At 47.0% G+C, this 51,753-nt stretch carries 61 protein-coding genes, 4 tRNA genes and 1 pseudogene; 64 read left to right on the plus strand and 2 right to left on the minus strand.

Annotated elements, in window-relative coordinates:
- The coding region (locus tag AAH187_RS01205; RefSeq protein ID WP_342346605.1) for an ACT domain-containing protein at positions 1-738 on the plus strand (738 nt) is incomplete at its 5' end.
- A gap of 17 nt (positions 739-755) precedes the next feature.
- Here the strand turns inward: AAH187_RS01205 and AAH187_RS01210 are convergent.
- A complete protein-coding gene (locus tag AAH187_RS01210) occupies positions 756-1,313 on the minus strand; it encodes a DUF192 domain-containing protein (protein ID WP_342346606.1) in 558 nt (185 codons plus the stop codon).
- A 316-nt stretch (positions 1,314-1,629) separates the two neighbouring features.
- On the opposite strand from AAH187_RS01210, the gene AAH187_RS01215 reads away from it, so the two are divergent.
- From AAH187_RS01215 to glnD, 63 genes and pseudogenes are all read left to right on the plus strand, one after another.
- A tRNA-Tyr gene (locus AAH187_RS01215) sits at positions 1,630-1,714 on the plus strand.
- Between the two features lie 90 nt (positions 1,715-1,804).
- Positions 1,805-1,879, plus strand: a tRNA-Gly gene (locus tag AAH187_RS01220).
- A gap of 65 nt (positions 1,880-1,944) precedes the next feature.
- Positions 1,945-2,020: transfer RNA gene (locus AAH187_RS01225), tRNA-Thr, on the plus strand.
- Positions 2,021-2,070: 50 nt separating this feature from the next.
- Complete coding sequence (tuf, locus tag AAH187_RS01230; RefSeq protein ID WP_342346607.1) at positions 2,071-3,276, plus strand: elongation factor Tu; 1,206 nt, start codon at positions 2,071-2,073, stop codon at positions 3,274-3,276.
- 18 nt (positions 3,277-3,294) lie between these two features.
- Entirely contained in the window at positions 3,295-3,444 is a 150-nt protein-coding gene (rpmG, locus tag AAH187_RS01235) for a 50S ribosomal protein L33 (protein WP_342346608.1), read from the plus strand.
- Between the two features lie 38 nt (positions 3,445-3,482).
- Positions 3,483-3,558: transfer RNA gene (locus AAH187_RS01240), tRNA-Trp, on the plus strand.
- Positions 3,559-3,675: 117 nt separating this feature from the next.
- Entirely contained in the window at positions 3,676-3,834 is a 159-nt protein-coding gene (gene secE, locus AAH187_RS01245; protein ID WP_342346657.1) for a preprotein translocase subunit SecE, read from the plus strand.
- Between the two features lie 19 nt (positions 3,835-3,853).
- Complete coding sequence (gene nusG / locus AAH187_RS01250; RefSeq protein WP_342346609.1) at positions 3,854-4,390, plus strand: transcription termination/antitermination protein NusG; 537 nt, start codon at positions 3,854-3,856, stop codon at positions 4,388-4,390.
- A 65-nt stretch (positions 4,391-4,455) separates the two neighbouring features.
- Entirely contained in the window at positions 4,456-4,881 is a 426-nt protein-coding gene (rplK, locus tag AAH187_RS01255) for a 50S ribosomal protein L11 (RefSeq protein WP_342346610.1), read from the plus strand.
- A gap of 36 nt (positions 4,882-4,917) precedes the next feature.
- Positions 4,918-5,610, plus strand: a complete 693-nt coding sequence (gene rplA / locus AAH187_RS01260; protein WP_342346611.1) for a 50S ribosomal protein L1 — start codon at positions 4,918-4,920, stop codon at positions 5,608-5,610.
- A gap of 30 nt (positions 5,611-5,640) precedes the next feature.
- Positions 5,641-6,147: pseudogene (rplJ, locus tag AAH187_RS01265) on the plus strand (50S ribosomal protein L10); the annotation flags it as partial.
- 54 nt (positions 6,148-6,201) lie between these two features.
- A complete protein-coding gene (gene rplL, locus AAH187_RS01270) occupies positions 6,202-6,576 on the plus strand; it encodes a 50S ribosomal protein L7/L12 (protein WP_342346658.1) in 375 nt (124 codons plus the stop codon).
- A 95-nt stretch (positions 6,577-6,671) separates the two neighbouring features.
- The gene (gene rpoB / locus AAH187_RS01275) at positions 6,672-10,637 is read left to right on the plus strand and encodes a DNA-directed RNA polymerase subunit beta (protein WP_342346612.1); all 3,966 of its coding nucleotides are present in this window, start codon (positions 6,672-6,674) and stop codon (positions 10,635-10,637) included.
- Positions 10,638-10,747: 110 nt separating this feature from the next.
- Positions 10,748-14,845: a DNA-directed RNA polymerase subunit beta' gene (gene rpoC / locus AAH187_RS01280; protein ID WP_342346659.1), complete on the plus strand. Its 4,098-nt coding sequence runs from the start codon at positions 10,748-10,750 to the stop codon at positions 14,843-14,845.
- 130 nt (positions 14,846-14,975) lie between these two features.
- Positions 14,976-15,347: a 30S ribosomal protein S12 gene (rpsL, locus tag AAH187_RS01285; RefSeq protein WP_342346613.1), complete on the plus strand. Its 372-nt coding sequence runs from the start codon at positions 14,976-14,978 to the stop codon at positions 15,345-15,347.
- Between the two features lie 63 nt (positions 15,348-15,410).
- Positions 15,411-15,881 carry a 30S ribosomal protein S7 gene (rpsG, locus tag AAH187_RS01290; protein ID WP_312646252.1) on the plus strand — a complete coding sequence of 157 codons (471 nt, stop codon included), beginning with the start codon at positions 15,411-15,413 and terminating at the stop codon, positions 15,879-15,881.
- A gap of 104 nt (positions 15,882-15,985) precedes the next feature.
- Entirely contained in the window at positions 15,986-18,067 is a 2,082-nt protein-coding gene (fusA, locus tag AAH187_RS01295; RefSeq protein ID WP_342346614.1) for an elongation factor G, read from the plus strand.
- A 58-nt stretch (positions 18,068-18,125) separates the two neighbouring features.
- Positions 18,126-19,331, plus strand: coding sequence for an elongation factor Tu (gene tuf, locus AAH187_RS01300; protein ID WP_342346607.1), 1,206 nt, complete (start codon positions 18,126-18,128; stop codon positions 19,329-19,331).
- A 34-nt stretch (positions 19,332-19,365) separates the two neighbouring features.
- Positions 19,366-19,677, plus strand: coding sequence for a 30S ribosomal protein S10 (gene rpsJ, locus AAH187_RS01305; RefSeq protein WP_312646254.1), 312 nt, complete (start codon positions 19,366-19,368; stop codon positions 19,675-19,677).
- Positions 19,678-19,736: 59 nt separating this feature from the next.
- Positions 19,737-20,354: a 50S ribosomal protein L3 gene (gene rplC / locus AAH187_RS01310; RefSeq protein ID WP_342346615.1), complete on the plus strand. Its 618-nt coding sequence runs from the start codon at positions 19,737-19,739 to the stop codon at positions 20,352-20,354.
- Positions 20,354-20,983, plus strand: a complete 630-nt coding sequence (gene rplD, locus AAH187_RS01315; RefSeq protein ID WP_342346616.1) for a 50S ribosomal protein L4 — start codon at positions 20,354-20,356, stop codon at positions 20,981-20,983. The genes rplC and rplD overlap by 1 nt, the downstream gene beginning before the upstream one ends.
- Before the next feature lies 1 nt (position 20,984).
- A complete protein-coding gene (locus tag AAH187_RS01320; RefSeq protein ID WP_342346617.1) occupies positions 20,985-21,272 on the plus strand; it encodes a 50S ribosomal protein L23 in 288 nt (95 codons plus the stop codon).
- Positions 21,273-21,316: 44 nt separating this feature from the next.
- On the plus strand, positions 21,317-22,156 hold the full coding sequence (gene rplB / locus AAH187_RS01325) for a 50S ribosomal protein L2 (RefSeq protein ID WP_342346618.1): 840 nt from the start codon (positions 21,317-21,319) through the stop codon (positions 22,154-22,156).
- Between the two features lie 15 nt (positions 22,157-22,171).
- Positions 22,172-22,459 (plus strand): 30S ribosomal protein S19, encoded by a 288-nt coding sequence (gene rpsS, locus AAH187_RS01330; protein ID WP_342346619.1) that lies wholly within the window; start codon positions 22,172-22,174, stop codon positions 22,457-22,459.
- Between the two features lie 54 nt (positions 22,460-22,513).
- On the plus strand, positions 22,514-22,852 hold the full coding sequence (gene rplV, locus AAH187_RS01335) for a 50S ribosomal protein L22 (protein WP_342346620.1): 339 nt from the start codon (positions 22,514-22,516) through the stop codon (positions 22,850-22,852).
- A 49-nt stretch (positions 22,853-22,901) separates the two neighbouring features.
- A complete protein-coding gene (gene rpsC / locus AAH187_RS01340; protein ID WP_342346621.1) occupies positions 22,902-23,567 on the plus strand; it encodes a 30S ribosomal protein S3 in 666 nt (221 codons plus the stop codon).
- Between the two features lie 37 nt (positions 23,568-23,604).
- The gene (gene rplP / locus AAH187_RS01345) at positions 23,605-24,027 is read left to right on the plus strand and encodes a 50S ribosomal protein L16 (protein WP_342346622.1); all 423 of its coding nucleotides are present in this window, start codon (positions 23,605-23,607) and stop codon (positions 24,025-24,027) included.
- A 15-nt stretch (positions 24,028-24,042) separates the two neighbouring features.
- The gene (gene rpmC / locus AAH187_RS01350; RefSeq protein WP_342346623.1) at positions 24,043-24,225 is read left to right on the plus strand and encodes a 50S ribosomal protein L29; all 183 of its coding nucleotides are present in this window, start codon (positions 24,043-24,045) and stop codon (positions 24,223-24,225) included.
- 33 nt (positions 24,226-24,258) lie between these two features.
- Positions 24,259-24,525, plus strand: a complete 267-nt coding sequence (rpsQ, locus tag AAH187_RS01355; RefSeq protein WP_342346624.1) for a 30S ribosomal protein S17 — start codon at positions 24,259-24,261, stop codon at positions 24,523-24,525.
- Between the two features lie 58 nt (positions 24,526-24,583).
- Entirely contained in the window at positions 24,584-24,952 is a 369-nt protein-coding gene (gene rplN, locus AAH187_RS01360; RefSeq protein ID WP_312646266.1) for a 50S ribosomal protein L14, read from the plus strand.
- An 11-nt stretch (positions 24,953-24,963) separates the two neighbouring features.
- On the plus strand, positions 24,964-25,299 hold the full coding sequence (rplX, locus tag AAH187_RS01365; RefSeq protein WP_342346625.1) for a 50S ribosomal protein L24: 336 nt from the start codon (positions 24,964-24,966) through the stop codon (positions 25,297-25,299).
- Positions 25,296-25,922, plus strand: coding sequence for a 50S ribosomal protein L5 (gene rplE / locus AAH187_RS01370; RefSeq protein WP_342346626.1), 627 nt, complete (start codon positions 25,296-25,298; stop codon positions 25,920-25,922). The genes rplX and rplE overlap by 4 nt, the downstream gene beginning before the upstream one ends.
- A gap of 18 nt (positions 25,923-25,940) precedes the next feature.
- Positions 25,941-26,126, plus strand: a complete 186-nt coding sequence (locus AAH187_RS01375; protein ID WP_342346627.1) for a type Z 30S ribosomal protein S14 — start codon at positions 25,941-25,943, stop codon at positions 26,124-26,126.
- Positions 26,127-26,193: 67 nt separating this feature from the next.
- The gene (rpsH, locus tag AAH187_RS01380; RefSeq protein WP_342346660.1) at positions 26,194-26,595 is read left to right on the plus strand and encodes a 30S ribosomal protein S8; all 402 of its coding nucleotides are present in this window, start codon (positions 26,194-26,196) and stop codon (positions 26,593-26,595) included.
- 45 nt (positions 26,596-26,640) lie between these two features.
- A complete protein-coding gene (rplF, locus tag AAH187_RS01385; RefSeq protein WP_342346628.1) occupies positions 26,641-27,180 on the plus strand; it encodes a 50S ribosomal protein L6 in 540 nt (179 codons plus the stop codon).
- Positions 27,181-27,195: 15 nt separating this feature from the next.
- A complete protein-coding gene (gene rplR / locus AAH187_RS01390; protein WP_342346661.1) occupies positions 27,196-27,555 on the plus strand; it encodes a 50S ribosomal protein L18 in 360 nt (119 codons plus the stop codon).
- Between the two features lie 44 nt (positions 27,556-27,599).
- Positions 27,600-28,094, plus strand: coding sequence for a 30S ribosomal protein S5 (rpsE, locus tag AAH187_RS01395; protein WP_342346629.1), 495 nt, complete (start codon positions 27,600-27,602; stop codon positions 28,092-28,094).
- 36 nt (positions 28,095-28,130) lie between these two features.
- On the plus strand, positions 28,131-28,319 hold the full coding sequence (rpmD, locus tag AAH187_RS01400) for a 50S ribosomal protein L30 (protein WP_342346630.1): 189 nt from the start codon (positions 28,131-28,133) through the stop codon (positions 28,317-28,319).
- Positions 28,316-28,765: a 50S ribosomal protein L15 gene (gene rplO, locus AAH187_RS01405; RefSeq protein ID WP_342346631.1), complete on the plus strand. Its 450-nt coding sequence runs from the start codon at positions 28,316-28,318 to the stop codon at positions 28,763-28,765. The genes rpmD and rplO overlap by 4 nt, the downstream gene beginning before the upstream one ends.
- Positions 28,758-30,071, plus strand: a complete 1,314-nt coding sequence (gene secY, locus AAH187_RS01410; RefSeq protein WP_342346632.1) for a preprotein translocase subunit SecY — start codon at positions 28,758-28,760, stop codon at positions 30,069-30,071. The genes rplO and secY overlap by 8 nt, the downstream gene beginning before the upstream one ends.
- 4 nt (positions 30,072-30,075) lie before the next feature.
- Positions 30,076-30,726 carry an adenylate kinase gene (locus AAH187_RS01415; protein WP_342346633.1) on the plus strand — a complete coding sequence of 217 codons (651 nt, stop codon included), beginning with the start codon at positions 30,076-30,078 and terminating at the stop codon, positions 30,724-30,726.
- Position 30,727: 1 nt separating this feature from the next.
- Entirely contained in the window at positions 30,728-31,474 is a 747-nt protein-coding gene (gene map, locus AAH187_RS01420; RefSeq protein WP_342346634.1) for a type I methionyl aminopeptidase, read from the plus strand.
- A gap of 30 nt (positions 31,475-31,504) precedes the next feature.
- Positions 31,505-31,723 (plus strand): translation initiation factor IF-1, encoded by a 219-nt coding sequence (gene infA, locus AAH187_RS01425; RefSeq protein WP_342346635.1) that lies wholly within the window; start codon positions 31,505-31,507, stop codon positions 31,721-31,723.
- An 11-nt stretch (positions 31,724-31,734) separates the two neighbouring features.
- Positions 31,735-31,848 (plus strand): 50S ribosomal protein L36, encoded by a 114-nt coding sequence (gene rpmJ / locus AAH187_RS01430; RefSeq protein WP_312646280.1) that lies wholly within the window; start codon positions 31,735-31,737, stop codon positions 31,846-31,848.
- Between the two features lie 60 nt (positions 31,849-31,908).
- A complete protein-coding gene (gene rpsM / locus AAH187_RS01435; RefSeq protein ID WP_342346636.1) occupies positions 31,909-32,280 on the plus strand; it encodes a 30S ribosomal protein S13 in 372 nt (123 codons plus the stop codon).
- Positions 32,281-32,300: 20 nt separating this feature from the next.
- Positions 32,301-32,684, plus strand: a complete 384-nt coding sequence (rpsK, locus tag AAH187_RS01440; RefSeq protein ID WP_342346637.1) for a 30S ribosomal protein S11 — start codon at positions 32,301-32,303, stop codon at positions 32,682-32,684.
- A 64-nt stretch (positions 32,685-32,748) separates the two neighbouring features.
- Positions 32,749-33,378 (plus strand): 30S ribosomal protein S4, encoded by a 630-nt coding sequence (gene rpsD, locus AAH187_RS01445; RefSeq protein WP_342346638.1) that lies wholly within the window; start codon positions 32,749-32,751, stop codon positions 33,376-33,378.
- Positions 33,379-33,472: 94 nt separating this feature from the next.
- On the plus strand, positions 33,473-34,447 hold the full coding sequence (locus AAH187_RS01450; RefSeq protein ID WP_342346639.1) for a DNA-directed RNA polymerase subunit alpha: 975 nt from the start codon (positions 33,473-33,475) through the stop codon (positions 34,445-34,447).
- 23 nt (positions 34,448-34,470) lie between these two features.
- A complete protein-coding gene (rplQ, locus tag AAH187_RS01455; protein ID WP_342346640.1) occupies positions 34,471-34,869 on the plus strand; it encodes a 50S ribosomal protein L17 in 399 nt (132 codons plus the stop codon).
- Positions 34,870-35,056: 187 nt separating this feature from the next.
- Entirely contained in the window at positions 35,057-35,635 is a 579-nt protein-coding gene (lptC, locus tag AAH187_RS01460; protein WP_342346641.1) for an LPS export ABC transporter periplasmic protein LptC, read from the plus strand.
- A 71-nt stretch (positions 35,636-35,706) separates the two neighbouring features.
- Positions 35,707-36,159, plus strand: coding sequence for an LptA/OstA family protein (locus AAH187_RS01465; RefSeq protein ID WP_342346642.1), 453 nt, complete (start codon positions 35,707-35,709; stop codon positions 36,157-36,159).
- A gap of 209 nt (positions 36,160-36,368) precedes the next feature.
- Positions 36,369-37,121 carry an LPS export ABC transporter ATP-binding protein gene (gene lptB / locus AAH187_RS01470; protein WP_342346643.1) on the plus strand — a complete coding sequence of 251 codons (753 nt, stop codon included), beginning with the start codon at positions 36,369-36,371 and terminating at the stop codon, positions 37,119-37,121.
- A gap of 20 nt (positions 37,122-37,141) precedes the next feature.
- Positions 37,142-38,659 (plus strand): RNA polymerase factor sigma-54, encoded by a 1,518-nt coding sequence (rpoN, locus tag AAH187_RS01475; protein ID WP_342346644.1) that lies wholly within the window; start codon positions 37,142-37,144, stop codon positions 38,657-38,659.
- 129 nt (positions 38,660-38,788) lie between these two features.
- Entirely contained in the window at positions 38,789-39,709 is a 921-nt protein-coding gene (gene rapZ / locus AAH187_RS01480; RefSeq protein WP_342346645.1) for an RNase adapter RapZ, read from the plus strand.
- A gap of 337 nt (positions 39,710-40,046) precedes the next feature.
- Positions 40,047-41,123, plus strand: coding sequence for a pilus assembly protein PilM (gene pilM / locus AAH187_RS01485; protein WP_342346646.1), 1,077 nt, complete (start codon positions 40,047-40,049; stop codon positions 41,121-41,123).
- A complete protein-coding gene (locus AAH187_RS01490) occupies positions 41,110-41,673 on the plus strand; it encodes a PilN domain-containing protein (protein ID WP_342346647.1) in 564 nt (187 codons plus the stop codon). The genes pilM and AAH187_RS01490 overlap by 14 nt, the downstream gene beginning before the upstream one ends.
- Positions 41,670-42,263, plus strand: coding sequence for a type 4a pilus biogenesis protein PilO (pilO, locus tag AAH187_RS01495; RefSeq protein ID WP_342346648.1), 594 nt, complete (start codon positions 41,670-41,672; stop codon positions 42,261-42,263). Before AAH187_RS01490 ends, pilO begins: the two co-directional genes overlap by 4 nt.
- A gap of 367 nt (positions 42,264-42,630) precedes the next feature.
- The gene (locus AAH187_RS01500; RefSeq protein ID WP_342346649.1) at positions 42,631-42,846 is read left to right on the plus strand and encodes a hypothetical protein; all 216 of its coding nucleotides are present in this window, start codon (positions 42,631-42,633) and stop codon (positions 42,844-42,846) included.
- 226 nt (positions 42,847-43,072) lie between these two features.
- On the plus strand, positions 43,073-44,233 hold the full coding sequence (aroC, locus tag AAH187_RS01505) for a chorismate synthase (RefSeq protein WP_342346650.1): 1,161 nt from the start codon (positions 43,073-43,075) through the stop codon (positions 44,231-44,233).
- A 79-nt stretch (positions 44,234-44,312) separates the two neighbouring features.
- Positions 44,313-45,479: a 3-dehydroquinate synthase gene (gene aroB / locus AAH187_RS01510; RefSeq protein ID WP_342346651.1), complete on the plus strand. Its 1,167-nt coding sequence runs from the start codon at positions 44,313-44,315 to the stop codon at positions 45,477-45,479.
- Position 45,480: 1 nt separating this feature from the next.
- Positions 45,481-46,734: a GAF domain-containing protein gene (locus AAH187_RS01515; RefSeq protein ID WP_342346652.1), complete on the plus strand. Its 1,254-nt coding sequence runs from the start codon at positions 45,481-45,483 to the stop codon at positions 46,732-46,734.
- A 174-nt stretch (positions 46,735-46,908) separates the two neighbouring features.
- A complete protein-coding gene (locus AAH187_RS01520) occupies positions 46,909-48,687 on the plus strand; it encodes an NAD+ synthase (RefSeq protein WP_342346653.1) in 1,779 nt (592 codons plus the stop codon).
- A gap of 43 nt (positions 48,688-48,730) precedes the next feature.
- The gene (gene glnD / locus AAH187_RS01525; protein ID WP_342346654.1) at positions 48,731-51,439 is read left to right on the plus strand and encodes a [protein-PII] uridylyltransferase; all 2,709 of its coding nucleotides are present in this window, start codon (positions 48,731-48,733) and stop codon (positions 51,437-51,439) included.
- Positions 51,440-51,512: 73 nt separating this feature from the next.
- Here the strand turns inward: glnD and AAH187_RS01530 are convergent.
- Positions 51,513-51,753: hypothetical protein (locus AAH187_RS01530; protein ID WP_342346655.1), on the minus strand; the 241-nt coding region annotated here is incomplete at its 5' end.

A 51,753-nucleotide genomic window follows, 5' to 3' on the forward strand; every position in this document is an offset into this window, starting at 1 on the left:
GTTGAAGAGCAAAAGCGGGCACTGGAACTTGGCCGACGTTTGTTGGAACAAGAATTTCGGCGACACAATCTTCCCGTCGCGCAATCTTTGAAGTCTGATCGCCTCTCGTCAATGGCTAAGGCAAAGGGCAGTGAAACGGTGGACGAATTGATTCGGCAGGTTGGATTTGGCCGATTGTCCCCGGATCAAATTGTCAGTCATTTTTACGAGGAGGCTGAACAAGAGCCTTCGCATTCCACGAAAGGTGTCCCTCTCATCCCTCAGCAAAGAATGCCTGGTCTTCTTCGTGAGGGGTCTGTGAAGTTCGGGGGAACCAAAGATGTCTTGATGCAACTCTCCAAGTGTTGTAAGCCTGTTCCCGGTGAGCCGATTCGTGGATATATTACCCGTGGGAGGGGGTTGACTATTCATGCGATCGATTGTCCGAACTTTCAATCATTAGAATGGGATCACAATCGATTGGTGGAGGTGGAGTGGGATTCTGAGCTTGATGGCACCCATTCAGTTGAAGTGTCAGTTTTAACCCTGGATCGAACTGGAGTCTTGGCTAAGGTTTCCGCTGGAATTTCTCAATGTCAAGCCAATATTACCAGGGCGGAGATTTCTACCAGGGAGGATAGAAAGGCCGTATTAGATTTTGTCATCGAAGTTAAAAATACTGCACACCTTGAACTTATACTACAGGAAATCCAGCGGGTTGACGGCATTCTTTCTGCCAAGCGGGTGAGGGGATGGTAGGTAATTGGTAGGGGCAGTTAAGAGGGGTTACGGTTCTGGAAAGGCAAGGCGATTGTTAGTCGGCCTCCTGGTAGGAGTTGCAGCTTTTCTGCTGTTCCGGCATTGAGTTCAAGGACCTGCCAAGACTGTTTGTACGAATAAAGGCGTGGGCAGTGGTCATCTATCCTTGTGCAAATAGGGACGTTTGCTTCAATGTGGATGATTGTTCCCTTCTGGTCCAGCCATAAGATATCAAGTGGGATCCTGGTGTTCTTCATCCAAAAGGTCCAATGTCCCGGTTCTGGAAAAATAAATAACATGCCATGATTTTCATCCATGGCGGTCCGATACATTAGTCCTTGAGCTCTTTTATCTAGGGTGTCTGCCACCTCGGCGAAAATAATGGCTCCCTTCGAGGTCGCGATGTTAGCAAGTCCGTTTTCCTGCCGGTCATGTATTTCCCCAAAAGCGTTTAAGTGAGATCCAATGATTAGCCCCATGGTTAAGCAAAAAGGCACGATCACCATCCAAGTTAAACATTGAAAATTCAGCCGGCTTCTCTGCTGGCTTGGTAAGGGTAGGTGAGTGCGCTTCATGAGGAAATCCATTTTTCATGAATGTGGCTTGGGGATGGAGGATTTGTCAAATAAGACATTCTCCTGTCTTAAAAAAGGCAGGGCAAGGGTCTTGACCAGACCATCTTTGGAAATTATAATGATTCGTTTACAAGTAGAGTGAATTTGTTCCGCTCCTGTTTTTAGAACAAAACACGAATGTTTTTGTTGTTGATCTGTACATGCAGGGGCTAATTTCTGCCTTGTTTGTCTTCACTTCAAAAAGATCTTCATCTTAATAAATTCCATGATGTAATTCCAAAACGGTTTAAGTAGAAGACGGTCCTACTCATTCAAAGGGCAGGTACCCAAGCGGTCAACGGGGGCAGACTGTAAATCTGCTGCCATCGGCTTCCAAGGTTCGAACCCTTGCCTGCCCACCATGACTGACTGAAAAGGACGGGATCTAGTGGTTATGATGAAAATTTTTGTAGAAAGTAAAGTTTTTCAATATAAAGTGGTTAAACCAAGCTGCGGGCGTAGCTCAGTGGTAGAGTTCCAGCCTTCCAAGCTGGCTGTCGCGGGTTCAAATCCCGTCGCCCGCTCCATTGTTTTTGGGTGGGCTTAGATTTGTGTGTCTTTTCGAGGCAAAGATTCTCGAGTGAGTGGTAGAGCCCATGTAGCTCAGTTGGTAGAGCACGTCCTTGGTAAGGACGAGGTCACGCGTTCGATCCGCGTCGTGGGCTCCAGCAACGATAACATTTTGAATTATTGTATAGCATTAAGGAAGAGGTAGGGCATGGCGAAGGCGAAGTTTGAGCGGAAAAAGCCGCATGTCAATGTAGGGACGATCGGGCATGTCGACCACGGCAAGACGACATTGACCTCGGCGTTAACCAAGGTAATGAGTGGTGCGGGTAAGGCCAAGTTCGTCCCCTATGATGAGGTGGCCAAGGCCAGTGAGAGCCAGGGCCGACGGGATCCGACCAAGATTCTCACCATTGCCATTTCGCATGTGGAATATGAAACGGATAATCGGCATTATGCGCACGTTGACTGCCCGGGGCATGCCGACTACGTCAAGAACATGATCACGGGGGCGGCGCAAATGGACGGCGCGATTTTAGTGGTCAGTGCTGCTGATGGGCCGATGCCGCAAACGCGGGAGCATATCTTGTTGGCGCGGCAGGTGGGCGTGCCGTTTATTGTGGTCTTTTTGAATAAAGCGGACAAGGTTGAGGACAAGGAGTTGTTGGAGTTAGTGGAATTGGAAGTGCGGGAGTTGCTCACGAAGTATGGCTTCCCGGGCGATGATGTGCCGGTGGTTATCGGGTCAGCGATCAAGGCCATTGAGGGGGATGAGAGTGAGGTAGGGGTCCCGTCGATTATCCGCTTATTAGAGGCCGTTGATAGCTACATCCCGACCCCGCAGCGGGCCATTGATAAGCCGTTTCTCATGCCGATTGAAGATGTCTTTACGATCAGTGGTCGCGGAACGGTGGTGACGGGCCGGGTGGAGCGCGGGGTGGTCAAGGTGGGCGATGAAATAGAGATTGTGGGGCTGAAGCCGACGCAGACGACGATTGTCACGGGTGTGGAAATGTTCCGGAAGGTGTTAGATGAGGGGCAGGCGGGTGACAATATTGGGGCGCTGTTGCGGGGCACGAAGAAAGAGGATGTGGAGCGGGGCATGGTGTTGGCCAAGCCGAAGAGTATTACGCCGCATACGAAATTCAAGGCGGAAGTGTATATTTTGACGAAGGATGAGGGCGGGCGGCATACGCCGTTTTTTAATGGGTATCGTCCGCAGTTTTACTTCCGGACGACGGATGTCACGGGGGTGGTGCAATTGAGCCCGGGGGTGGAGATGGTGATGCCGGGGGATAATGTGTCGTTTGAGGGCGAATTGATCTCCCCGATTGCCATGGAGCAAGGGGTGCGATTTGCAGTGCGAGAAGGGGGCCGAACGGTTGGAGCCGGGGTGGTCACGGAAATCGTCGCGTAAGAACATAGGGGTGTATCGATGAGAGTCATTATTTCTCTAGCGTGTGGAGATTGCAAGCGTCGAAATTATTCGACAATGAAAAACAAGAAAAACGATCCAGATCGCCTGGAAGTTAAAAAATATTGCCGTTTTTGTCGAAAGCATAGCCCTCACAAAGAGGTGAAGTGATTGATGGTATGGGTCATCTTAGGTTGCGTGCAGGTTGGAGGGGCATGGTGTCAACGGCTAGCACGTCGGTCTCCAAAACCGAAAGTCCGGGTTCGAATCCCTGTGCCCCTGCCATAATTGTTCGTGGAATTAATGTGCATAAAATGTGAGAGATATTTATTGTCGGGGTTTCAAAAAAGGCTGAGGGGGTAGGTCGTGTTTAAGAAGGTATGGTTTTCCATTACGGAATTTATGTCTGACGTGCGTGGGGAACTTAAAAAAATTTCTTATCCTACTAAGTCTGAGACGATCGGATCGACCACGGTGGTTCTGTTGTTTTGCGTGATCATGTCCCTGTACCTCTCTGTGGTGGATTCATTTCTCGTTTGGTTAATTAGCAGGGTTATTTAGCATCTAAAGAAGGGAATTCATGTCGAGTCATTGGTATGTCATTCACACCTATGCGGGATATGAGGGGCGGGTTCGGGCCGGAATTGTGGAGCGGGCGAATCAATTAGGAATGGCGGATTCTGTAGCGCAGGTCCTTGTTCCTACTGAGGATGTAGTGGAATTTAAAGAAGGAAAACGCCGAGCCTCTAAACGAAAATTCTTTCCCGGGTATGTTCTGCTTGAAGCGAACGGCCCGCTTGGGGATGAGGTCGTCGCTATGATCAAGGAGACCCCCAAGGTGACTGGTTTTATTGGTGGTGGAGCCAGGCCAATCCCGCTTGATCCTGAGGAGGTGGCCACGCTTTTAAAGCAGTTGGAGTCTGGCGTGACGGCCCCGAGGGAATTAGCGAATTTTTCAAAAGGGGACAATGTCAGAATTGTAGATGGGCCATTTTTGGGCTTCAATGGATTAGTGGATGAGGTTGATCAGGATCATGGTCGGGTTAAGGCGTTAGTTAGTATTTTTGGTCGCTCAACCCCGGTGGAGTTGGCGTTTTCCCAGGTTGAGCGGGTTTAGAATTAAGTGGAGTATTCCTTTTTTATTTTAAGTATTACGCAAGTCGATGCAAGGTAGGTGAAGGCATGGCCAAAGAAGTAACTAGTCAAATTAAATTGCAGATTCCGGCTGGAAAAGCCAATCCTGCTCCTCCTGTTGGGCCCTCCTTGGGGCAACATGGAGTGAACATTATGGAGTTTTGTAAACAGTTTAATGCTAGGACCCAGAAGCAGGAGGGAAGCATTATCCCTGTGGTCATTTCTGTCTATAAGGATAGAAGCTTTAGCTTCGTGACCAAGACTCCTCCGGCATCAGATTTACTGAAGAAGGCTGCAGGGATCATAAAGGGTTCAGGAATTCCTCATAAAAATAAAGTTGGAACAATCACCCAGGCACAGCTAGAGGACATTGCTAAGTTGAAGGTGGAAGATTTAAATGCCAGTGACATTCCATCTGCTATGAATGTGATTGCAGGAACTGCGAGAAGTATGGGCATTACGGTTGAGGGGTAAATAATATTGTGAGGCTTTTAACAGAGGGTATGCGCCGTGGGAAAGAAATTTGAATCGGCTTTAGCGAAGGTAACAAAGGCCCTGTATTCGTTGGAGGAGGCGAGTGACCTGGTTAAGCAGGCTGCTTTTGCCAAATTCGATGAGACGGTAGAGCTGTCACTTTGCCTGGGGGTAGATCCCAAGCGTGCGGATCAGATGGTTCGCGGGACCACGGTCCTTCCTCACGGAACGGGGAAAAAGGTCAGGATTTTAGTGATTGCAAAAGGAGAAAAAGAACAGGAGGCCCGGGAGGCTGGGGCCGATTTTGTAGGAAGCGATGACCTTTTGCAGAAAATTCAAGATGGGTGGCTGGATTTTGACTCCATGATTGCGACCCCAGACATGATGGGTGCTGTCGGAAGAATGGGGAAGGTTTTGGGACCACGAGGGTTAATGCCAAATCCCAAAACTGGAACGGTGACCTTTGAGGTTGGGAAAGCCATTCAGGAGATCAGAAGGGGGAGAGTTGAGTATAAGGTGGATAAGGCAGGCAACATTCATGTTCCTGTTGGAAAGGTGTCATTTCAGGGGCAACAAATTAGAGAAAATGCCCAGTCGGTTTTTGATTCCATCATGAAGGCTAAGCCCTCTTCCAGTAAAGGGAAGTATGTGAAAAGTGCGACATTATCCAGCACGATGGGACCGGGTATCCATCTGGACGGAGTCGCGATTGCAAAGCAGGTCAGTTGAAACTTTAATCTCAGCAGGTGAGTTCGAGGTATGAAAAAAACTGATAAAAATGAAGCTGTGGCAGTCATGCATGAACAATTTGCTCGTGCGCGGATTGCCATTGTAACAGAATGCGCAGGCATGCCCGTGAATCAAATTAATGATTTGCGAAAAAAACTTCGGCAGGCGAAGTCAAACTTCCATGTGGTGAAGAACACGCTTGCCGTAAGGGCTATTGGGGGAACAGGTCTTGTCCCTTTGCAACCCTTCTTTAGGGGGCAATCGGCATTGGTTATTGGATACGATGATCCGGTTTTGCCCGCGAAAGTTATTCGGGATTTTATTAAAAGCGAAAAATGTGAAGAGAAGTTGCTCCTTAAGGGGGCAATTCTGGACGGAGTCGAGCTGGATCCGGCTCGTATCTCGGCTGTGGCAGATTTGCCGTCAAAGGCAGAATTGTTGTCGATGCTGTTGTCGGCCTTCCAAGGGCCAATTCGAGGGTTTGTCGGGGTATTAGGGCAAATTGTAAGAAGTATTGTTGCGGTATTAGCCGCAATACAAGAAAACAAAACGCAGAAAGGAGAAGGGGAGATGAGCGCAACAGAGACTAAGATGTCAAAAGAAGATTTCATTAAGGTTATAGAGGGCATGAGTGTCCTGGAATTGTCGGATCTTGTTAAGGGTCTGGAGGATCGATTTGGTGTGACGGCAGCGGCGCCGGTTGGTGTCATGGCTGCTGCAGTGGGCGCTGCGGCTCCTGCCGCTGAAGAGCAGACGGAATTCACGGTAGTCCTGGGTGCTGCCCCAGCAGATAAAAAGATTCAAGTCATCAAGGTGGTGAGAGAGATAACTGGGTTGGGCTTGAAGGAAGCCAAAGACCTCGTTGAAGCGGCCCCGAAGGCGGTGAAGGAGGGCGTGTCCAAAGAGGAATCTGAAACTATTAAGAAAAAACTTCAGGACGTTGGTGCAACTGTAGAAGTAAAGTAGTGTTTCCCTCATTTTGAGGACTCGGTGTGGAGACTTAGGAAGTTTCGAGGGCCAGCAGGAAGCTGAGGTGGCCGTTAATCCTTAAGGAGACAGGAATGGGACAACCAGCCTTTGAGGGCAGTGTTCAGCGACATAGCTTTTCAAAAATTCGCTCACATATTGAAATTCCAGATTTAGTTGAAGTGCAGCGCCGATCTTATGAGGAATTTTTGCAAGCCGAAACATTGCCGGATCGTCGTGAGGACAAGGGATTGCATGCAGCGTTTAAAAGTGTGTTTCCCATTATGGATTATAACAATTCGGCCATTTTAGAATTTTCCAGCTATTCTTTGGGAACTCCAAAGTATGACACTAGGGAATGTATTGAGCAGGGAATGACCTTTGCCGCACCTTTAAAGCTTCGTGTGCGACTGGTCGTTTTCGATCAACAAGATAAAAGTGTGAAAAACAGGGTGTTGGATGTTAGGGAGCAGGAAGTCTATGTCGGGGAGCTGCCTTTGATGACCGACCGTGGCACCTTTATGGTGAATGGCACGGAGAGGGTGGCAGTGAGTCAGTTGCATCGATCGCCTGGTCCATCATTTGGCCATGATAAGGGCCGAACGCATTCAAGTGGGAAGGTTTTGTTTTCAGGTCGGATTATCCCTTATCGAGGGTCGTGGCTGGATTTTGAATATGATGCCAAAGATATTTTGTATGTACGAATTGATCGTCGAAGGAAGATGCCGGCAACCATTTTATTAAAAGGTTTTGGTTTTAGCACGGATGATCTTCTTAAGATGTATTACCCCGTAGAGGAAGTGCGCGTCGATAATGGTGCTCTGCTCCGCAAGCTGGATCCCGACATTCATGCAGGATTGAGATCTCCTTCCGACCTCTTTGAGAAGGGATCTGGCGAACTATTAGTCAAAGAAGGGGCCAAGCTCAATAAAACACTCATGGGGCGTATCCGTTCAGCTGGAATCAAAGAAATTCCTATCAAGCAAGAAGATTTGGTTGGTCGAGCCGTTTTAACCGAACTTGTTGATCCTGGGACTCAGGAAGTAATTTTAGAAAAAAACCAACGACTCACGGCACCGGTGATGGAGCGAATTCTTGAAAGCGGAGTTGAAGGATTTAAGGTTATTTACCTGGATAGCCCTACAACCAGTCCTGTCATTCTGGATACATTGGAAGCCGAGCGGACCAACTCAAAGGAGGAAGCCTGGGTCGAAATTTATAAACGCCTTCGGCCTGGGGAGATGCCATCCATTGAGTCGGCAAAGTTGTTGTTTGAAAATCTCTTTCTGAATCCAAAGCGGTACGACCTTTCTCCGGTTGGTCGGTTGAAAATGAACAAGCGATTTAACCTTGATTTGTCAATGGAGCAAAGGACGTTATCCGCTCAAGACATTGTCGAAGTGGTGCGATGTTTAGTGGATCTCAAGGCTGGAAAAGGTGCAGTTGATGATATTGACCATTTAGGAAATCGTCGTGTTCGTTCAGTAGGGGAGTTATTGGAAAATCAAATCCGTATTGGTCTGGCTAGAATGGAACGAAGCATTAAAGAGCGGATGAATCTGTTAGATATGGAAACCGTGTTACCTCATGACCTGATCAATGCGAAACCTATAGTCGGTGCCATTAAGGAATTTTTTGCCGGTAGTCAGTTGTCGCAGTTTATGGATCAAACCAACCCGTTGGCAGAGATTACCCATAAACGAAGGCTGTCTGCATTAGGGCCAGGTGGTTTGACAAGGGAGCGTGCAGGTTTTGAGGTGCGGGACGTTCATCCGTCTCATTATAGTCGTATTTGTCCTATTGAAACTCCAGAAGGACCAAATATTGGGTTAATTACGTCATTAGCTACATACGCTCGGATCAATGAGTTTGGATTTATTGAAGCTCCATTTCGGAAAGTTAAAAAAGGTCGGGTAACAGACGACGTTGAATTCCTCTCGCCATTGGATGGAGATCAGGTTGTTATCGCTCAAGCTAATTCAGTGATGGATAAGGATGGGACGCTCACGTCGGAAACGATTACGGCCAGAGAAGCAGGGGAATTTGTGACCACGACCCCCGATAAGGTGGACTATCTTGATGTATCTCCTAAGCAGGTGGTCAGCGTGGCGACTGCGTTAATTCCCTTTCTTGAGCATGATGACGCCAACCGGGCGCTTATGGGTTCGAATATGCAACGCCAGGCAGTCCCCACAATTAAAAGTGAGGCCCCTTTGGTCGGAACGGGAATGGAAGCTGTCGTAGCAAGAGATTCTGGATATTTGGCTATCGCTGAACGAGATGGGATTGTTGAGTCGGTAGATGCGAGAAGAATTGTCGTAAGAACCGGACTCAAAGAAAAGGATGACAAGAAAAAAGGTTCCCGTATTCTGGATACCTATGATTTGATTAAATTTCAGCGGACGAACCAAAATACCTGTATCACCCAAACCCCCATTGTTCGAATCGGGCAGCCGGTCAAGCAAGGTCAAGTGCTAGCGGATGGTCCAGCGATGGATCGCGGAGAATTGGCGTTGGGGAAAAATGTGCTCGTCGCCTTTATGCCCTGGGGTGGCTACAACTATGAGGATGCCATTCTTTTAAGTGAGAAAATGGTAAAAGAGGATGTGTTTACTTCTATCCATATCGAAGAGTTCGAAGTGGAGGCGCGTGATACGAAGTTAGGAAAAGAAGAAATCACACGCGATATTCCTAACCTTGGGGAAGAGGCGCTTCGAAATTTGGATGAAAGTGGCATTGTGCGAATTGGTGCCGAAGTCAAGCCTGGCGATATTCTTGTTGGAAAAGTCACGCCTAAAGGAGAGACGCAGCTGACGCCGGAAGAAAAATTGTTGCGTGCGATTTTTGGGGAAAAGGCTGGAGATGTGAAGGATACATCGCTTCAGGTTCCCCCAGGAATTGAAGGTATTGTCGTGGACGTCAAGATTTTCTCGCGAAAAGGTGTAGATAAAGATGAACGGTCTCGGACAATTGAGACGGATGATCGCGTCAAAGTCGAGCGGGACTATCAGGAAGAATTGCGAATTATCGAAGAAGAGCGAAATCGTAAGATTCGAAAGTTATTGCTTGGGCAATTTGTCGGGCGGGATTTAATGGATCCTGATAGTGGAGAAGTGATTCTAAAGAAAAAAGGGCGTATTACGGCTGAAGTTCTTCGTAAATTGTCTGATGATGATGCGCGTCGGGTGATTCTAGCTGACGCTGAAGAACAGAAAAAACTTGATGAAATTGAGCGGGAAGCGAAAGACCAAATCGAAATCTTGCAGACCCAATACGATGAAAAGGTTGGTCGTCTTCGACGTGGCGATGAATTGCCGCCTGGTGTCATTAAGCTTGTTAAGGTGTATTTAGCGATTAAGAGGAAAATCGCCGTTGGCGATAAAATGGCCGGTCGCCATGGAAATAAGGGCGTCGTTTCAAGAATCATGGCCGAAGAAGATATGCCGTATCTCCCTGATGGAACGCCCGTTCAAATTGTCCTGAATCCGCTTGGTGTTCCCTCTCGAATGAATGTAGGGCAAATTCTGGAGACGCATTTAGGCTGGGCGGCCAAGGCTTTAGGAATTCAGGTTGAGACCCCTGTTTTTGATGGGGCATCGGAAAAGGAAATTAAAGGGTTATTGAAAAAAGCAAACCTCCCGGAATCAGGGCAATCGGTTGTGTATGATGGCCGGACAGGAGAACCGTTTAAAAGTCCAGTCACGGTGGGGTACATGTATATGTTGAAGCTCCACCATTTGGTGGACGATAAGATTCACGCTCGCTCAATAGGGCCGTATTCATTGGTGACGCAGCAACCGCTTGGAGGAAAAGCTCAATTCGGTGGTCAGCGCTTAGGAGAGATGGAGGTCTGGGCTCTTCAGGCGTATGGGGCGGCTTCCACCTTGCAGGAATTTTTGACGGTTAAGTCGGATGATGTGCCTGGACGGTCACGCATGTATGAAGCGATCGTGAAGGGAGAGAACTTCCTTGAGCCGGGTCTTCCGGAGTCCTTTAATGTGTTAGTAAAGGAATTACAGAGTTTGGGGTTGGATGTGGAGCTGATCAAATCTGCTGATTAGACGGGTAGTCTGATTCTGCAATCCCATCATTCAACATAATCGGAGGAACGAACTTGGACAGTATCTATTCGCTTTTTGAAAAACCTCGTGACGCAGTTTCGTTTGATGCCATGCGGATTCGTATCGCCTCGCCCGAGAAGATTCGCTCGTGGTCTTACGGCGAGGTAAAAAAGCCTGAGACGATCAACTATCGGTCCTTTAAGCCTGAACGTGATGGGTTGTTCTGCGCAAAAATATTCGGACCAACGAAAGATTGGGAATGTAATTGCGGTAAATACAAGAGGATGAAGCACCGCGGTATTGTATGTGATAAATGCGGAGTGGAAGTCATTCAATCAAAAGTTCGACGTGAGAGAATGGGCCATATCGAATTGGCTGCTCCTGTTGCCCATATTTGGTTTCTCAAGGGTGTGCCAAGCCGCATTGGGATCCTTTTGGATATGAGTTTAAAGCAGCTGGAGAAGATTCTATATTTTGAGGCTTACGTGGTCCTGGATCCAGGCAATACAAATTTGAAAGAGCGCGAACTTCTGACTGAGGAAAGATATCGTGAGTGCGTTGAGGAGTATGGGGCCAATTCTTTCAAAGTGGGTATTGGAGCTGAAGCTATTCGTGAATTATTGCGCAAAGTTGATATAAATGCTTTGTGGGATGAGCGGCATGTCAAGATTAAAAGTACGACCTCTGCGGCTGTAGGAAAAAAACTTACGAAACGATTGAAGGTCATTGAGGCGTTTCATAAGTCTGGAAATAACCCGGAATGGATGATTATGGACGCCATTCCTGTGTTGCCACCGGAGCTTCGCCCACTGGTACCCTTGGATGGAGGGCGGTTCGCAACGTCGGATCTTAATGACCTCTACCGGCGGGTAATAAACCGCAATAACCGTCTAAAGCGACTTGTGGAATTGAAGGCCCCCGGTGTCATTATCCGCAATGAGATGCGTATGCTGCAGGAGGCGGTCGACGCGTTGTTCGATAACGGCCGTCGGGGTCGGGTCATTCGTGGTGCCAACAAACGTCCTTTGAAATCCTTGAGCGATATGCTTAAAGGCAAGCAGGGTCGATTTAGGCAGAATCTCTTGGGGAAACGGGTCGATTACTCGGGGCGCTCGGTAATTGTGGTTGGTCCGGAATTGCGGCTTAACCAATGCGGGTTGCCTAAAAAAATGGCTTTAGAATTATTTAAACCGTTCATCTTCCATAAATTGGAAGAACGTGGTGCGGCGACCACGATCAAAAGTGCCAAGCGTTTGGTGGAGAAGGAACGTCCCGAAGTCTGGGATGTCCTTGATGAGGTCATTCGGGAGCATCCGGTCATGTTGAATCGTGCTCCAACGCTTCATCGTTTGGGGATTCAGGCCTTTGACCCTATTTTGGTTGAAGGGAAGGCTATTCGTCTTCATCCGTTAGTCTGTGCGGCCTTTAATGCCGACTTTGATGGGGATCAAATGGCTGTGCACGTTCCGCTTTCAGTTGAAGCCCAAATTGAATGTCGGGTATTAATGATGGCGGCAAATAATGTCCTTTCACCTGCCAATGGCCGACCCTTGTCCATTCCATCTCAAGACATGGTATTAGGGTGCTATTGGCTGACAAAGGATCGCGATGGTGCTCGTGGAGAAGGGAAGATCTTTTCGTCCACAGAAGAAGTTCGGATTGCCTATGATTCGCAGGAAGTGGAAGAGCAGGCGAGGGTTAAAGTGCGAATTGATGGAGATATGATCGATACCACGGTTGGGCGAGTCATTCTTTCTGAAGTTCTGCCGGCCAGTATGCCTTTTTCGCATGTGAATCAGCTTATGACGAAAAAAGAACTGACGAAATTGGTTGATCGTGTTTATCGTCAAGCCGGCTTACATGAAGTGGTTGTCATGCTTGATCAATTGAAAGATTTAGGGTTCTCCTATGCAACCAAAGCTGGCGTATCTATTTGTATCGACAATATGCATATTCCTTCTCGAAAAAAGGAATTGATAGAGCGGGCAAAAGGAGATGTTTCTCAAGTTCATGAGCAATACAGTGAAGGCTTGATTACTAATGGGGAGCGATACAACAAGGTTATCGATATTTGGGCTCATGTAGGTGAGGAAGTCGCCATTGAAATGATGAAGGAAATTAAAGAAGGAGGAGGGCGTGGTGCAGCAGAAGGCCTAAATCCTATTTTTATGATGGCGGATTCAGGTGCCAGGGGAAGTTCGCAGCAAATTCGGCAATTGGGAGGAATGCGCGGTCTTATGGCAAAGCCTTCAGGCGAAATTATTGAAACTCCTATTACCGCGAATTTTCGGGAGGGTCTCACTGTTCTGCAGTATTTTATTTCGACTCACGGAGCACGGAAGGGGTTGGCCGATACAGCACTCAAGACAGCAAATTCCGGATACCTCACTAGGCGCCTTGTCGATGCGGCCCAGGATGTGATTATCAGTGAGCCTGATTGCTTTACAACCGACGGAATTATTGTTTCGGCGTTAGTAGAGGGTGGAGAAGTGATTCAACCCCTGGATGAACGTATTCTTGGTCGGTTGACAGCTGAGGACCTGCTCGACCCTGTCACGCAGGAAGTAATTGTTAAAGCTCATGAGGAGTTAGAGGAAGAGCTTTGTAAGACCATTGTTGAAGCAGGAATAGATCACGTAAAAATTCGGTCCGTTCTCACATGCCAATCTCGATGGGGGGTGTGTGCCAAGTGCTACGGTAGGGATTTGGCGCGTGGTCGGCTTGTAGAAATGGGTGAGCCTGTTGGGGTCATCGCTGCTCAATCCATTGGAGAGCCAGGGACTCAGTTGACAATGCGGACCTTCCATATTGGAGGCACGGCCAGTAAGGTTGTGGAGCAAACTGTTCTGGCATCGAAGCATGATGGCACGATTAAATTTTTAAGCTTTGATGCGAAGAAAAATGCGGATTTTTATAATCCAAGCATGGCGGTAAAAACCCGGCAAGGGGATTGGGTCGTCATGGTACGAAATGGCAAGGTTGCGGTAATTGATGAAACTGGTCGCGAGCGTGAAAAATATCCTGTGGTGTATGGGGGAAAAATAAAAGTCCCTGATGGAGGAAAGGTCGAAGTTGGGCAGAAGTTTGTGGAGTGGGATCCTTATTCACTCACAATTTTGACTGAAGTGGGGGGAAGGGTGGCTTTCGGTGATATTACCGAAGGAGTCACCATGAAAGAAGAGGTGGATGAGGTCACGGGTTTATCCCGCCGTGTGGTCATCGAGCAAGCAGGGACCAATTTGCGTCCACGCTTGTCTGTTAAGGACGAATCAGGGAAGACCGCGAAGCTTTCTTCTGGATCGCCTGCACGATACCTTCTGCCGGTAGGAGCTCATATTTTTGTGGAAAAAGGCTCGACTTTATATCCTGGTGATGTGTTGGCGAAAATTCCTAGAGAAACCACTAAGACAAAAGATATTACCGGAGGGTTGCCTCGAGTGGCCGAATTGTTTGAAGCAAGAAAGCCCAAGGAACATGCCGTGGTCACTGAAATTGATGGAGAGGTGTCTTTTGGTGGTTTTGTGAAAGGCTTACGGAAGGTTGTCGTGGATAACAAGATTGGTGATGTGAAAGAGTATTTTATCCCGCGTGGCCGACACGTAAATGTTCATGAAGGGGATTGGGTGAGAGCTGGTGAGCCCTTAATGGATGGGTCTGCTAATCCGCATGATATTCTAAGCGTCTTGGGGCCAAGGGAATTGCAAAAGTATTTAGTTGATGAGGTGCAGGAGGTTTACCGTCTTCAGGGAGTTGTGATTAATGATAAGCACATTGAGGTAATCACCAGGCAAATGCTGAAAAAGGTGAGAATCGAAGATGCAGGCGATAGTTCCTTCTTGCCTGGCACTCAGGTCAATAAATCTGTTTTTGACGATGAGAATGAGAGGGTCCTTTCTGAAAATGGGCAGCCAGCGTTAGGTAAGCCTGTCTTGTTGGGAATCACGAAAGCCTCCCTGAGTACTGACAGTTTTATTTCTGGTGCCTCTTTCCAGGAAACAACGAGAGTTCTTACGGAAGCTGCCATTAATGGACGTACGGATGACTTGCGTGGATTGAAGGAAAATGTGATTGTCGGCAGGCTGATTCCAGCGGGAACAGGCTGGGGGGCTTACCGCGAAACTTTTGTCCCAAAGCGAGCCGAAGACGGAGTTCTGTCATCAGAGGATCAATCAAGTTTAAGTAAAGTACATTCGTCAAGTGATAAATGAAATTAAATGATGCCATTAGGATGAAAAATAATCTTGACATAATGCAAGTGAATCTATAAGATCATCAGGTTCGCCTCAATGATTATTTGTTCTTTAAATTTCTAAAAATTAAAATGTAATTGGAATTAAAATGCCAACAGTTAACCAATTGATACGAGTCGGCCGTAAGGCAATTAAAGTAAAGAGTAAGAGCTCTGCTTTAAATCAGTGCCCTCAGCGAAGAGGTGTGTGTCTTCGAGTGTATACAACGACGCCTAAGAAGCCAAATTCTGCATTAAGGAAGGTGGCGAGGGTGCGATTGACGACAGGCCTTGAGGTAACTGCATATATACCAGGTATGGGTCATAATCTTCAGGAGCATTCAATTGTTTTGGTTAGGGGTGGTAGGGTGAAAGACCTTCCTGGTGTCAGGTATCATATGATCCGTGGGGCGTTGGATGCCGTCGGGGTTGCTAACCGGAAGCAGGGGCGATCGAAGTATGGAGCAAAGCGACCCAAGTAGCAGGTATCTCGCTTTTACCTTCGCTTATTTAATCTAAAACTCGCTAATTTTTTAGGGGAAAAAATGCCACGTAGGCCACTCGTTCTTCGTCAAAAGGTCGTTCAGGATGCCAGGTATAAAGATCAGGTTGTTGGGAGATTTTTAAATATTCTCCTTCAGGACGGAAAGAAGAGTACGGCTGAAAGGGTTTGTTACGGAGCATTTGATATTGTTAGAGATAAGACTGGGGATGAGCCTCTTAAGGTTTTTCATGCTGCGCTGGGAAATGTCAAGCCAATGGTTGAGGTGAAGTCGAGGAGAGTGGGTGGCGCATCTTATCAGGTGCCTGTTGAGATTCGTCCTGTTCGGCAGGTGGCCTTGGCGTTGAGGTGGATTAAGCAAAGTGCTTTGGCTCGAAGTGGTAAAAGTATGAGGGAGAAGTTGGCAGCGGAACTCATGGATGCTGCTAATAATAATGGTTCGGCAGTAAAGAAGCGGGATGAGACGCACCGGATGGCTGAGGCAAATAGGGCGTTCGCGCATTACCGGTGGTAGGTTTTTTTGTCTTGGTGCTGCGGGTCGTTTGTAGATAGATGGATCTATTCTCTTTTTAAATTTAATAAGCTGAGCCCTTGTCGGCATTGTTGCGTGAGGCATTTGTGTCTGCAGATTTTATTTTAAGTCGAACTCGTAATATTGGGATTATGGCCCATATTGATGCCGGAAAGACTACGACTACGGAGCGGGTACTCTATTATACTGGGGTTTCTCATAAAATTGGTGAGGTCCATGAGGGTGCAGCAACTATGGACTGGATGGAGCAGGAGCGGGAGAGGGGGATTACGATTACCTCAGCCGCCACAACCTGTTTCTGGAAAGAGAATCGGATTAACATTATCGATACTCCTGGGCACGTGGATTTCACTATTGAGGTAGAGCGGTCGCTTCGAGTGCTTGATGGGGCTATAGCGGTTTTTGATTCCGTTCAGGGAGTGGAGCCCCAATCTGAGACTGTGTGGCGCCAGGCAGATAAATATCAGGTTCCACGAATTGTGTTTATGAATAAGATGGATCGAGTGGGGGCTGATTTTTTTTCAAGCGTTAAATCTTTGGTTGACCGGCTGGGGGCTAAACCGGTTCCCGTGCAGTTGCCATTAGGGAGTGAGGATGCATTGCGTGGGGTGATTGACCTTCTGATCATGAAGGCGCTGGTTTTTGATGATGAAACTCTTGGTGCTGCTTATTCTGTCCAGGAAATTCCGGATGAGTTTATTGAGGTGGCGAAAGAGTATCGCGAGAAACTGTTGGATGCTGTTGTTGAGTTTGATGAAGTGGTGATGGAGCGCTATCTAGCTGGAGAAACTCTTGGAGTGGATGAGGTTAAGCGGGCAATTCGGGCAGGGACGGTAGGGTTGAAAATAAATCCTGTCTTTTGCGGGTCGGCTTTTAAGAATAAAGGTGTTCAGCCATTGTTGGATGGTGTGGTTGATTATCTTCCTTCCCCGGTTGATCTTCCTCCCGTTGTTGGCATTGATCCTCATACGGAAGGGGAGATAACTCGAAAGCCTGAAGATGATGAGCCTTTTGCTGCGTTGGCATTTAAGATAATGTCTGATCCTTTTTCCGGTCAGTTGACGTATTTTAGGGTGTATTCAGGGAAATTGTCGGCTGGATCCTATGTTTATAATGTGGCAAAGGGGAAGAAGGAGCGAATAGGGCGATTGTTGAAAATGCATGCCAATAAGCGAGAGGAGATTGAAGAGGTCTCGGCTGGTGATATTGCGGCAGCCGTGGGTCTCAAGGATACTCGAACGGGTGACACTCTTTGTGACGAAAAACATCAAATATTGCTGGAAGTTATAAAATTTCCTGAGCCAGTTATTTCGTTGGCGGTTGAGCCAAAGACCAAGCAAGATATGGATAAGCTTGGCTATTCTTTGGAAAAGCTGGCTCAGGAGGATCCATCTTTTCAGGTAAAAACTGATGAGGAGACGGGTCAAACGATCATCTCTGGGATGGGTGAATTGCACCTTGAGATCATTGTTGATCGGCTTCTTCGTGAATTTAAAGTGCAGGCTAATGTTGGGAAGCCTCAGGTAGCTTATCGCGAAACTATTAAGGGAAGAGCGGAGGCTGAGGGAAAATATGTAAAGCAGACTGGTGGTCGTGGTCAGTATGGCCATGTTTGGCTGAGGGTGGAGCCTGCTGAGTCTGGCGTCGGTTTAGAGTTCGTAAATAAAATTGTTGGAGGTACGGTTCCAAGGGAATACATCGCTCCGGTTGAAAAAGGGGTTCGTGAGCGGATGGAAAGTGGAATTCTTGCCGGGTACCCACTGCGGGACCTTAAGGTCACTTTGTTTGACGGCTCTTTTCATGAGGTGGACTCGAGTGAGATGGCCTTTAAGATTGCGGGGTCAATGGCGTTAGTGAGTGCTTGTCAGAAAGCCGACTTAGTGCTGTTGGAGCCCGTCATGAAGGTTGAGGTTCTTGTTCCCCAGGATTTCATGGGGGACGTGATAGGTGACCTGAATAGCCGGCGTGGAAAGATCCACGGGATGCGCGCAAGGGGGACTTCCCAGATTGTCGATGCTGCAGTTCCTTTGAGTGAAATGTTTGGGTATTCCACTGACTTACGTTCCAAGACTCAAGGGCGGGCTACTTATAGTATGGAATTTGAGTCTTATGAGGTGGTGCCAAAGCTCATGGCTCAGCAGATTATAAAAAAGAACCAAGGTGAATAGAATTTCTCCGGTATGTTTTCTAATTCGGTAAGGCAAGGATTTCAAGAGGAGGTAGGGCATGGCGAAGGCGAAGTTTGAGCGGAAAAAGCCGCATGTCAATGTAGGGACGATCGGGCATGTCGACCACGGCAAGACGACATTGACCTCGGCGTTAACCAAGGTAATGAGTGGTGCGGGTAAGGCCAAGTTCGTCCCCTATGATGAGGTGGCCAAGGCCAGTGAGAGCCAGGGCCGACGGGATCCGACCAAGATTCTCACCATTGCCATTTCGCATGTGGAATATGAAACGGATAATCGGCATTATGCGCACGTTGACTGCCCGGGGCATGCCGACTACGTCAAGAACATGATCACGGGGGCGGCGCAAATGGACGGCGCGATTTTAGTGGTCAGTGCTGCTGATGGGCCGATGCCGCAAACGCGGGAGCATATCTTGTTGGCGCGGCAGGTGGGCGTGCCGTTTATTGTGGTCTTTTTGAATAAAGCGGACAAGGTTGAGGACAAGGAGTTGTTGGAGTTAGTGGAATTGGAAGTGCGGGAGTTGCTCACGAAGTATGGCTTCCCGGGCGATGATGTGCCGGTGGTTATCGGGTCAGCGATCAAGGCCATTGAGGGGGATGAGAGTGAGGTAGGGGTCCCGTCGATTATCCGCTTATTAGAGGCCGTTGATAGCTACATCCCGACCCCGCAGCGGGCCATTGATAAGCCGTTTCTCATGCCGATTGAAGATGTCTTTACGATCAGTGGTCGCGGAACGGTGGTGACGGGCCGGGTGGAGCGCGGGGTGGTCAAGGTGGGCGATGAAATAGAGATTGTGGGGCTGAAGCCGACGCAGACGACGATTGTCACGGGTGTGGAAATGTTCCGGAAGGTGTTAGATGAGGGGCAGGCGGGTGACAATATTGGGGCGCTGTTGCGGGGCACGAAGAAAGAGGATGTGGAGCGGGGCATGGTGTTGGCCAAGCCGAAGAGTATTACGCCGCATACGAAATTCAAGGCGGAAGTGTATATTTTGACGAAGGATGAGGGCGGGCGGCATACGCCGTTTTTTAATGGGTATCGTCCGCAGTTTTACTTCCGGACGACGGATGTCACGGGGGTGGTGCAATTGAGCCCGGGGGTGGAGATGGTGATGCCGGGGGATAATGTGTCGTTTGAGGGCGAATTGATCTCCCCGATTGCCATGGAGCAAGGGGTGCGATTTGCAGTGCGAGAAGGGGGCCGAACGGTTGGAGCCGGGGTGGTCACGGAAATCGTCGCGTAAGAAATACTGGTGTTAGTGGAAAGGGTAGGTTTTTGTGGATCGAGACCGCAGAATACGAATACGCTTAAAAGGTTTTGACTATAGGGTATTGGATCAATCTCTTCGTGAGATTGTGGATACCGTTCGTCGGAGTGGTGCCCGCATTGCTGGACCGGTGCCTCTCCCTACGAGGATTGAGAAGTGGACGGTTCAGAGATCGACTCACGTTGATAAAAAATCACGTGAGCAGTTTGAAATTCGTACTCATAAGCGATTGTTGGACATTATGGAGCCAACGCCTGAGACAATGGACGCTTTGATGAAACTGAATCTGGCGGCCGGGGTGGATGTGGAAATCAAGCTGTAGGTTTTGTGGTAAAGGTCCCCCTTAGTTACAGTCAACTTAATCTAGGTAATTATTGAATTATGGTTAAAGGGTTGATAGGTAAAAAATTAGGTATGATTCAAGTGTTCGATGGGGACAGGCGCCTTATCCCTGTGACGGTTATTGAAGCGGGTCCATGCGGAATTGTTCAGGTCAAAAAAATGAGTACTGATGGCTATGAGGCTGTACAAGTTGGATTCGGTGAGGTTCCTGAACGCAAACGGACGAAGCCTCAGTTGGGGCACTTAAAGAAAGCAGGAAATAAGGTTTGGCGTCATTTGAGGGAGTTTGACTCTGCCGGCGAAGCGCAGGTTGGCTCCCTGTTGGACGTAAATTTATTTTCCGAAGGTGAATCAATTAATGTTCAGGGGATTTCAAAGGGAAAAGGATTTCAGGGGGTAATTAAAAGGCATAATTATGCGGGTGGCCCCGCATCCCATGGTTCTATGTTCCATCGAGCCCCTGGTTCTATCGGTTCGAGCTCTTTTCCTTCAAGGGTATTAAAGAATAAGAAGCTTCCTGGGCACATGGGAAATAAGCAAATCACGGTCAGAGGCTTAAAGATTTTCGGAATAAAGTCTGAGGAGAATCTCCTCTTAATTACAGGGTCTGTCCCTGGTCCGGTTGGAGGGGTAGTCATCGTAAGGAAGGTTGGCTGATGCAATCTATTGATGCTTTTCCCGTATTTGGCAAAGACTCTCGGCCTGTAGATAAAGTTGATTTAACTGATGGTGTTTTTAGTTCCACTGTCAATCCTTCATTGGTTCATCGCGCCGTGGTTATGCAGCGATCAAGTGCAAGGCAGGGAACTGCTTCGACGCTTGGCCGTGGAGAGGTAAGGGGCGGAGGGAAGAAGCCATGGAAGCAGAAGCATACGGGCCGGGCAAGGGCTGGATCTAGTCGTTCACCGATTTGGAGGGGTGGTGGGACAGTTTTTGGGCCTAAGCCAAGATCGTATGCCTCCACCATGCCTAAGAAAATGTATAGGGCCGCTCTGAGGGGGGCTCTTGCAGCTAAGGCTGGGGATGGATTGGTGGTGTTGGAGGATTTGGTTCTGCCTGAAATGAAGACGCGTGAATTAGTTAAATCCTTAGTGGGTGTTGGGGCGAGTGGAAAGGTCCTATTGGTTATTCAGGAGGGTTTAGCTGATCTTTTCCGTCTTGGAAGAAATGTAAAAAACTTAAAGGTTCTTCATGGCAAGGATCTTAATGTGTATGACGTGCTTTGGTGTGACAAGTTGGTCGTAACCAAAGTAGAGCTAGAACGAATCCAGGAAATTTGGGTGTAACGTGAATCCACATGATGTTTTGATCCGTCCTTTGTTAACAGAAAAAATCACCGCAATACGGGAAATGAAGAATGCAATTGCGTTCTCCGTGCATCGTCAGGCAACTCGAATTGATATTCGCAGAGCCGTGGAGAAGGTTTTTAGCGTTAAGGTTGCTTCGGTGAATGTGATGAATGTTAGGGGCAAAAAAAAACGACAAGGTCGCTTCACCGGTAAAAGGTCCGATTGGAGGAAGGCGTTCATTACATTAAAAGAGGGCGAAAAAATAGAATTGTATGAAAGCGCCTAGTGTGGATTCTTTTTGTCATTTAATGAAATAGAGAGAATTAGGTTATGCCAATAAAAGAATATAATCCAACGTCACCAGGCCGGAGGGGAATGTCGGCTGTTACGGGTGAGGGGCTGTCGCGTGAAAGGCCCGTAAAAGCCTTAACCAGCTTTAAATCTAAGTCTGGTGGTAGGAATAACGCTGGAAGAATTACTTCAAGATTTAAGGGTGGTGGTCATAAGCGACTTTATCGGAAAATCGATTTCAAGCGGGACAAGTTTAAGATCATAGGCAGGGTTGCCGCTTTGGAGTATGACCCTAATCGTTCGGCTCGAATTGCATTGTTGCATTATGCAGACGGGGAGAAGCGTTATATCCTGGCCCCTTTTGGTTTGAAGGTTGGAGATTCGGTCCAGGCCGGTTCTGGTGTTGACGTGAGGGTTGGGAATGCTTTGCCACTTATGGAAATGCCTCTTGGCATTGTGGTGCACAATATTGAATTGAAGCCAGGTAAGGGTGCCCAATTGGCCAGAAGTGCCGGGGCTTCGGCTCAGGTGATGGGTCGTGATGAGGGTTATGTTCAAATTCGTTTAACTTCCGGTGAAATGAGAAAGATCCTAGGAACATGCATGGCCACCATTGGGCAGGTTGGGAATACCGACCATAATAACGTAACCATTGGGAAAGCCGGTAGGTCTCGATGGTTGGGGCGCAAACCACATCAGCGTGGGGTTGTCATGAATCCTGTGGACCATCCGCATGGCGGTGGTGAGGGGAAGTCCGGTCAAGGTAATCCTCATCCGGTTTCACCATGGGGTCAACCGACAAAGGGTTTTAAGACCAGGAAGCCGCGAAATCAAAGCTCGCGTTTTATCATTGCAGGTAGAAAGAAAAAGTCCCGTTAATATAAGGGGGAATCGATGCCAAGGTCAGTTCATAAAGGTCCATTTGTCGACGACCATATTGCCAAAAAAGTAGAAAAGGCCAAAGAGGGAAGAGAGTCTAAGGTGATAAAAACTTGGTCTCGCCGGTCGACAATTATTCCAGATATGATCGGTTTGACTTTTGCTGTCCATAACGGGAAGAAGTTTATCCCAGTTTTTATTACCGACAACATGGTTGGTCATAAGTTAGGTGAATTCGCTCCAACAAGATTTTTTAAGGGACATGGGCATGCCAGGAGTGAAAAGGCAGTTGCGCTAAAGTAGGGAAATTAACCGACCTTATAAGTCATGAAATACTTGAGAAGGTAAAAAAAAGATATGGCTGAAGCTAAAGCAATTCTTCGACATGTAAGGGTGGCGCCACGTAAAGCAAGGTTAATTGTTGATTTGGTGAGGGGAAGGAACGCGGCTGAAGCATTGGCTATTTTGAAGTATACGCCCAGGGCTGCTGCCAGGGTAGTTGAGCAATTACTCTTTTCTGCTGTTTCTAACGCCGGGCAGAAAGATTTGGGTGATCCAGAAAATCTTAAAGTTGCGAGTGCTTATGTGGATGGTGGGCCAATTTATAAGCGCTTTCGCCCGCGATCAATGGGAAGGGCTAACCCTATCCATAAGCGGACGAGTCATATAACGATCATTGTTAGTCCGGCAGGTTAGTTGTGCCTATATTTTCAAAACTTGGAAGTTAGAGGGGGAGACAGAATACATGGGTCAAAAGACGCACCCGTATGGATTCAGATTGGGTTATACCCGTACATGGCATTCGCGATGGTATGCAAAAAAAGACTATGCGAAGCTTCTTCACCAAGATTTGTCAATAAGGGACGTGGTTAAAAAGCGATTGTATCATGCCGGCATATCCAGTGTGGAAATTGAGCGTTCCGGCAACCAGCTAAAATTAATTATTCATACCGCTCGTCCTGGCATTATCATTGGGAGGAAGGGCGCTGAAGTTGATAAACTAAAGGCCACGCTTGAAAAAGAATATGGGAATGAAGTTTTCGTGAACGTGAAGGAAATTAAGAAGCCGGAGTTGGATGCTCAGCTGGTTGCAGAGAATATTGCTACCCAACTAGAGAAACGGGTCTCATTCCGGCGTGCGTTGAAACGAAGCGTTGCCTCTGCCCTACGACTTGGTGCTTTGGGTATTAAGGTATATTGTGCCGGTCGACTGGGTGGACATGAAATTGCCAGAACTGAATGGTATCGGGAGGGTCGAGTGCCTCTTCATACTCTTAGGGCCGACGTGGAGTATGGGTTCGCCGAAGCGAAAACCGCCATGGGTCAAATAGGAGTTAAGGCATGGATATTTAAAGGGGATGCTCAGATTCCTTCTTTGGAAAAGTCAGAGCCCTCATTAGGCTTTTTATAAAAGATAGAATGACTTAAGTAATTGGAGTATTTGGAAGATGTTATCTCCGAAAAGAGTTAAGTTCAGAAAGGTTCAGAAAGGCCGGATGCGTGGGAAGGCCTACCGTGGTGGTGAAATCGCATTTGGAGTATTTGGACTTAAAGCCATGGAGCCTGGGAGAATTACTGCCAGGCAAATTGAAGCAGCTCGTATCGCGATGACGAGACATGTAAAAAGGGGTGGAAGGATTTGGACCAGAATATTCCCTGATAAGCCTATTACCAAGAAGCCTGCGGAAGTCCGAATGGGTAAGGGAAAGGGAAACCCTGAGTATTGGGTGGCCCCAGTAAAGTCTGGAAGAATTTTATTTGAAATGGATGATGTTACACAAACCGTTGCAGAAGAGGCTTTGCGTTTAGCAGGGCATAAGTTACCTGTGGCAACCAAGTTTGTTATTCGTGGCGAAATACCAGTTTTGTAGGTATTGGATATGGAAATGGACGAATTAAAAAATTTAGAAAAGAGCGAATTGTTTGAAAAAATCAATAAATTGAAACAAGAGTTGTTTCATTTTAGGAGTCAATTGGCATTAGGGCGCATGGAAAATCCAATGCGAATACGTGAGACAAGAAAAAATATCGCCAGGGTTCAAACCGTTCTACGCCAAAAAGCTAACTAGTCAACCACGATCTTGAAGGAAAGTTATTCAACTATGACACAGTCCAGGGCTCTGCCTCGATCGCTAACGGGAAAAGTTGTCAGTAATAAAATGCAAAAGACCGTAGTGGTTGAGGTTGTTCGCATTGAGCGTCATTCTCTTTATGGAAAAGTTATGAGAAAAAAGACAAAAATAAAAGCTCATGACGAAGTGAATCAATGCCTAATAGGTGATCAGGTTAGTATTGTTTATGCCCGTCCTTTAAGTAAGACTAAACACTGGCGTGTTTCGGAGGTTTTAACTAAGCGAGTGACCACTTAAGAATCAGGAATATGATGTTATAAACATTTCTTTAGTTTGTAAGAAATTGAGTTAACAAATGATACAAAATTATACTTATCTTGATGTTGCCGATAATTCTGGCGCAAAAAATGTAATGTGCTTCCATGTGCTGGGTGGAACAAAGCGTCGGTATGGGTCTTTGGGTGACATCATAGTTGTTGCTGTGAAAGAAGCAATTCCAAAGGCTTCGGTTAAAAAGGGTGACGTTATGAAGGCCGTAATTGTGCGAACAAAAAAGGGACGTCGCCGGGAAGATGGATCTCACATTAAGTTTGACCGAAATGCCTGTGTTTTAGTTAATGCTCAAGGGGACCCGGTTGGAACTCGTATCTTTGGGCCGGTTGCAAGAGAACTAAGGAAGAAAAAGTATATGAAAATTATATCTCTGGCTCCAGAAGTCATTTAGGGTAAGGTATTATGGCTGAAAAATTTAGAATTAAAAAAGGCGATATGGTTATGGTCATCGCTGGCAAGGAGCGTGGGAAGACCGGTAAAGTCCTCCAGGTTCAAACCAAAGATGCCAGGGTTACAGTTGAAAAGCTCAACATATTAAAACGCCATACCAAGCCAAACGCCAAAAACAAACAGGGTGGAATTCTTGAAAGGGAAGGCTTCATGGCTATTTCAAATGTCATGGCTTTTTGTGAATCGGTTAAGAAGCCTTCAAGAATTAAAATGAAAACTTTTGATGATGGACGGAAAGTCCGTGTTTATCAAAAGGCTCCAACTGAAGTTTTGGATAAAAGCCGATGAAATCAAAATCTGGAACAAAACAAGCAGTTAAAGAAAAAGAAAAAACAGTAGGTTCATCTGCGATTAAACCCGTGAATTACGTTCCTCGGATTAAAGCGATGTACCAGGAAAAAGTCATCCCGGCCATGATGAAGGAGTTTGGCTATGAAAATCCTATGCAGGTCCCTCGAGTTGAACGGATTGTCTTAAATATCGGAATGGGGGAAGCGGTTCAAAATGTCAAGTTGTTAGAAAGTGCAGCCACAGAACTGGAGCAAATTACAGGGCAAAAACCTGTTCTGACTCGCTCCAAGAAGGCCATCGCAGGATTTAAATTGCGTGAAGGAATTCCGATCGGAACGAAGGTTACCTTAAGAGGTGCAAGAATGCATGAGTTCTTGGACCGATTGGTTTCCGTGGCTTTGCCAAGAATTCGTGATTTCCGCGGGATCTCACCGAAAGCTTTCGACGGTCGGGGTAATTATACCCTGGGGTTAAAAGAACAGCTGGCATTTCCTGAAATTAAATATGATGACGTTGCATCTATACATGGGATGGATATTACGTTTGTAACCACCGCTCAACGGAATGATGAAGCCAAATCATTATTGGCTCACTTGGGAATGCCTTTTAGAAAACCCTAGAGAGGGAAAGGAGCGTACGTGTCAAGGTTAGCATTAAAGAATAAGGCTAAGCGAAAGCCAAAATTCTCATGTCGCCACTATAATCGCTGTACTCTTTGTGGGCGGGTGAGGGGGTTTTTGCGCCGTTTCCTAATGTGTCGAATTTGTTTTCGTTTCCTTAGTTTGCGTGGTGATATCCCTGGTGTCACCAAGTCCAGTTGGTAGGTTTCGAGTGGTAAACCGTTTTTTAGTAATTGGCAAATAATTCAATACGAGGTTTTTTAGCATGTCGATGACTGATCCTCTCGCAGATTTATTCGTGCGAATTCAAAATGCGGGACGCCGTGGACACGATTTGGTTAAAATTCCATCTTCTCGTGTAAAAAAGGATATCCTCCGAATTTTCAAGGAAGAAGGGTTCATTCGTGACTACAAGTCAGCTACTGGTACCAATGGGCACCCAGTTATTGAAGTATCACTTCGATATGCTCCTGGTCGACAGAAGAAATCTTTCATAACTGGGATAAAAAGAATTAGTAAGCCTGGATGTAGAGTCTATGCTGGGAAAGAAGATCTTCCACGTGTAATGCGTGGGTTGGGGTTGGCGATCTTGACCACTGACCGAGGGTTATTAACGGATGAGCAATGTCGGAGTTCCCAGGTTGGCGGTGAGATTCTTTGCCACGTTTGGTAATTTTGGATACCTTATTTACTTGGATTTTTAATTAATAGGTAAATCATGTCGAGGATTGGAAGACAGCCGATATCAATTCCAAAGGGCGTGGAAGTTCGCGTCCTTGATGGGAACATTTTGGTGAAAGGCCCGCTGGGTCAGCTGCAATGGGGTCTGAGCCCTGGCATACAAGCCAGTATCGAAAATGAAAAAGTTTCTTTATCCAGAAGTAACGATTCAGCCAAGCTTAAGGCCTTACACGGGCTAACAAGGGCTGAAATCGCTAATCAGGTTAAGGGAGTGAAGGAGGGTTTCCAGGAAAACTTGGAAGTGATGGGGGTTGGATACCGTGCCCAAATTCAAGGAAGTGAATTAAGTTTTTCTGTCGGATACGCTCATCCCGTTTCAATAGGATTGCCAAAAGGAGTTGAGGCGTCGGTCGATAAGCAAACCTCGATTTCTCTTAAAGGTATTGATAAACGAATGGTTAGCTTGGTTGCAGCTCAAATCAGAAGTATGAAGGTTCCTGATGTGTATAAGCAAAAAGGTATAAAGTATGTTGGTGAAATCCTTCGTAAAAAAGCTGGCAAAGCCGGCAAAAAGTAGGTTGAACTTGTGAATATACTTGAAAAACAAAAAAGATTGCATAAGCGGAGTCGGCGGGTGCGTTTGCGCATTGTGGGATTATCTTCTCGTCCACGATTAAGTGTTTTTAGGAGTAATTCTCATATTTATGCTCAGATTATTGATGATTCGGTTGGTCGCACATTGGTTTCGGCGTCATCCTGTGACCCTGGTTTAAAAGAAAAAATAAAATCTGGTGGGAATATTGAAGCGGCGAAAATGGTGGGACAAGCAATCGCTGAACGCGCAAAAGCCATACCTATTGAACTAGTGGTATTTGATCGAGGTGGAAGACTGTATCATGGTCGGGTAAAGGCTTTGGCAGATGCCGCTCGTTCGGGGGGACTGAAATTCTAATCAGGCCCAGCCTTAAATTTTGCTAAAGGGAAGGATTCACTTCTGTGAGGGTTAATGTTGAAGAGCTCAATTTAAAAGATAAGCCGGTTGTAATTAACCGTGTAGCCAAAGTAGTGAAAGGTGGAAAGCGTTTTTCATTTTCTGCTTTGGTGGTTGTAGGCGATGGCGATGGTTGGGTTGGTGTGGGAAAAGGCAAAGCGACTGAAGTTCCGTCTGCCATTGCTAAGGCCGTGGCTCATGCAAAAAAAAATCTTATTAGGATCCCACTTAAATCAAATACTATCCCCCATGAAGTGCATGGGTATTTTGGTGGAGAGCACATTGTCTTGAAACCTGCAAAGCAGGGTACTGGTATAATCGCAGGAGGAGCAGTACGTTCGTTGTTGGAGGTGGCTGGTGCTCAGAATATTGTTGCGAAAACCCTAGGACGTGGGAATCCGTTTAATGCTGTGAGGGCAACTATTCAAGGGTTGAGCCAACTTCGTGATCCACATGAAGTAAGGGAAATGCGTCGAACGGCTGTCGGGATGGAAGATTAATCGATATCTAATGACCAGTCAGGAAACCTGGAAATCATGGTGACACCAACCAATCTCTCAATTACATTAAAGCGAAGCACAATAGGCCATCCGGATAAGATGCGTGTGGTTTTATTGGGGCTGGGACTTAGGAAAATTGGACAGACCGTTAGTCGTCCGGATACAGACCAAGTACGAGGATTAATTTATAAGGTCAGGCATCTTATTGAGGTTGCAGTTTCATGAAGTTACACGATTTACATCCATCTCCAGGTTCAAGAACAAAGAAGAAGCGCCTTGGCCGTGGGCCTGGGTCCGGTTTGGGTAAAACAGCTGGGAAAGGGCATAAAGGGTTGTTAGCCCGTTCTGGCAGGGCTAATCAAGCTGGTTTTGAGGGAGGGCAAATGCCACTTGCCCGCAGATTACCTAAGCGTGGGTTTACAAACATTTTCCGGATCAAATATTCAGTGATAAATCTTAAAGATCTGCTTGCCCAGGAAAAAACCATGAACTTTAACCCAAATGTTTTTAAAGAAATTGGGTTAATTAAAGGACGAAACCCACAAGTTAAAATACTTGGTTCTGGGGAAATCAACCGTCCAATTGTTGTTGAAGCACATAAATTTAGTGATATTGCCAAACAAAAAATTGAGAATGCCGGTGGGCAAGCAAAGGTGATCGGCCGTGCTTGAGCGGCTAGTCACGAGCATTCAAAATATTTTTAAAATCCCGGAATTGCGTAGCCGGGTAATATTTACCTTGTCTATGCTCGCAGTCTATCGTATCGGTGCTCATGTCCCGACCCCCGGAATCAATAATGAAGAGCTTTTTAAGTTTCTCACCGAACGAGGTGGGGCCCTCATGGGCTTTCTTGATATTTTTTCTGGAGGGGCTTTATCTAGATTAACGATTTTTGCCTTGGGCATAATGCCCTACATTAGCGCCTCAATTATTTTACAACTTCTCACGGTCGTTGTTCCGCATCTTTCTAAATTAGCCAAAGAAGGAGAGCGAGGAAGAAAGACAATCATTCAGTACACCAGGTATGGAACTATCGTTATTGCCTTAATTCAGGGCTTTGGTATTGCTCTTGGCCTTGAAGGAATGAACGATGGTGCATTTGTTCTTGACCCTGGTTGGTCATTTCGATTGATGACGGTGATTACGTTGGTAGCCGGAACGGCCTTTCTCATGTGGTTAGGAGAGCAGATTACCGAACGTGGAGTTGGAAACGGGATATCACTTATTATTTTTTCTGGGATAGTTGCTAGTCTTCCCAGTGCAGTTGTTCAAACATTTGATTTATATCAGGTTGGTCAAATCAGTCTCCTTTTACTGTTAATCCTTGGTGTCGTGATGCTGGCAGTAATGGGAGCTATAGTGTTTCTTGAAAGTGGACGACGAAAAATTGCGGTTCAATATGCCAAGCGAATAGTTGGGCGACGGGTTTATGGTGGGCAAAACACTCATATACCTCTAAAAATAAATACGGCTGGTGTTATCCCCCCAATTTTTGCCTCATCAATTATTGCATTTCCAGCCACGATAGCAAGTTTTATCCAGGTGCCGTGGGTTCAAAGCATCGGGGCGCAATTAGCTCCGGGTTCTTTACTGTATACCATGCTATACGTTGGAATGATTATATTTTTCTGTTTCTTCTATACGGCCGTGGTACTTAACCCCGTCGATATGGCAGACAACATGAAAAAATATGGTGGATTTATCCCAGGGATACGACCTGGGCAAAAAACTGCAGACTTTATTTATAAGGTACTGACAAGGATTACATTTGCCGGAGCTATCTATTTAGCTATTGTGTGCGTGATTCCTGAACTTCTGATTTACCGACTAAATATGCCGTTCTATTTTGGAGGTACCTCCCTCTTGATTGTCATTGGAGTCGGTTTGGATACGGCGCAACAAATTGAAAATCATATGCTCATGCGGAATTATGAGGGTTTTCTTGGAAAAGGTTCCTTAAAGGGAAGAAGTGGTTAACGGAATGAGGGTTATATTTCTTGGTCCTCCAGGGGTTGGAAAAGGGACCCAGGCAGATTTTATTGCCAACAAATTCGGTATTCAAAAACTTTCAACAGGAGATTTGCTTAGGGAAAGTGTTGATAAGCGTACGACCCTGGGAAATGAAGCGAAGGCTTTTATGGAACGTGGGGAATTGGTTCCGGATAATGTGGTGATTGGTTTAGTTGAAGAAAAATTAGGGTCTCCGGAATGCCGCAAAGGTTTCCTGTTAGATGGATTTCCTCGAACCGTAGCCCAAGCAGATAAGCTGTCATCTATTTTGGAAGTGAATGGAGAAGCCATTGATCGGGTTGTATATTTTTCCCTTCCAGAAACGGACATAATCGAACGAATAAGTGGGAGACGGAGTTGTCCAAAATGTAAGGCAGTATATCATCTCAAGTCCATACCACCCAAAAAAGATGGGGTATGCAATGAATGTGAAGTGCCTCTAATTCAGCGAAATGATGATAAGCCAGAAACCATTCAATCGAGATTGGTTGTATATCAAAAACAAACAGAGCCCTTAATCCAATATTATAAGGACCGTGGAATGCTTTCCGAATTGGATGGGGCAGGGGTAGTTTCTGCGGTTCAGGAGAGATTGGTAGCTCTCTTAACCAAGTCCAGATAGAATGATCATCATAAAAACGGCTGAGGAAATTGAACTCATTGCTTTGGCCGGTAAAATCGTTACTCAATGTCATCAATTGCTTGTGAATGAAGTGAAGCCAGGTATGACTACATTGGAATTAGACAGACTTACAGAGGAGTGTATTCTTGATTTGGGTGGAATTCCTGCATTTAAAGGGTATAGGAATTATCCCAATAGCCTCTGTGCATCTATTAATGAAGAAGTCGTACATGGAATCCCATCAAGGCGTGAATTGAAAGACGGGGACATCATCGGATTGGATGTTGGAGCCATTGTTGAAGGTTTTTATGGAGATGGAGCCGTGACGGTTTCAGTTGGGGCCATTCCTGAAAATATTCAATTATTGATTGGAGTCACTCGAGATGCTCTACATAAAGGACTCGAACAGGCTGTTGTGGGTAATCGTCTTTCTGACATTTCTTTTGCAATTCAAACTCATGTAGAAAAGCATGGGTATTCGGTTGTTCGTGATTTTGTGGGTCATGGTATTGGACGGCAGTTGCACGAAGAACCCCAGGTCCCAAATTATGGAAGACCAGGACAAGGCCCGCGTTTAAAGCCTGGGATGGCACTTGCCATTGAGCCAATGGTTAACCTTGGAGGATCGGCAGTCAAAGTCTTGAAAGATGGCTGGACGGCAGTTACGTGCGATGGATCACTTTCTGCTCACTTTGAGCACACAATCACAATTGAAGCGAATGGTGCACCTCGCATTTTAACAGGATAGTCCTAGGTTGGAGGTCAGGTAAATTTCCTCATGGGAAAAGAAGATATTATTGAGGTTCAAGGGGCAGTAACTGAAACGTTGCCGAATGCGATGTTTCGGGTTCAGTTGGAAAATGGGCATAAAATATTAGCCCATATTTCTGGAAAGATGCGGATGCATTTTATTAGAATTTTGCCAGGAGATAAGGTGACAGTGGAATTATCTCCATATGACCTGACTCGTGGACGGATTACCTATCGGTTTAAATAGAGGTTGTTATCGTGAAAGTTAAATCATCAGTAAAACCAATCTGTGTTAAATGTAAGGTCATTCGCCGCAAAGGGGTTGTAAGGGTGCTCTGCACAAATCCCAAACACAAGCAGCGACAGGGCTAAGGTGCGTTAATGTTTGTTATGGATAGATTAAGCCAATCCCTAGAGAGAGGAAAGTAAGAAATGGCTCGTATCGCAGGCGTAGAGTTGCCGGTAGGAAAAAGGATTGATGTTGGATTAACCTATATTTTTGGGATTGGTCCGGCCAGTTCACGGGATATATTGCGAAAGACGGGAGTTTCTCCGGAAACGAGGGTGAAGGACCTGCAAGAAGATGAGGTGGTCCGTTTGCGTGAGACAATTGATAAGGATTACGACGTAGAGGGTGACCTTAGAAAAGAGGTCACAATGAGTATTAAGCGTTTGATGGATATTGGAACTTATCGTGGGTTACGACATCGGAAAGGTCTGCCTGTAAGAGGCCAACGGACCAAAACAAATTCACGAACGAGAAAAGGGCGACGTGGGGCAATTGGGGGAAAAGTTAGGAAATAAGCTGCTGAAAGGGATCTTTCATGAGTGTTAAAAAGGGAAAAAAGAAGGATAGAAAAGTTTTACAAGTTGGGATCGTGCATATCATGGCCTCATTTAATAATACCATTGTGACGATCACGGATATGACCGGTGGGGCTGTAACCTGGGCGAGTGCCGGTAGCCAGGGATTTAAGGGATCGAGAAAGAGCACTCCATTTGCCGCTACGCGTGCAGGTGAAGTTGCTGCAAAGAAAGCAATGGAGTTTGGCCTTCGACAAGTGGATGTCTATGTGAATGGACCTGGGTCTGGACGAGAAGCCGCTGTGAGAGCCCTTCAATCCGCTGGTTTGCGAGTCAATCTTATTCGTGATGTGACGCCGATTCCCCATAATGGGTGTCGGCCGCCAAAACGAAGACGAGTGTAATTTCTGAGAGAGGGTTTTTTAGATTTTTGGTTTTTCGTGAACAGGATATAGGGGGAGAAAGTCCATGGCCAAATATACTGGTCCTGTATGTCGGTTATGTCGGCGTGAAGGCGTGAAATTGTTTTTGAAAGGGACCAGGTGTATGACTGAAAAATGCGCAATTGAGCGCCGAAGTTATCCACCTGGACAGCATGGGCAGTCACGGCGAGGCCGTGCGACGGAATATGGCACTCAGCTTAGGGAAAAACAAAAGCTTCGTCGTGTGTATGGTATGCAGGAACGACAATTTCTCAATACCTACCATCGAGCTGTTAGGCGTAAGGGGATCACCGGCGAGCATTTGTTGAGCCTGCTTGAGCGAAGACTTGATAATGTGGTGTATCGACTAGGGTTTGCCGCATCACGTGGTCAAGCCAGGCAGTTGGTGAATCACGGTCATGTGATGTTGAATGGACGAAAAGTCACGATTGCCTCCGTGACTGTGAATGTTGGGGATATTATCGAAATCAGGGAGAAAAGTCGTCAGCTTGTCCCGGTCCAAGCCGCCCTGGAAATTTCTAGTGGACGAGGAGTGCCGAATTGGTTAGAGATGGAGCGGAATTTATTAAAGGGTACCGTCCAAGCCATTCCCACTAAACAGGACATTGATGTATTGGTCAATGAACAGATTGTAGTGGAGCTGTATTCACGGTAAATTGTCCTGCCGGAGATAGAGCGGATGTTGCGAATGGATCACATACATGGCCTTGGGACCAAGAAAGGGAGACGCGATCCTTATGATAAATAGCATGAAGGATTTCCAAATACCCACGAAGCTGGAATTGGAAAAGGACACTGCTTCACCTACTTACGGCAAGTTTACGGCAGAACCATTTGAGCGAGGTTTTGGAACCACCATGGGGAATTCCCTCAGGCGGGTCTTGCTCTCTTCGCTTCCTGGGGCAGCAGTCACCTCCGTAAAGATTGAGGGAGTATATCATGAGTTTTCGACCATTCCGGGTGTAACCGAGGATGTCACGATTCTCATATTGAACATTAAGGCGTTACGGTTGCGTTTACATTCTGATAAGGCTAAGGCGATACGATTGAAAAAAAATGGGCCTGGCGAAGTGTTAGCCGCAGATTTATCCGTAGACCCGGACGTGGTAGTTTTGAATCCAGATTTTCATATTGCCACTTTGGATAAAGATGGGATGTTAGATATTGAACTCATTGTGAAGCCAGGACGTGGGTATGTTCCTGCGGAACGGAATAAAGAAGAAGGCTTGCCCATAGGAGTCATTCCGGTGGACTCTGTTTTTTCTCCCATTAAACGGGTTAATTTCAGTGTGGAAAGTGCTCGGGTTGGTCGAATCACGGATTACGATAAACTGATTCTTGAAGTATGGACGGATGGAAGCATATCTCCGCAGGAAGCTGTTACCTCAGCAGCAGGAATTCTTCGCAACCATCTTGATATTTGCCTGCCATCTGAAGAGAGGGGGGAGCCAACTCAAGAAGAGGGTGGAGATGAGAGCAAGATGTTGATTAATCAACATTTGTTTCGAAGTGTGAATGAATTAGAGCTGTCGGTCCGCGCTGCAAATTGCCTGAAAAATGCGAACATTAAATCTATAGGTGATTTGGTTCATAAAAGCGAAAATGAAATGTTGAAGACCAAAAACTTTGGGAAAAAATCATTAAATGAAATTAAAGAGGTCTTAGCAGAAATGGGGTTGACCTTAGGAACCAAAGTGAGTGAAGTAACAGAATCCCAAACCTGAACTTTTTTCAAAGGACGTGTATTGTGCGTCATCGAAAACGCGGAAGACAATTAGGACGAAACAGTAAACATAGGTTGGCTTTATTTAGAAATTTGGTGACATCTCTCATGGAACATGAGCGAATTGAAACCACGGAGGCCAAAGCGAAAGAATTACGTGGGATCACCGATAAGCTGATTACCCTTGGGAAGCAAGGAACCCTTCAAGCGAGAAGAGGAGCTTTGCGTGTGTTGCGGACCAAAGAAACGGTTCAAAAACTTTTTGATGACGTTGCCAAGCGTTTTCCCGAGCGGAACGGTGGATATACAAGGATTATAAAAACTCGTCAACGCCCAGGGGATGCTGCAAAACTGGTAGCTATTGAATTGGTCGAAAAAGCAAATGAATTTGAAAAGGTGGTAGTTTCCCCCACGGCCAGTTAGAAATGCATAGAGCGTAGTCTTTTAAATTTATAATCCTCACTGCTCCTGTTTCTCCAGCATAGTTTCTTCTCTCCTCCTTCAATATTTCACAGGGTTAAGGTCTTTTATTTACTTGACCTGGACCCTGTGCTATTCTTTTTTATGGGTCTTTTACCCTAAGGGTGGTGTTTCGACCGAGCAGGAATAAATGCAATTTTATGGTACGAGGGCCATTTTAACTCTGCTTGTTTTAGGTATGACCGTATTTATCGGAATTCGTGTGGTGAACCACATGCAAACACGAAGCCAAGAAACAACTTCCGTAACTTTAGATGAACAGCAAGGAGCGGATGCTTGGATTCAGGGATTTAATTACCGCCAAACTCGATCTGGATCCACAAAATGGGTAGTAAATGCTGATCAAGCGAAGGTCTTTGATAAAGACCATGTAGCCAAGTTGGAATCGGTTCAAGTCCACCTTTTTGACGGAGAGTTCCAGAAGGAACAATTGAAAATTACCTCTGAAAAAGGCGTAATGAATACATCCAGCAATGACTTTGAGTTAGTAAGCAAAAATGAGAAAACTGTTATGACCTTTGAGGCTGGGTATCAAGTGTTTTCAGATAAATTGATCTGGAACGAAGGAGCACGGCAGTTACACACTCCGGATCAAGTGCTTATCAAAGGGGATGGATTAACCATCACCGGAACTGGATTAGAGGGAGACGTGGATAAGCAGGAGTTTCATTTGCTCAAGAATGTTCGTGCTGAGTTGGTGTCGCCATAAGAGTTTCATTGCCGATCTCATGTGGTTGGTTGATATTTGCGATAATTTTGGTTCATATTCCCAATGTGGGAATGGCAGAAGAGCCAAAAGTTTCTACGGTCATTACTTCTAATACGATGACGGCCAGCAGCGAAAAAAACCTGGCCATCTTTCAAGGATCAGTCAAAATGGTCCAAGGCGAACTGGTGGTGCATTCTGATGTGATGATCGTGTATTTCAAAGAAAAGGCACCTTTAAATCCCTCTTCCGCCACAGCTTCAGGAGCCAAATCAGAATCTGGGAATGAAATTAGTTATATTGAAGCGAAAGGGAAAGTTCGAATTGAAAAAGGGGAGAGTCGAGCTACTAGCCAACATGCTTTGTATTACAAAGCAGAAGAAAAGGTTATCTTGACGGGTTCTCCAGTAGCCTGGCAGTCGGGAACAAGAATTAGTGGTCCAAAGATGACCATGTTTTTAAAAGAAAACCGGAGTATGGTAGAAGGTGGAACCCGGGTAATTATTGATGGATCCGAGCAAAATTAGAATTTGCAGGCTTTTAATCCGACTGCCATCATTCTTGGTGTATTCATCGTGTTCCCATAAAACTGAATTTTTGATTGTGATTGACATGGGTAGACCAACCCGATCATGGTTTGATCGTATATTCTGTGACGTGATGGTAAGGCATCCTCCGGTCGGGCCACGGTTTTTCTTTGAAATTGAGATCCGTATGATTGAATTAAGGAATGCAAATGCCTGAAGCACGGGGGCAATCTCTTCATAGAATTTCTGCCAATGATTTAAAAAAGAGCTATAAAGGTCGTCAGGTCGTTAGGGGCGTCAGTTTGGAATTGTTAGGAGGAGAGGTTGTTGGGCTTCTCGGTCCCAATGGTGCTGGTAAGACCACAATCTTTGATATGGTGGTGGGGCTTTGTCAACCTGACCAAGGGAAAATATTTCTCAATAACGATGAGATTACTGCACTGCCCATGTACAAGCGGGCAAGGCGGGGAATTGGATATTTACCACAAGAAGCTTCAATTTTTCGAAGGCTATCGGTTGAGGATAATGTATTGGCGGTCTTAGAGACATTGGATCTCCCTGCGTCTGGCCGAAAAGAGAGATTAAATGAATTGTTAGAGGAGTTGGATTTGACTCGGCTTCGTACGCATGGATCCTATACTCTTTCAGGTGGAGAGCGTCGACGTTTGGAGATTACGCGAGCGTTAGCTACCAACCCAAAATTCTTACTCCTGGATGAGCCTTTTGCCGGGATTGATCCAATTGCTGTGGGGGATATTCAAGATATTTTAACCAGTTTAAAAAGGAAAAATATCGGCATCCTGATTACCGACCACAATGTTCAGGATACGCTTTCCATTACTGATCGAGCCTATATAATAAGCGAAGGAGCGATTTTAGAAAGTGGTCCACCTGATGTCATTGTGAATAGTCCAAAAGCCAGGGCTGTCTACTTGGGCGAACGCTTCAAAATGTTCCAATAACGAGGAAGTGGGTTTCTGCAATGGATCTTCGGTTAGACCTTCGGTTATCTCAAAAGTTGGTGATGACTCCCCAACTGCAACAAGCGATTAAGTTGTTGCAACTCTCTCGTTTAGAGCTTCAGCAAGTGCTGGCTCAACACTTAGTAGAAAATCCCCTCTTAGAAGATTTGGCCCTGGAAGCCCAGGATGAAGAAACTTCAGTGGGAGAAGAGCCGGCGGGCCAGGTGAAAGAGCCTGATGCCGAAAGTGAGGCTTCAGGTGAGGTCACGGAGGTTCAGCCAACCATCAAGGAGGGCGAGCCGTTGTCCTCCGAAGAGTGGGACAATATTTTGGGGAACGATTGGCGGCCTGCTCAGCGGGATGAGGCCTACTCGGGAGATGAAGAATTTCCTTCATATGAACAAACTCTCACCAAACCGACTTCTCTTGAGGAGCATCTGGATTGGCAGCTTCGTCTCTCATCTCTTGCAGGGGATGATCGAGATATTGGCAGAATGATAATTGGAAATTTGGATGAAGACGGGTATATGCGCGTACCTGTTCCCGAATTAGCTGAAGACGCCAAATGCTCTGTTGAGCATGTTGAGGGGGTGCTCCGTCAGATTCAGCAGTTTGATCCTCCAGGTGTTGCGGCTCGGGATTTAGCAGAATGTTTATTGATCCAACTGGATCATCTACAACATGATGAGACTGAACTAACCTCTCATCTGCAAGCAGCGGTGCCCATGCATGTGGTGGCTGCTATCTTGAAAGATCATTTAGTCGATCTTCAGAAAAAACGGTATCAGTCTGTAGCTAAAACATTGAGTGTGACTCTGGATGAAGTCTATGAAGCTGTTCGGGTGATAGAGAGTCTAGAACCGAAACCAGGTCGCCCCTATTTTTCGGATAGCAACTCAATTATTATTCCAGATGTCTACGTCGTGAAGTATGAAGGGGAGTGGGTCGTGCTGTTAAATGATGATGGTCTCCCTCGATTGAGAATTAGTCCATACTATCGACGACTCCTTTCCCACTCTGGAGAAGATGCTGGGAACACGAAAAACTATCTTGAGGAGAAATTGAAGGGCGCACAATGGATTATTAGGAGTATTGATCAACGGAACAAAACGATTGTGAAAGTCGTGAAAAGCCTGGTGAAGTTTCAAGAAGCCTTTTTGGAAAAAGGGATTCAGTATCTTCGGCCATTAGTCTTAAAACAGGTGGCCGAAGATGTGGGTATGCATGAGTCAACAATTAGCCGGGTGACGACCAATAAATATTTGCATTGTCCTCAGGGAATCCTTGAATTGAAATTCTTTTTTAATGCAGGGATTCAGCGGGCTGACAACCGTGGAGAGGATATGTCCTCCGTGACAGTTCGTGAGATGATTCGGGAGATGGTGGCACAAGAAGATGTAGCCAATCCGTTGAAAGATCAGGAGATCGTCTCCAGGCTCCGTCATAAAAATATCCTGATTGCTCGTCGAACTGTAGCGAAATATCGGGCTGAATTACATATTGCTTCTGCTAGTCAACGAAAACGAATTCCCACATAATTTTTAACAGCGAACTTCAGGCCTCCGACACAATAGTGAATATTGCAGATAACTGATCTCATTGCGTCGGAGGTTTCTGTTAGTCTGGTTCAAATGAGTCGGTTCATGCACGATGATTGTGGAAGAGTAATGATGCCGAGTGAGTCACCTCAAGCTTCTCTGAAAAACGATCCGTTGCCTCTTCAACTGATGATGGTGACGGGGACGTCGGGATCTGGCAAGACCCAAGCCCTGAAGTGCTTAGAGGATCTAGGCTTTTTCTGTGTGGATAATCTTCCACCGGCCTTATTTCAAAAATTCACTGAATTGTGTATTCAACCCGACAAAGATGTGCGGAAGGTGGCCCTGGGGATTGATATTCGTGAACGGGCTTTTTTCGAGGATTTATTGAGCAATCTCGAAGCCTTGCAAAGTGATGGCTGTCACGTTGAATTGCTTTTTTTAGAGGCACATGATGATATTTTAGTCAGGCGTTTTTCTGAATCTCGGCGTCCGCATCCATTACTTCCACATCGGCCGATTATTGAGGGTATTCAATTAGAGCGTGAACGCTTACAAAGTCTTCGGGCTAGAGCCCATCGCGTGCTGGATACGTCAGAATTCTCCGTCCACGACCTCAAAGCCTGGATCATTAAACATTATCGGGAGCGGGGTGAAGGGCAAGTCCTGAAAATTAGTCTCATGAGTTTTGGCTATAAATTCGGAGTGCCCTTCGATGTGGATATGGTGTTTGATGTACGATTTCTTCGCAATCCTCATTTCGTGCCTGACCTTCAGCCCTTAACAGGGGAGCATGGCGATATTCAACGTTTTGTCCTAGACACGAGAGAGGCGAAAGTCTTTCTTGAGCATTTAAAAGAATTGTTTGCTTTTTTGTTGCCATTGTTCGAAAGGGAACAACGGAGTTACGTCACCGTTGCTTTCGGGTGTACGGGTGGACGACATCGTTCGGTGGCGATCGTCCTACGCATGAAAGATACGTTGAAGATATTGGGGTATGACGTCACGATTCACCATCGAGAAATATCGAAAGAGGGGAATCCAGGCTAATTTCCCTTCGTCCTGGAGTAGACTTTTCGTCAGAATCAGTTCCCACATTCCAGAATTTTCTGCTTCTAAAGCCCATTTTATTGTTGGGTCTTTTACCTCAATCAACGGTTTTCACCTCTCATTCAGCATGCCTGGAAGTAATGGAGCCATTCCGAAGAGAAGGGGAATGCGATTGGCATACCTGGCAAACTATGAGGAGTGTCTCCAAGTGTTACAACCAACCGAATCTAGGTAAAAACACGGCATCATATTTGGGGATGGCCTTTACAGAGAAAATCAAGATACAACCTCAATTGAGGTCAAGGGACATTTGGCAAATTTCGTTGGACTGAAAAAGATGAACACAATTTGGAGAGGTATCGCAGAAAGGGTCAGCGGGTATTCGTGGAAAAACCAGAATGTTACAGGCGTGGATGTGGGGTCTCGATTGTTGAAGGCAGTGGCCCTACAGCCGGGAAATGGCTGTCCTATCTTACAGGGTGTTGTGATCGAAGCCCTTGCCTCTAGATCTAATCTCGATTCCCAATCTGATCTTGAGCAGGACCGACATCTCGTCCAAGTTCTTCGGAAACAGTTATCCCCTTCTCCTCATACTGTGGGGATTACGGTTTCGAGTCCTCACGTATTGTTGAAAAGACTGACGTTTCCCAATATGTCGGAAAATGATCTTCGGGAGCACCTGGCTTTGGAGCTTGACCGGTATATTCCTCTTGATGTTCAAGGTGCCGTGTGGGACGTGTATCGGCACAACGTCCCAGGAGGCTTGGACAATGGAAAGGATCAAGCTCTTCTAGTTGTGGCGAAAAAAGAATTCATTGAGAAACGAATGCGACAATTTCAACAGCAGGGGATGAGTGTCAGTTTTGTCGATGTGGATGCTTTCTCACTTGTGAATATGGTTGCCTATAACTATGGCCACGAAGGTACGTGGCTGATCGTTCATCTTGGACCAACCGGCATCCTTTCGGTGGTAATGGAAGAAGGTCAGCCTATACATTTGCACCAAGTATCCTACGAGGCCGATTGGTATGGAGACTTGCTTGACGGGGTGCAATCGGCCTCTGAAACGTCTGGTCATGGCTATAAAATAGGAGCCTCGGAATCTTTACTCCTCGAGCAATTTTTTAAGGAGACGGTCGAGCAGGTCATTGAAACTGTCAAGGATGTTTCGGAAATAACTGACAATGAAGTGGTGCGGGGCGTGTTCTTGTCAGGGGGGTATTCGGCGCTGGAAGGACTTGAATCAAGACTCGCTGATTCATTGGCCGTGTCCGTAACCCCGGTCAACCCCTTCAAAAAGATCGCGGTCCCTCAGGACATCCAACAGGATTGTCGATTTCAGAAAGCCTTGCCGTTATTTGGTGTTGCCGTTGGAGCGGCATTGCGTGGGTTAGGCCCTCATGATCGAAATTAATTTAGCCCGCCAACTTCAGCGTCACGTGAGTCCTCATGAGTCTTCCTGGCTGGTTTGTTTGTTGGTGGGTGTGGTGGTTTTCATGGGTTTTGGGGTGGCGAGTTGGTGGTGGACGAATTCTTTGCAAGAACAGGTTGATGCCTTGCTTCAAGAAAAAATAGTCAAAATGCAGGCTGTAGTTCGGATAAAGGAAAAACTTCATAGTGTGGAAAGTTATAATGAGCAAAAAACGCTTCTTATGACTTCCGTTGAGCGGCTTAGTGACCAGGAGAAAGAAAAGGCTTGGCCGGTTGCATTGCTGGATGGGGTCAGTCGAAATGTCGGGGAGCTTGATATCTGGTTGGAGCGGATACAACTGGAATCACGAGTGGTGGAATTGCACGGACAATCGTTGGCCCTGGAAGATATTGGGAAATTCATGGAGGCATTAGAGAATGATCAGATCATCATGAGTCTGCCTGCGGTGGAAATTCTCGAGCGCCCAGGAGGAGAATCAGAAGCCTTTTCCTTTTTGATTCGTTTTGTATGGGATCAGCAGGTGACCACATGATGGCGCAGTGGAAGACACTATCGATCTGGCATCGATTTGGTCTTCTGGTGGGAGTGATGCTTGTCTGTCTGTTGGGTATCCACCTCGTTATGTGGCAGGCAATGAGTCTCTCGCTTGAGGAGTTACAACGAGAAGTCGCTCGTCTAGATCAGGAGGGCCATGGTCTCCTCCAGAAGGCAGATTCACTGAAAGCCATTGAAAGAGATATCAACGCTTTACGTGAAAATTTGGCCGCTCGAGTTCACCAACTTCCTGAGCATGTTGAATCAAAAGTCTTTCGAAGGGATGTCATGGGAATTGCGAAGCGAAGGAGTGTGACGGTTCGGGTGTGGAAGCCCGAAGGTCCTTTGACGGGACTCCAGCATGCTGAAGCTTCGATTCAGATTGCTGTGAGAGTAGAGGGGAATTTCCAAGGAACCGTGCAATTTTTGAATGACTTGCGCCAGCTTGCATGGGTTGAAAGTATTCCTTCCATTGTTATGGCCGGAAGGTCAGAGAACGAAGATTCATCTCTCCTCATCACGAATCTGGTGATGCACGGGTTATCCCCCTTGGGTATTGAACATGTCCAGCAGCTGCTTAAAACATAATCGAACCAATCAATGCCTGGTGGGGTTGCGATATCACGGTGTCATGTTCATGTGGGATACGGTCTCGACGATGGCTGTATATTTGAGGCGGTGCGCGAGCTACTCGGTCTGTCTTTGGGTTGGGTTGATTGTTATTGGGTTAATCGGGGAGGCTCCAGCGAAAGGGCCATCCTCATTGCCTTCTCGTCCAAGCAGGCTAGCAAGAACCAGCGTAGGTCAGGATAATGCCCGACACCCTGAAGTGAACCGTCGAGACCCTTTCAAAAGGGTACCGAAGCGCCAGCTAACTCCCAAGGTTTCGACCAAACCACATCAGGAACCGAGAATTGTTCCCCTGGTAGATAATCCAGGCTGGAGACTTCTCGGGGTGCTACATGGTCAAGAAGGCCATCAGGCGGTCATTCAGATATCTCCAACGGAGCGAGTTCTGGTACAACCGGGGGCTGAACTTGCTCGATCAGGATGGACGATTAAGACCATCAGTGAGGAGGAAGTGCTGCTTGAGCACCCCTCTTCAGCCTCCACAGTGAGGGGGGCTTCCCCGACAAGAACCTTCATTCTCTCCTTCCCCACCATTCAATAATCACCATGAATATTTTTGTTGAGAAAGCGTGAAAAAACCTTCATAATCCATACTCTCGAAGTCCAGGTGAGGACTCGTCGACCCGTGCGCGTGCGTCGAGAGGGGTTATTAAGCGTTCAACAATACCCGTCTCCCAAGCTCGAAGCTACATGCTTTGTCCCTATGGGAATGGCTAAGAGGGAACATGCCACTGGCATGAGTGTTTAATCCGGCCAAAAGGAATGAAATGTTGAGATATTTAAATGCGGGGGAATCCCATGGGAGAGGTCTCATGGCGGTGGTGGAAGGAGTTCCATCCGGTTTGCCGGTCATAGCCGAAGAAATTAATGCAGATTTGATCCGTCGGCAAGGCGGATATGGTCGTGGCGGCCGGATGCGCATTGAAAAGGACCGGATTGAATTTATTTGTGGAGTGCGAAAAGGGAAAACTTTGGGAAATCCCTTAGGGCTGTTGATCTGGAATAAAGACTGGGAAAACTGGAAAGACATCATGGCGGCAGAACCTGGTCCCCCTTCTACCGAACGCGTGGTGACTCGTCCACGACCGGGCCATGCAGATTTGGTTGGAGCCATCAAGTATGGGCATCGGGATATCCGTAATGTGCTGGAAAAGGCCAGTGCCAGAGAAACAGCCATCAGAGTGGCCATTGGTGGGGTGGCGAAGTCGTTGCTCGCCCAGTTTGATATGCGGGTGGTGAGTTATACCATGGACATTGGAGGAGTTGCGGCTCCTAGCCCAAATGACCCGTTGATGGCATATGAACATGCAGAACAATCTGACGTACGATGCCATGACCCGGAGACGGCAAAAAAAATGATTGAACAGATTCGGGCAGCCAAGCATAAAGGGGACTCCTTGGGAGGCATTTTTGAAGTCGTGGTCACGAACGTTCCGATCGGGCTGGGGACTTATGCTCAGTGGGATCGGCGACTGAGTGCTCGCTTGGCATTTGCTGCGATGAGTATTCAAGCGATGAAGGGGGTCGAAATTGGAATGGGCTTTGAGTCGGCCCGCCGTTTTGGCTCTGAAGTTCACGACGATATTTACTTTGATAAAGCCACAGGACAATTTATCAGAAAGTCGAACAATGCTGGAGGGTTAGAAGGCGGCATTACCAATGGGCAACCGATTGTCCTGCGAGTGGCCATGAAACCCATCGCGACTCTCTACACTCCCAAAGACAGTGTGGATATCGAAACCAAAGAACCGTTTGAGGCCACAGTGGAGCGTTCGGATATTTGTACGGTTCCGGCTGCCGGTGTTGTTGGAGAAGCGGTGATTGCATATGAAATGGCTAATGCCCTTATTGAAAAATTTGGCGGAGATACGTTGGATGAAATGAAAAAAAACTTTGAGGCTTATCAAGAGTATGTCCGCACGTTTTAGGTATTCTGCTCTGAGCTCCTATCGTGCCAGGTTTTTTTCGTTGCTTGTAATGAGACCGTTTTGTGGTGACTTCCGCTAAATGAAGATCTCTGAACCCTCGAATCACGTTCCGGTATCTTTAGGAGACCGGAGTTACCAGGTTCTTATCCAACCCCATATTCTGCCCCAGATTGGCCGTGTGCTTCAGGATGTTGGATTATCCGGGCAAGTTGCCATTGTGACCAATTCAATCGTTAATGAACTCTACGGTCGGGTCGTTCTCCGGTCCTTAAAGCGGTGCGGGTTTTCTCCATTTTTTGTGGTGATTCCCGATGGAGAAAAAGCCAAATCCATGTATTGGCTGTCAAGAATACTGGATGAACTGGTCACGCAACGACTTGAACGCCAGGAAGTGGTGTTGGCATTAGGTGGGGGGGTCGTGGGAGATGTGGCAGGGTTTGCGGCCTCTGTCTACCTACGCGGTGTTCCCTTTGTTCAAGTGCCGACGACATTGGTGGCTCAGGTAGATTCGAGCGTGGGTGGAAAAACAGGGGTCAACCATCCAATTGGAAAAAATTTGATCGGCGCGTTTTATCAGCCACGTGTCGTTGTCGTTGATCCGCAGGCGTTGCAATCTCTTCCGAGACGTGAATGGGTCGCAGGATTAGCGGAGGTGATTAAGTATGGCATGATTGCCGATCAGAAATTTTTTGAATATTTAGAGCAACACGTTGATGGCTTACGAGAACAAGCAGAGGATGTGATCCCTGCAGTCATTCGGCGGTGTTGTGAAATTAAAGCCGAAGTAGTGGGTGGAGATGAACGAGAATCGGGGCGCCGCCGAATTTTGAATTATGGCCATACCGTAGGCCATGCACTGGAAACCTGGGGACGCTATAAAACATGGATTCATGGAGAGGCCGTGGGAATTGGCATGGTGCAGGAAGCCGCAATGGCGCAATTTTTAGGGATGTGTACTAAGGAGCTTGTTGAGCGGCAACGCGACTTGATTCAGGATGTCGGGTTGCCCATTGCTATGCCCTCAATGACATTTATGGATCTCTGGGGGGCCATGCAACACGACAAAAAGGTTGTAAAGGGTCAAATCAATTGCGTGGTACCCACCAGAATCGGTGAGGTCCAGGTCGTTCCCCTTGTTCGACATCGTATTCGTCAATGGTTCACTGCCAGTCAGTCCTCCCGTGTGAAACGATTGAAGCCTGCTCCAGAGGCATTGAGCCGTCCACGTCTATCCAGGAAAAAATAACATGGCTCCGGCCCGTCCTTCGACCATAGAAGACCTGAAGCACCTCGTTCGGGAACGGAGCCGTGAAGTGCAGATTCTTCACCGAATCAGCGAATCCATTAGTAGTACTTTGGAGCTGGAAACGGTATTAAAGCAAATCGTGGAGGTAGTTGTTGAAGTGACGAAGGGGGATGCATGTCTGTTGTATTTGATCTCTGAAACAACAGACGAGCTTATTCTGCGTGCATCAAAAAATCCTCATCCCCGGCTCATCGGACGGATATCAATTGGTCTGGGCGAAGGGATAACCGGATGGGTGGCACGAGAAAAAGTTCCAGTGGTGATTTCCCGCAATGCCAGTGATGATGCCAGATTTAAGTTTTTTCACCGTCTGCCGGAAGATCGCTTTCAGGCGTTTGTGTCAGTTCCCATTACAAGTAAGGGGAAAATGGTTGGAGTCATCAATGTTCAGCATAAGCGGCCAAAGCGGTATGCCGAAGAAACGTTAGCTCTCTTACTGACCATTGCGAATCAGGTCGGCGGAGCCATTGCCAATGCTAGATTGTACGATGATATGCGGCAAAAAGCACGTCGACTTGAAACCCTTTCCCAAGTATCGGAAACGGTGGCGTCTAGTCGACTGATAGAGGATGTGCTGCAATTAATTGTGACCATGACCGCTCAGCTGATGAATTCAAAGATCTGCTCGATCATGCTTGTCGACCAGGCTTCGGGGGAACTTCGGATTGCTGCCACTCAAAGCCTGAGTGATGCGTACCGGCGGAAGCCACCGTTGAAGGTTGGGCAGAGCATGAGTGGTCGGGCTGTGCAGGATCACCATCCGGTGTATGTCTCGGATGTGAAGGCAGAAGACGGATATTTTTATCGGGATTTGGCGAAACAGGAAGGATTGCATTCCTTATTATCCATTCCCATGCTCATGAAAGAAATTCCGATTGGGGTGATAAATGTATACACTTCCAGTTATCATGCGTTTTCAGATGAAGAGGTTACCACGCTTCAAGCCATTGCGAATCAATCCGCCGTCGCCATAGAGCACACTCGGCTTATGGAGAAGTCGTTTGAGATGCAGGAGGCCCTGGAAGTGCGAAAATTGGTAGAGCGTGCTAAGGGATTTTTAATGGCATCGAGGGGATTGTCAGAGCCTGAAGCGTTTCGTCTTATGCAACGACAAAGCATGAATCTTCGAAAATCCATGAGAGAAATTGCGGATGCGATTATCCTCGCGGAGGAACTACAACGGGCAACTCAATAGGTATCCCTAGGACGATTCATCATGGACATAGGAATTTGAGGAGAGGTTCTTTGAACGGATTCTTCATCGCTTGTGTAATACGCTGAAGGGCGACAACGAGGTCTTCCTGTATATTTTAGCTCAAAGGACAATGGCGTCCTCGGTTCCGCTGGGACAGAGGACGTTTTTTTTATCATGATGCTTCGATTAGCGATGGTGCAGATGAATGCGGTCGTTGGGGATCTAGAGGGGAATACGCGCACTATTTGCAGATGGATTCGCGAGGCCAGGAAGGCCAAAGCCGATGTGGTTGTCTTCCCGGAATTGGCGGTGTGTGGATATCCTCCAGAAGATCTTCTCCTCATGCCGCAGTTTCTCTTTGATATTAGTCGGATGCGGGACCGCATTGCCAAAGTCACGACAGGAATTATGGCAGTAGTGGGAAGTGTGATGGAATCTGATCGTCCTGCTCAACATCCCATCCGGGACTCCGGGCATGATCGAAGGAAACCCTTGAATGCTGCGTGGGTTTTGGTTAATGGGCAGGTGAAAAAATCCTATGCCAAATGCAAGCTTCCCAATTATGGGGTATTTGATGAAGAGCGGTATTTTCAACCGGGACAAACCAGTCAGGTCTATTGCCTTGGCCCGTTACGAATTGGAATCAATATTTGTGAGGATATATGGTTTGCCGATGGTCCCATCAGCCGGCAAGCAGTGTATGGCGGCGCTCATCTGGTCCTAAACATCAATGCCTCCCCTTATCACGTCGGGAAAACCCAAAATCGTGAACGGATGTTAGCAGTTCGGGCGAAAGCTAACGATGTTATGGTCAGTTATACCAATATGGTCGGAGGACAGGATGAATTGGTCTTTGATGGGAATAGTCTCGTCATGGATTCCACCGGTCTGGTGCTTGCGAGGGCAAAGCCCTTTGAAGAAGATCTCTTGCTTACCGACCTCGAGATTCCGTCAAAACGAAAGGGGCTTGAAAAAGCATCTGGAGTTGATGGCGATGGTGTTCGGATTCCGATGATTCGCGTAGGTTGGACACCGACCTGGCCGAAGTCTGGAGCTCCAGGCGTCCTAAGGCTTACACCGGTAATCGGTGAGTTAGAGGAAATATACCGGGCACTCGTGCTGGGAGTGAGGGATTATGTGAGGAAGAATGCCTTCTCAAAGGTTCTTGTCGGGATCAGCGGAGGGATTGATTCGGCTTTGACTGCCGTGATTGCCCGAGATGCTTTAGGCGAGTGCAACGTGATGGGTGTCATGATGCCATCCCCCTATACGTCTAGGGAAAGTCGAGAGGATGCTCGCCGGTTAGGAAAAAAATTAGGAATCGACGTGCGGCATCTTTCGATTTCGAGCGTGTTCAAGGGTTTTCTTCGGGTGTTGGGCAAATCCTTTCAGGGCTGTCAGGCTGATACGACGGAAGAAAATCTGCAAGCCCGCATCCGAGGAACCCTGCTGATGGCTCTTTCCAATAAGTTCGGATATTTAGTGCTGACCACAGGAAATAAAAGCGAAATGAGTGTGGGCTATGCCACGCTGTATGGGGATATGGCCGGTGGGTTTGCCGTCATCAAAGACATTCCCAAAACCAAGGTGTATCAGCTTACTCGATGGCGAAGTGAGTATAGGGGCTCTGATTTTGAGCGAGTGATTATTCCCGAAAGAATTCAGGTGCGTGCTCCTTCGGCTGAGTTGAGGGCCGACCAGACAGATCAGGATACCCTCCCTCCCTATCCGGTATTAGATGGCATCTTACAAGCCTATGTTGAGGACAATGAGTCAATGGGGAGGATTGTGAAGATGGGCTATGATTCCCATGTGGTTCGAACGGTCATGGGGATGGTAGATCGCAGCGAATACAAACGTCGACAAGCGCCAGTGGGCATTAAAATTACTTCGAGAGCGTTAGGAAAAGATAGACGAATGCCGATTACGAACCGATATGTTTCGGGGCTTTGACCTGAATGCGTGACAAGATCAGTATTGCCGGGAGTCGCCCTCGATGAGTGAAGCCGACTTTTCTTTAACTCCTACCGGTTTAAGGGAACACAAGGACTCCTCCCTGGGGCTCCACGTTCTCCAGGAACAGCGGGAGGTTCTTCGGCAACGATTAATTGAAGGGGCGATGGGCAGTGAGATCACCCAGGCTTTTTCGGATTTCATGGACGCTTTACTGATCGCGCGGTTTCGTGAGGTCATTCAGCAGGGCAATGCAGGTGTGCGCGCTGGTTGGCAGCAGTGTTGTTTAGTGGCCATGGGGGGATATGGGCGGCGGGAGTTAGCTCCATATTCCGACATCGATGTCATGATTCTCACCCAGGGCAATCAAGGAGAAGTCGCTGAGGCACTTTCTACCGGAGTTTTTCACCGGCTTTGGGATCTTGGTTTTCAAGTTGGGCATAGTGTGCGGTCCCTCGCAGAATGCCTGACGATCGCAGAGGCCGACCTTGCTGCCTGTACCTCACTGATGGAATCACGATTTCTTATTGGCAGTGCTCCAGTGTTTCAGGAATTTCAAGGAAAATTCGCACGTCGGATCATCAAGAAACAAGCGCAACGGTTTGTTCTAGATAAAATCCAAGAGCGCGAGCGAGAATATGCCAAATTTGGTGAGACAGTCTTTATGCTCGAACCGAATATTAAAAAAAGTAAGGGTGGGCTTCGAGATTTGCATTTGCTCCAATGGGTTGGCCAGGCTCGATATGGGGCGGGGACGATTCAGGAACTCTCGAATCGGGGAAACATTGCTATTCAGGATTATCAGGTGTTGCAAGAAGCACAGGAATTTCTTTGGCGAGTCCGGTGTTTTTTACATTTTGAAGCGGGACGGGCTCAAGATATTCTCACGTTCGACGATCAGGTCCGGCTCTCTGCGCTTTGGGGGTTTGTGGATCACCCTCATTTGTTAGCCGTTGAGCAATTTATGCAAGTGTATTTCCGTCATACCACCGGATTGTTTGACCGTGGGCGGCGGTTTCTTGATCAAGCCAGGGAGGGAACCTGGCTGGACCGGGTTCGGCGATGGTGGCCTCCCCCCTTAATCGAGGGGCATTTCCGTATTCTAGAAAATCGGTTGACCATTCAGACCGATAAATTACTTGAGGTGATGGAGAGCCCCATGTTGCTTCTTAGGTTATTTATGGTCTCTCATCGTCAGGCAGTCCCCATCGATTCGTGCATTCTCAATGAATTGTCCCAGCACATGGGAACCCTACCCAATGAACGGTTTCATACCAAATCGGTGAGTGGGCTTTTTCGAGACATTCTGTCAAATCCTGGTCGGATAGCTCAAACTCTTGAGGCCATGCATCAGGCCGGTCTACTGGAAAAATTAGTGCCGGCTTTCTCTCGAGTACGTGGCCTCATGCAGTTCAATCAATATCATAAATACACGGTTGATGAGCACAGTCTGCTCGCAGTGAGGGAAGCGGAGCGGCTCAAAAATCATCAAGGAATAATAGGAGAAGTCTACCGGAACATCCCAGATAAAGACATCTTGCATTTGGCACTGTTGCTTCATGATTTAGGCAAAGGGCGTCCCGGGGATCATAGTGAAGTCGGCCAGGAGATTGCCCACTTAACGGCTGATCGGTTGGATTTATCTGAGAAGGAACGGCAGGCTCTCGCATTCCTGGTTCGCCACCACCTGCAGATGTCTCATACGGCTTTTCGTCGGGACCTGAACGATTCCAAAACGATTGTCACATTTGCCCGAATAGTGAAAACCGTCGGGATCCTTCAGAAGCTGTTTATTCTAACTATTGCAGATATATCAGCGGTGGGACCTGGGGTGATGACGAAATGGAAGGAGTCCCTGTTAGGCGAACTGTATTCCCTGACCTACGCAGAACTGACCGGGAATACAGGTCCATCTTATTTCGGAAATGAGAGCGAAAATGCTTCGCTCGAAGTACGGGACGAACTTATCGGGATTTTAAAGGCATATCGAGGTGAAGGATATTCGCCTGAACTCGACTGGTCGGAATGGGTAAATGCCAAACTTCAACAACTTCCCGGTCGGTATGTTCAGTCGACACCGGTTGACCAAATGGCTGCGTATCTCTTAGCCATTCATTCGCTACTGGTAAAGCCGACCCATGTGGAGGCCAGGTTCAATCAAACGTTAGGCGTGTCGGAATACGTGCTAATCACGCGGGAACAGACAAAGCCAGGAATTTTCATGCAAGTAGCTGGAGTATTAGCCGCCATGGGATTGCAGGTATTGGAAGCGCAAATTATGACACTCCAGGATGGCACGGTGTGGGATGTGTTTTCGGTCTACGATTCTGATTATGAAGGACCGCCATCTGCCGGTCGCCTAGAGGAGGTGGCACAGGAGATTCAACAGGTCGTGGAGGGAAGGCAATCAGTGCACCAAATGGTTGAACGACGACGACGCATGGCCTTTGGCCGGCCCTTTCCAACTGGCCGGCATCCCACGGAAGTCCATATTGATCAGAGGGTTTCCGATGCTTTTACGGTGATTGACGTTTTTGCCGATGACAAGCAAGGGTTGCTTTTTGTGATTGCCAAAACGCTGGTTGAATTGGATCTCTCAATTCATATGGCTAGGATCGGGACCAGGTTGGATCAGGTGGCTGATGTGTTTTATGTGACCAATGCCCAGGGAGAAAAAAATATTTCCGATGAAGACTGTGACCGAATTCAACATACTCTTCACGTTGCTGTTGATCAATTTCTGGATGAATAATTTAGGTCGTTCTTGCGTACATGCACCATCTTCCGCCGTGGTGAGTGATGGAAGAGGGCATTTTGGATATGAACTAGGGCTTTTCAGCCAAAAACCAGCCTTTGGCCATTAAGCAGTGCCCCACTTCATCTTCAGAAAGTTTAAATACACGGGAGAGTATTTCGGTAATTCCCTGATCGTCAGGGTTGGATATAAATGATTGGCGGCACTGCTTGACATCCTCCTCAAATTCATCTGGTCGGGCATCAGATTTAGCCCAAAATAGTTGAGGTGTGCATCCAATGGTAAGGAGGAGGAATCCGGAAAGCATTCCC

Source organism: uncultured Nitrospira sp. (assembly GCA_902500695.1).
Classification (GTDB): Bacteria; Nitrospirota; Nitrospiria; order Nitrospirales; family UBA8639; genus Nitrospira_E.

What these genes read in the sequence shown, in the direction of transcription:
- AAH187_RS01465 (WP_342346642.1), top strand. Translation starts at nt 35,707, where the DNA reads ATGGCAGAAGAGCCAAAAGTTTCTACGGTCATTACTTCTAATACGATG.
- rplC (WP_342346615.1), top strand. Translation starts at nt 19,737, where the DNA reads ATGGTTAAAGGGTTGATAGGTAAAAAATTAGGTATGATTCAAGTGTTC.
- rplP (WP_342346622.1), top strand. Translation starts at nt 23,605, where the DNA reads ATGTTATCTCCGAAAAGAGTTAAGTTCAGAAAGGTTCAGAAAGGCCGG.
- rplD (WP_342346616.1), top strand. Translation starts at nt 20,354, where the DNA reads ATGCAATCTATTGATGCTTTTCCCGTATTTGGCAAAGACTCTCGGCCT.
- rpsD (WP_342346638.1), top strand. Translation starts at nt 32,749, where the DNA reads ATGGCCAAATATACTGGTCCTGTATGTCGGTTATGTCGGCGTGAAGGC.
- rplK (WP_342346610.1), top strand. Translation starts at nt 4,456, where the DNA reads ATGGCCAAAGAAGTAACTAGTCAAATTAAATTGCAGATTCCGGCTGGA.
- map (WP_342346634.1), top strand. Translation starts at nt 30,728, where the DNA reads ATGATCATCATAAAAACGGCTGAGGAAATTGAACTCATTGCTTTGGCC.
- AAH187_RS01520 (WP_342346653.1), top strand. Translation starts at nt 46,909, where the DNA reads ATGATGCTTCGATTAGCGATGGTGCAGATGAATGCGGTCGTTGGGGAT.
- AAH187_RS01450 (WP_342346639.1), top strand. Translation starts at nt 33,473, where the DNA reads ATGAAGGATTTCCAAATACCCACGAAGCTGGAATTGGAAAAGGACACT.
- tuf (WP_342346607.1), top strand. Translation starts at nt 2,071, where the DNA reads ATGGCGAAGGCGAAGTTTGAGCGGAAAAAGCCGCATGTCAATGTAGGG.
- rpsH (WP_342346660.1), top strand. Translation starts at nt 26,194, where the DNA reads ATGACTGATCCTCTCGCAGATTTATTCGTGCGAATTCAAAATGCGGGA.
- tuf (WP_342346607.1), top strand. Translation starts at nt 18,126, where the DNA reads ATGGCGAAGGCGAAGTTTGAGCGGAAAAAGCCGCATGTCAATGTAGGG.
- AAH187_RS01490 (WP_342346647.1), top strand. Translation starts at nt 41,110, where the DNA reads ATGATCGAAATTAATTTAGCCCGCCAACTTCAGCGTCACGTGAGTCCT.
- rplB (WP_342346618.1), top strand. Translation starts at nt 21,317, where the DNA reads ATGCCAATAAAAGAATATAATCCAACGTCACCAGGCCGGAGGGGAATG.
- rplE (WP_342346626.1), top strand. Translation starts at nt 25,296, where the DNA reads ATGAAATCAAAATCTGGAACAAAACAAGCAGTTAAAGAAAAAGAAAAA.
- rpoN (WP_342346644.1), top strand. Translation starts at nt 37,142, where the DNA reads ATGGATCTTCGGTTAGACCTTCGGTTATCTCAAAAGTTGGTGATGACT.
- rpsM (WP_342346636.1), top strand. Translation starts at nt 31,909, where the DNA reads ATGGCTCGTATCGCAGGCGTAGAGTTGCCGGTAGGAAAAAGGATTGAT.
- rpsG (WP_312646252.1), top strand. Translation starts at nt 15,411, where the DNA reads ATGCCACGTAGGCCACTCGTTCTTCGTCAAAAGGTCGTTCAGGATGCC.
- rplX (WP_342346625.1), top strand. Translation starts at nt 24,964, where the DNA reads ATGGCTGAAAAATTTAGAATTAAAAAAGGCGATATGGTTATGGTCATC.
- rpmC (WP_342346623.1), top strand. Translation starts at nt 24,043, where the DNA reads ATGGACGAATTAAAAAATTTAGAAAAGAGCGAATTGTTTGAAAAAATC.
- rpsL (WP_342346613.1), top strand. Translation starts at nt 14,976, where the DNA reads ATGCCAACAGTTAACCAATTGATACGAGTCGGCCGTAAGGCAATTAAA.
- rplV (WP_342346620.1), top strand. Translation starts at nt 22,514, where the DNA reads ATGGCTGAAGCTAAAGCAATTCTTCGACATGTAAGGGTGGCGCCACGT.
- AAH187_RS01210 (WP_342346606.1), bottom strand. Translation starts at nt 1,313, where the DNA reads ATGAAGCGCACTCACCTACCCTTACCAAGCCAGCAGAGAAGCCGGCTG.
- rpsK (WP_342346637.1), top strand. Translation starts at nt 32,301, where the DNA reads ATGAGTGTTAAAAAGGGAAAAAAGAAGGATAGAAAAGTTTTACAAGTT.
- lptB (WP_342346643.1), top strand. Translation starts at nt 36,369, where the DNA reads ATGCCTGAAGCACGGGGGCAATCTCTTCATAGAATTTCTGCCAATGAT.
- rplN (WP_312646266.1), top strand. Translation starts at nt 24,584, where the DNA reads ATGATACAAAATTATACTTATCTTGATGTTGCCGATAATTCTGGCGCA.
- pilM (WP_342346646.1), top strand. Translation starts at nt 40,047, where the DNA reads ATGAACACAATTTGGAGAGGTATCGCAGAAAGGGTCAGCGGGTATTCG.
- secE (WP_342346657.1), top strand. Translation starts at nt 3,676, where the DNA reads ATGTCTGACGTGCGTGGGGAACTTAAAAAAATTTCTTATCCTACTAAG.
- rpsC (WP_342346621.1), top strand. Translation starts at nt 22,902, where the DNA reads ATGGGTCAAAAGACGCACCCGTATGGATTCAGATTGGGTTATACCCGT.
- rplF (WP_342346628.1), top strand. Translation starts at nt 26,641, where the DNA reads ATGTCGAGGATTGGAAGACAGCCGATATCAATTCCAAAGGGCGTGGAA.
- glnD (WP_342346654.1), top strand. Translation starts at nt 48,731, where the DNA reads ATGAGTGAAGCCGACTTTTCTTTAACTCCTACCGGTTTAAGGGAACAC.
- AAH187_RS01415 (WP_342346633.1), top strand. Translation starts at nt 30,076, where the DNA reads ATGAGGGTTATATTTCTTGGTCCTCCAGGGGTTGGAAAAGGGACCCAG.
- infA (WP_342346635.1), top strand. Translation starts at nt 31,505, where the DNA reads ATGGGAAAAGAAGATATTATTGAGGTTCAAGGGGCAGTAACTGAAACG.
- rplO (WP_342346631.1), top strand. Translation starts at nt 28,316, where the DNA reads ATGAAGTTACACGATTTACATCCATCTCCAGGTTCAAGAACAAAGAAG.
- pilO (WP_342346648.1), top strand. Translation starts at nt 41,670, where the DNA reads ATGATGGCGCAGTGGAAGACACTATCGATCTGGCATCGATTTGGTCTT.
- rpsS (WP_342346619.1), top strand. Translation starts at nt 22,172, where the DNA reads ATGCCAAGGTCAGTTCATAAAGGTCCATTTGTCGACGACCATATTGCC.
- rpmD (WP_342346630.1), top strand. Translation starts at nt 28,131, where the DNA reads ATGGTGACACCAACCAATCTCTCAATTACATTAAAGCGAAGCACAATA.
- rpmG (WP_342346608.1), top strand. Translation starts at nt 3,295, where the DNA reads ATGAGAGTCATTATTTCTCTAGCGTGTGGAGATTGCAAGCGTCGAAAT.
- rapZ (WP_342346645.1), top strand. Translation starts at nt 38,789, where the DNA reads ATGATGCCGAGTGAGTCACCTCAAGCTTCTCTGAAAAACGATCCGTTG.
- aroC (WP_342346650.1), top strand. Translation starts at nt 43,073, where the DNA reads ATGTTGAGATATTTAAATGCGGGGGAATCCCATGGGAGAGGTCTCATG.
- rpsQ (WP_342346624.1), top strand. Translation starts at nt 24,259, where the DNA reads ATGACACAGTCCAGGGCTCTGCCTCGATCGCTAACGGGAAAAGTTGTC.
- AAH187_RS01515 (WP_342346652.1), top strand. Translation starts at nt 45,481, where the DNA reads ATGGCTCCGGCCCGTCCTTCGACCATAGAAGACCTGAAGCACCTCGTT.
- aroB (WP_342346651.1), top strand. Translation starts at nt 44,313, where the DNA reads ATGAAGATCTCTGAACCCTCGAATCACGTTCCGGTATCTTTAGGAGAC.
- nusG (WP_342346609.1), top strand. Translation starts at nt 3,854, where the DNA reads ATGTCGAGTCATTGGTATGTCATTCACACCTATGCGGGATATGAGGGG.
- rplL (WP_342346658.1), top strand. Translation starts at nt 6,202, where the DNA reads ATGTCAAAAGAAGATTTCATTAAGGTTATAGAGGGCATGAGTGTCCTG.
- lptC (WP_342346641.1), top strand. Translation starts at nt 35,057, where the DNA reads ATGCAATTTTATGGTACGAGGGCCATTTTAACTCTGCTTGTTTTAGGT.
- rpoC (WP_342346659.1), top strand. Translation starts at nt 10,748, where the DNA reads ATGCGGATTCGTATCGCCTCGCCCGAGAAGATTCGCTCGTGGTCTTAC.
- rpoB (WP_342346612.1), top strand. Translation starts at nt 6,672, where the DNA reads ATGGGACAACCAGCCTTTGAGGGCAGTGTTCAGCGACATAGCTTTTCA.